At 60.8% G+C, this 57,171-nt stretch carries 49 protein-coding genes and 2 tRNA genes (2 of these 51 cut by a window edge); 31 read left to right on the top strand and 20 right to left on the bottom strand.

The genetic code is table 11. The features are described from left to right. The 4 genes from AB7M25_RS27555 to AB7M25_RS27540 form a co-directional block, all read right to left on the bottom strand. Window positions 1-1,338, bottom strand: the 5' portion of a protein-coding gene (locus tag AB7M25_RS27555) for an ABC transporter permease (protein WP_429382510.1). The gene continues 219 nt to the left of window position 1, outside the view; only the first 1,338 of its 1,557 coding nucleotides appear in the window; it begins with the start codon at window positions 1,336-1,338; its stop codon lies off the left edge, out of view. Next, window positions 1,338-2,348 (bottom strand): extracellular solute-binding protein, encoded by a 1,011-nt coding sequence (locus AB7M25_RS27550; protein ID WP_454238238.1) that lies wholly within the window; start codon window positions 2,346-2,348, stop codon window positions 1,338-1,340. The genes AB7M25_RS27555 and AB7M25_RS27550 overlap by 1 nt, the downstream gene beginning before the upstream one ends. Before the next feature lie 310 nt (window positions 2,349-2,658). Next, window positions 2,659-2,745 (bottom strand) — tRNA-Leu (locus AB7M25_RS27545). A gap of 168 nt (window positions 2,746-2,913) precedes the next feature. Further along, a tRNA-Leu gene (locus tag AB7M25_RS27540) sits at window positions 2,914-3,000 on the bottom strand. 224 nt (window positions 3,001-3,224) lie between these two features. Between AB7M25_RS27540 and rnr the strand changes: the two genes are divergently transcribed. The 11 genes from rnr to AB7M25_RS27485 all read left to right on the top strand — a co-directional run bounded on the left by rnr (window position 3,225) and on the right by AB7M25_RS27485 (window position 20,215). After that, window positions 3,225-5,852: a ribonuclease R gene (gene rnr, locus AB7M25_RS27535; RefSeq protein WP_429560557.1), complete on the top strand. Its 2,628-nt coding sequence runs from the start codon at window positions 3,225-3,227 to the stop codon at window positions 5,850-5,852. After that, window positions 5,849-6,616: a 23S rRNA (guanosine(2251)-2'-O)-methyltransferase RlmB gene (rlmB, locus tag AB7M25_RS27530; RefSeq protein ID WP_007973273.1), complete on the top strand. Its 768-nt coding sequence runs from the start codon at window positions 5,849-5,851 to the stop codon at window positions 6,614-6,616. Before rnr ends, rlmB begins: the two co-directional genes overlap by 4 nt. 308 nt (window positions 6,617-6,924) lie before the next feature. Further along, a complete protein-coding gene (gene rpsF / locus AB7M25_RS27525) occupies window positions 6,925-7,347 on the top strand; it encodes a 30S ribosomal protein S6 (protein ID WP_007973274.1) in 423 nt (140 codons plus the stop codon). A gap of 28 nt (window positions 7,348-7,375) precedes the next feature. Then, the gene (gene rpsR / locus AB7M25_RS27520; protein WP_002551829.1) at window positions 7,376-7,606 is read left to right on the top strand and encodes a 30S ribosomal protein S18; all 231 of its coding nucleotides are present in this window, start codon (window positions 7,376-7,378) and stop codon (window positions 7,604-7,606) included. Between the two features lie 36 nt (window positions 7,607-7,642). Continuing rightward, a complete protein-coding gene (locus tag AB7M25_RS27515) occupies window positions 7,643-8,536 on the top strand; it encodes a YybS family protein (RefSeq protein ID WP_007973275.1) in 894 nt (297 codons plus the stop codon). 19 nt (window positions 8,537-8,555) lie between these two features. Then, a complete protein-coding gene (gene rplI / locus AB7M25_RS27510; RefSeq protein ID WP_007973276.1) occupies window positions 8,556-9,002 on the top strand; it encodes a 50S ribosomal protein L9 in 447 nt (148 codons plus the stop codon). A gap of 134 nt (window positions 9,003-9,136) precedes the next feature. Continuing rightward, complete coding sequence (dnaB, locus tag AB7M25_RS27505) at window positions 9,137-10,534, top strand: replicative DNA helicase (protein WP_007973277.1); 1,398 nt, start codon at window positions 9,137-9,139, stop codon at window positions 10,532-10,534. Window positions 10,535-10,808: 274 nt separating this feature from the next. Then, on the top strand, window positions 10,809-13,112 hold the full coding sequence (locus tag AB7M25_RS27500) for a YgiQ family radical SAM protein (protein WP_102698664.1): 2,304 nt from the start codon (window positions 10,809-10,811) through the stop codon (window positions 13,110-13,112). A gap of 365 nt (window positions 13,113-13,477) precedes the next feature. Then, complete coding sequence (locus AB7M25_RS27495) at window positions 13,478-16,750, top strand: transglutaminase family protein (RefSeq protein WP_454238237.1); 3,273 nt, start codon at window positions 13,478-13,480, stop codon at window positions 16,748-16,750. Between the two features lie 88 nt (window positions 16,751-16,838). Beyond that, window positions 16,839-19,325, top strand: coding sequence for a circularly permuted type 2 ATP-grasp protein (locus AB7M25_RS27490; RefSeq protein WP_454238236.1), 2,487 nt, complete (start codon window positions 16,839-16,841; stop codon window positions 19,323-19,325). Continuing rightward, window positions 19,325-20,215 (top strand): transglutaminase family protein, encoded by an 891-nt coding sequence (locus tag AB7M25_RS27485; RefSeq protein ID WP_429382500.1) that lies wholly within the window; start codon window positions 19,325-19,327, stop codon window positions 20,213-20,215. Before AB7M25_RS27490 ends, AB7M25_RS27485 begins: the two co-directional genes overlap by 1 nt. Before the next feature lie 154 nt (window positions 20,216-20,369). On the opposite strand, the gene AB7M25_RS27480 is transcribed toward AB7M25_RS27485, so the two are convergent. Next, complete coding sequence (locus AB7M25_RS27480) at window positions 20,370-20,549, bottom strand: hypothetical protein (protein WP_007973286.1); 180 nt, start codon at window positions 20,547-20,549, stop codon at window positions 20,370-20,372. A gap of 68 nt (window positions 20,550-20,617) precedes the next feature. After that, window positions 20,618-21,205, bottom strand: coding sequence for an LOG family protein (locus AB7M25_RS27475; RefSeq protein ID WP_007973290.1), 588 nt, complete (start codon window positions 21,203-21,205; stop codon window positions 20,618-20,620). A 344-nt stretch (window positions 21,206-21,549) separates the two neighbouring features. On the opposite strand from AB7M25_RS27475, the gene azu reads away from it, so the two are divergent. Further along, window positions 21,550-21,996 (top strand): azurin, encoded by a 447-nt coding sequence (gene azu, locus AB7M25_RS27470; RefSeq protein ID WP_429517825.1) that lies wholly within the window; start codon window positions 21,550-21,552, stop codon window positions 21,994-21,996. Window positions 21,997-22,180: 184 nt separating this feature from the next. Here the strand turns inward: azu and nadE are convergent, their stop codons facing one another. From nadE to AB7M25_RS27455, 3 genes are all read right to left on the bottom strand, one after another. Next, window positions 22,181-23,008 (bottom strand): ammonia-dependent NAD(+) synthetase, encoded by an 828-nt coding sequence (nadE, locus tag AB7M25_RS27465; RefSeq protein WP_015093241.1) that lies wholly within the window; start codon window positions 23,006-23,008, stop codon window positions 22,181-22,183. Between the two features lie 4 nt (window positions 23,009-23,012). Next, the gene (pncB, locus tag AB7M25_RS27460) at window positions 23,013-24,239 is read right to left on the bottom strand and encodes a nicotinate phosphoribosyltransferase (protein WP_454238235.1); all 1,227 of its coding nucleotides are present in this window, start codon (window positions 24,237-24,239) and stop codon (window positions 23,013-23,015) included. A 204-nt stretch (window positions 24,240-24,443) separates the two neighbouring features. Then, window positions 24,444-25,349 carry a LysR family transcriptional regulator gene (locus AB7M25_RS27455; RefSeq protein ID WP_104451548.1) on the bottom strand — a complete coding sequence of 302 codons (906 nt, stop codon included), beginning with the start codon at window positions 25,347-25,349 and terminating at the stop codon, window positions 24,444-24,446. 174 nt (window positions 25,350-25,523) lie between these two features. Here AB7M25_RS27455 and amaB point away from each other — a divergent pair, with 174 nt between their 5' ends. From amaB to AB7M25_RS27410, 9 genes are all read left to right on the top strand, one after another. Beyond that, window positions 25,524-27,014: an L-piperidine-6-carboxylate dehydrogenase gene (gene amaB, locus AB7M25_RS27450; protein WP_007973303.1), complete on the top strand. Its 1,491-nt coding sequence runs from the start codon at window positions 25,524-25,526 to the stop codon at window positions 27,012-27,014. A 141-nt stretch (window positions 27,015-27,155) separates the two neighbouring features. Beyond that, window positions 27,156-28,439 (top strand): L-pipecolate oxidase, encoded by a 1,284-nt coding sequence (amaA, locus tag AB7M25_RS27445; protein WP_015093244.1) that lies wholly within the window; start codon window positions 27,156-27,158, stop codon window positions 28,437-28,439. Between the two features lie 364 nt (window positions 28,440-28,803). After that, entirely contained in the window at window positions 28,804-29,937 is a 1,134-nt protein-coding gene (locus tag AB7M25_RS27440) for an ABC transporter substrate-binding protein (RefSeq protein WP_007979707.1), read from the top strand. A 240-nt stretch (window positions 29,938-30,177) separates the two neighbouring features. Beyond that, entirely contained in the window at window positions 30,178-31,092 is a 915-nt protein-coding gene (locus AB7M25_RS27435; RefSeq protein WP_104451545.1) for an ABC transporter permease subunit, read from the top strand. 3 nt (window positions 31,093-31,095) lie between these two features. Next, window positions 31,096-32,379: a high-affinity branched-chain amino acid ABC transporter permease LivM gene (livM, locus tag AB7M25_RS27430; protein ID WP_429382491.1), complete on the top strand. Its 1,284-nt coding sequence runs from the start codon at window positions 31,096-31,098 to the stop codon at window positions 32,377-32,379. Beyond that, the gene (locus AB7M25_RS27425; RefSeq protein ID WP_104451543.1) at window positions 32,376-33,248 is read left to right on the top strand and encodes an ABC transporter ATP-binding protein; all 873 of its coding nucleotides are present in this window, start codon (window positions 32,376-32,378) and stop codon (window positions 33,246-33,248) included. Before livM ends, AB7M25_RS27425 begins: the two co-directional genes overlap by 4 nt. Further along, window positions 33,245-33,961: an ABC transporter ATP-binding protein gene (locus AB7M25_RS27420; protein WP_429382489.1), complete on the top strand. Its 717-nt coding sequence runs from the start codon at window positions 33,245-33,247 to the stop codon at window positions 33,959-33,961. Before AB7M25_RS27425 ends, AB7M25_RS27420 begins: the two co-directional genes overlap by 4 nt. An 838-nt stretch (window positions 33,962-34,799) precedes the next feature. Next, window positions 34,800-35,570, top strand: a complete 771-nt coding sequence (locus AB7M25_RS27415) for an SDR family oxidoreductase (protein WP_217837041.1) — start codon at window positions 34,800-34,802, stop codon at window positions 35,568-35,570. Window positions 35,571-35,742: 172 nt separating this feature from the next. Continuing rightward, the gene (locus AB7M25_RS27410) at window positions 35,743-36,648 is read left to right on the top strand and encodes a cation diffusion facilitator family transporter (RefSeq protein ID WP_429382484.1); all 906 of its coding nucleotides are present in this window, start codon (window positions 35,743-35,745) and stop codon (window positions 36,646-36,648) included. An 11-nt stretch (window positions 36,649-36,659) separates the two neighbouring features. On the opposite strand, the gene AB7M25_RS27405 is transcribed toward AB7M25_RS27410, so the two are convergent. From AB7M25_RS27405 to AB7M25_RS27375, 7 genes are all read right to left on the bottom strand, one after another. Further along, a complete protein-coding gene (locus tag AB7M25_RS27405) occupies window positions 36,660-37,793 on the bottom strand; it encodes an AGE family epimerase/isomerase (protein WP_429382482.1) in 1,134 nt (377 codons plus the stop codon). 173 nt (window positions 37,794-37,966) lie between these two features. After that, on the bottom strand, window positions 37,967-38,539 hold the full coding sequence (locus AB7M25_RS27400) for a HupE/UreJ family protein (RefSeq protein ID WP_454238234.1): 573 nt from the start codon (window positions 38,537-38,539) through the stop codon (window positions 37,967-37,969). A gap of 26 nt (window positions 38,540-38,565) precedes the next feature. After that, a complete protein-coding gene (gene ureG / locus AB7M25_RS27395) occupies window positions 38,566-39,180 on the bottom strand; it encodes an urease accessory protein UreG (protein ID WP_007979691.1) in 615 nt (204 codons plus the stop codon). 23 nt (window positions 39,181-39,203) lie between these two features. Then, a complete protein-coding gene (locus AB7M25_RS27390; protein WP_429560553.1) occupies window positions 39,204-39,878 on the bottom strand; it encodes an urease accessory protein UreF in 675 nt (224 codons plus the stop codon). Then, window positions 39,875-40,375 (bottom strand): urease accessory protein UreE, encoded by a 501-nt coding sequence (ureE, locus tag AB7M25_RS27385; RefSeq protein WP_429382476.1) that lies wholly within the window; start codon window positions 40,373-40,375, stop codon window positions 39,875-39,877. Before ureE ends, AB7M25_RS27390 begins: the two co-directional genes overlap by 4 nt. A 308-nt stretch (window positions 40,376-40,683) precedes the next feature. Next, on the bottom strand, window positions 40,684-41,316 hold the full coding sequence (locus AB7M25_RS27380; RefSeq protein WP_429382474.1) for a TetR family transcriptional regulator: 633 nt from the start codon (window positions 41,314-41,316) through the stop codon (window positions 40,684-40,686). Window positions 41,317-41,487: 171 nt separating this feature from the next. Further along, entirely contained in the window at window positions 41,488-42,000 is a 513-nt protein-coding gene (locus AB7M25_RS27375) for a hypothetical protein (protein ID WP_429382472.1), read from the bottom strand. Between the two features lie 387 nt (window positions 42,001-42,387). On the opposite strand from AB7M25_RS27375, the gene AB7M25_RS27370 reads away from it, so the two are divergent. Next, window positions 42,388-44,463 carry an AsmA family protein gene (locus tag AB7M25_RS27370; protein ID WP_454238233.1) on the top strand — a complete coding sequence of 692 codons (2,076 nt, stop codon included), beginning with the start codon at window positions 42,388-42,390 and terminating at the stop codon, window positions 44,461-44,463. A gap of 117 nt (window positions 44,464-44,580) precedes the next feature. Here AB7M25_RS27370 and AB7M25_RS27365 read toward each other — a convergent pair whose 3' ends face one another. Continuing rightward, entirely contained in the window at window positions 44,581-45,495 is a 915-nt protein-coding gene (locus AB7M25_RS27365) for a LysR substrate-binding domain-containing protein (protein ID WP_429382468.1), read from the bottom strand. A 109-nt stretch (window positions 45,496-45,604) separates the two neighbouring features. On the opposite strand from AB7M25_RS27365, the gene AB7M25_RS27360 reads away from it, so the two are divergent. From AB7M25_RS27360 to AB7M25_RS27350, 3 genes are all read left to right on the top strand, one after another. Continuing rightward, on the top strand, window positions 45,605-46,243 hold the full coding sequence (locus AB7M25_RS27360) for an FMN-dependent NADH-azoreductase (RefSeq protein ID WP_454238232.1): 639 nt from the start codon (window positions 45,605-45,607) through the stop codon (window positions 46,241-46,243). Then, window positions 46,244-46,549: a DMT family transporter gene (locus tag AB7M25_RS27355; RefSeq protein ID WP_056725381.1), complete on the top strand. Its 306-nt coding sequence runs from the start codon at window positions 46,244-46,246 to the stop codon at window positions 46,547-46,549. A gap of 106 nt (window positions 46,550-46,655) precedes the next feature. After that, entirely contained in the window at window positions 46,656-47,546 is an 891-nt protein-coding gene (locus tag AB7M25_RS27350) for an alpha/beta fold hydrolase (protein WP_454238231.1), read from the top strand. 89 nt (window positions 47,547-47,635) lie between these two features. Here AB7M25_RS27350 and AB7M25_RS27345 read toward each other — a convergent pair whose 3' ends face one another. Then, window positions 47,636-48,523 carry a DMT family transporter gene (locus AB7M25_RS27345; protein ID WP_015093260.1) on the bottom strand — a complete coding sequence of 296 codons (888 nt, stop codon included), beginning with the start codon at window positions 48,521-48,523 and terminating at the stop codon, window positions 47,636-47,638. Window positions 48,524-48,620: 97 nt separating this feature from the next. On the opposite strand from AB7M25_RS27345, the gene AB7M25_RS27340 reads away from it, so the two are divergent. The 3 genes from AB7M25_RS27340 (at window position 48,621) to AB7M25_RS27330 (ending at window position 51,053) form a co-directional block, all read left to right on the top strand. Then, on the top strand, window positions 48,621-49,415 hold the full coding sequence (locus AB7M25_RS27340) for an AraC family transcriptional regulator (RefSeq protein ID WP_454238230.1): 795 nt from the start codon (window positions 48,621-48,623) through the stop codon (window positions 49,413-49,415). A gap of 64 nt (window positions 49,416-49,479) precedes the next feature. Next, window positions 49,480-49,788, top strand: a complete 309-nt coding sequence (locus tag AB7M25_RS27335) for a PsiF family protein (RefSeq protein WP_454238229.1) — start codon at window positions 49,480-49,482, stop codon at window positions 49,786-49,788. Window positions 49,789-50,039: 251 nt separating this feature from the next. Further along, entirely contained in the window at window positions 50,040-51,053 is a 1,014-nt protein-coding gene (locus AB7M25_RS27330; RefSeq protein WP_007979667.1) for an AI-2E family transporter, read from the top strand. 117 nt (window positions 51,054-51,170) lie between these two features. On the opposite strand, the gene AB7M25_RS27325 is transcribed toward AB7M25_RS27330, so the two are convergent. Next, a complete protein-coding gene (locus AB7M25_RS27325) occupies window positions 51,171-52,445 on the bottom strand; it encodes an Hsp70 family protein (RefSeq protein WP_429382457.1) in 1,275 nt (424 codons plus the stop codon). Window positions 52,446-52,742: 297 nt separating this feature from the next. Here AB7M25_RS27325 and AB7M25_RS27320 point away from each other — a divergent pair, with 297 nt between their 5' ends. Together AB7M25_RS27320 and AB7M25_RS27315 are read left to right on the top strand one after the other, a co-directional pair. Beyond that, the gene (locus AB7M25_RS27320) at window positions 52,743-53,690 is read left to right on the top strand and encodes a DnaJ C-terminal domain-containing protein (protein ID WP_007979664.1); all 948 of its coding nucleotides are present in this window, start codon (window positions 52,743-52,745) and stop codon (window positions 53,688-53,690) included. A gap of 27 nt (window positions 53,691-53,717) precedes the next feature. Continuing rightward, the gene (locus AB7M25_RS27315) at window positions 53,718-54,023 is read left to right on the top strand and encodes a chaperone modulator CbpM (protein ID WP_007979663.1); all 306 of its coding nucleotides are present in this window, start codon (window positions 53,718-53,720) and stop codon (window positions 54,021-54,023) included. Between the two features lie 63 nt (window positions 54,024-54,086). Here the strand turns inward: AB7M25_RS27315 and AB7M25_RS27310 are convergent, their stop codons facing one another. Beyond that, complete coding sequence (locus AB7M25_RS27310) at window positions 54,087-55,223, bottom strand: sensor histidine kinase (RefSeq protein WP_429382453.1); 1,137 nt, start codon at window positions 55,221-55,223, stop codon at window positions 54,087-54,089. Between the two features lie 248 nt (window positions 55,224-55,471). Between AB7M25_RS27310 and AB7M25_RS27305 the strand changes: the two genes are divergently transcribed. Then, window positions 55,472-57,171, top strand: partial view of a dermonecrotic toxin domain-containing protein gene (locus tag AB7M25_RS27305; protein ID WP_454238228.1) — the beginning only. 3,571 nt of this gene lie beyond the right edge of the window; 1,700 of the gene's 5,271 nt are visible here — the first part of the coding sequence; it begins with the start codon at window positions 55,472-55,474; its stop codon lies beyond the right edge, outside the window.

Raw genomic sequence — 57,171 nt, 5'->3', positions numbered from 1 at the left:
TGCCGGGAAAATGATCGGCAGTGTCACTCGGCAGAAAGCGCTGAATGACGAGGCGCCCAGCGTGCGTGCCGCTTCTTCAAGCTGCGGTGCCGCCTTGTTCAGGGCGGTGCGGATCGGCGCCTGGGCCAGCGGCAGAAACAGCAGTGCGTACGCGATCAGCAGCAATGCCGAAGTCTGGTAAAGCATCGGCACGTAGTGCAGGGCGAAATACACCAGGGTCAGGGCGATGACCAGTCCCGGCAGTGCGTGCAGCAGATACGGCAAGCGCTCGGCCCAGATCGCCAGTTGGCCCTTGTAGCGCACGACCAGCAGGCCGACCGGCACCGCCAGCACCAGGCACACCGCAGCGCCACCCAGCGACAGCGCGAGGGATGACAGCAATGCTTCGCCGATGGCTGCCATTGGAAAGGCTGCCGATGATCCCACGGCCAGCCAGTAAGCCAGCATCCCCAACGGAATCCCGCTGCCAAGGATTGCCAGCAGCAGGCAATAAAGCTGTCCTGCCACCGCCCAGGGGCCCAGTTGAACCTGTTCCGCGCGGCGCGCCGCACCCTGGCCGGTGCGCACGTGTCGACCCTTGCCGCGCACGCGCAGCTCCAGCCATAACAGCGCCAGGCACAGCATCAGCAGTACGGCAGAGAGCATCGCCGCGTTGGCATTGCTGAACTCCAGCTCGAACTGTTGGTAGATCGCCGTGGTGAAGGTTTGCAGGCCGATGATTGACAACGCGCCGAACTCCACCAGCATGTGCAGGGCAATCAGCAAAGAACCCGCGAGCAGCGACGGCCAGAGCAGGGGCAGGGTGACCTTGAAGAACACGCCCCCGCGGTTCTGTCCCAGGGTGCGCGCCGACTCTTCCAGTGACGGGTCGAGATTGCGCAGGGTCGCCGCCACCGGCAGGAAAATCAGCGGGTATTTAGAGAGCGTCATCACCAGAATCGCCCCGCCGAGCCCTTCGAAATGAGCGCTCAATGAAACCCAGGTGAAGCTACTGACAAACGCCGGTACGGCGAAGGGCAGGCACAGGATCACGCCCCACAGGCGTCGCCCCGGCAGGCTGCTGCGCTCCAGCAACCACGCCAGCGACAGGCCGATCACGCCGCAGGCCAGTGTCACGCCGACCATCAGAGCCAGGGTATTGCGCAGCAGTCCGAACACATAGGGGCGCCACAGCAAATGCAGCGCCTCGGCCCAGCCTGCTTGCCAGGCCTTGAGCCCGACATAGGCCAACGGCAGCAGGCTGAGCACCACCAGTAGCAAAACCGGCAGGACCAGCCAGATCGACGGCCGCTTGCGCCGTGGCATGTACCCGCCATGCGCGGAAAGCGATGCGCTCATCAGTTCAGGCCAACGTCACGTTCCAGATCCAGGGCTTCTTCGGCGTTGCCCAGGTCGGCTGGCGTGACTTTCGGTGCTTGCAGCTCGCTGAATGGCTTGAGCCCGCGATCAGATTCCATGCCTTTGTGGAGCGGGTATTCGGCGGTGGTCTGGGTGATCACGCGCTGGCCTTCCTCGCTGGCCATGTAGGCGAGCAATTGCTGTGCTTCTTTGGGGTGTTTGCTGGATTTCAGGGCTGCTGCGCTGGACACGGTGATCAGCCCGCCGACGTCGCCGCCGGTGAAGTAGTGCAGTTTCGAATCGAGCTGGCCTTTTTCACGCTGCAAGGCGAACCAGTAGTAGTTGTTGACCAGCACGGTGGCCACTTCGCCATTTTCCACGGCTTTGAGCGCGACCATATTGTTGCTGTAGGTCTTGCCGAATGCGCGCAGCCCGGTCAGCCATTCTTCGGCAGCGTCCATGCCGTGCACTTTGATGATCGCAACGGCTTGTTCCTGGAAGGCACCGCTGGTGGGCACGAAGCCGACCTTGCCTTGCCATTTGGGATTGGAGAAATCCATCACCGAGGTCGGCAGGTCTTTTTCATCAATCAGCTTGGGGTTGTAGGCGACGACGCGCACCCTGGCGGTCACGCCAATCCAGGTGCCATTGCTGGCGACGTATTCCTTGGGCAGAACGGCCAGTGTGGCGTCATCCGCCTTGGCCAGCAGGCCTTGTTCGCCAAGTTTGTTCAGTGGCGGCGATTCTTCGGTGTAAATCACGTCGGCAGGGGAGCGGTCGCCTTCTTCGACGACCTGGCTGGCGAGCTGGTTGCTGCTGCCTTTGCGTACGTTGACGTGGATCCCGGTCTTTGCTTCGAAGGCTTTGGCGACCGCATCGCCGACTTCTTTGTGTTGGCCGTTGTAGAGCGTCAGGGAAACCGGGTCGGCGGCTTGGGTGAGGGGAGTGGCAAGTGCCAGTCCGAGCAGCGTGATGGTCAAGCCGCGGCGCAGGGTATTTCGAAACATCATTCGCAGGGGTCCTCACTGTCGCATTGCAAAAACTTGCAACAATGATAAACGATATTGTTTCTCAAGTGCGTCTTGCGGGTTGGATTTGCTTTTGGTGCGGGCTGCCGATGACCCTGTAGGAGCGAGCAGGCTCGCGATGGCCTCCAACGATAACGCGGGGGTGCCTGCATGCCAGTGTTGTCTGGGCGTGCATCGCGAGCAGGCTCGCTCCTACAGAAGGGCGGTAGAGAACATTTCTGGATGCCGGAAACGCAAAAACCCGCTTTCGCGGGTTTTTGTGAAATTCAAGGCCGTAACCTTGAACTTGAATTGGTGCCCAGAAGAAGACTCGAACTTCCACGACCGTAAGGTCACCAGCACCTGAAGCTGGCGTGTCTACCAATTTCACCATCTGGGCATTCATCTTCAGCGTTGCCGCTGTTGATGTGGCGCACTATACGGAGAGCGTTTTGATCTGTAAACCCCTGATTTTAAAAATTAATAAACCAGTGTTCCAGAATGCAAAAACCCGCTTTCGCGGGTTTTTGTGTGAGCCTTGAAATTGATCTAATCTCAAGCTCGAAATTGGTGCCCAGAAGAAGACTCGAACTTCCACGACCTTGCGGTCACCAGCACCTGAAGCTGGCGTGTCTACCAATTTCACCATCTGGGCAGTATCGGCAACGTCTCCGTCGTCGATGGCGCGCACTATACGGAGCGTCTTTTTAACTGTAAACCCCCGGGATCAAAAAAACCTGGAAAATTTCGCCAGTGGTCTTCAAAACAGCTTTGCGGTGTCGATACAGGGCTTTAGATGGGTCGTCTTAGCCTGAAATTTCCCGTTTCATTACGCCTATGCCAAACTAACCCGCATATAGACAAGGTGAAAACTCTCTAATGGCCGATTGGCAGTCCCTCGATCCCGAGGCCGCTCGTGAAGCGGAAAAATATGAAAACCCTATCCCTAGCCGCGAACTGATCCTTCAGCACCTTGCTGATCGGGGTTCGCCTGCTAACCGCGAGCAACTGGTCGAAGAGTTTGGTCTGACCACAGAAGACCAGATCGAAGCCCTGCGCCGCCGCCTGCGCGCCATGGAGCGCGATGCTCAACTCATCTATACCCGTCGCGGCACTTATGCACCAGTGGACAAGCTTGACCTGATCCTGGGCCGCATCAGCGGTCACCGTGACGGCTTTGGCTTCCTGGTGCCGGACGATGGCAGTGACGATCTGTTCATGAGCCCGGCGCAGATGCGCCTGGTGTTCGACGGTGACCGTGCCCTGGCGCGTGTTTCCGGCCTGGATCGTCGTGGTCGCCGCGAAGGCATGATCGTCGAAGTGGTGTCCCGTGCTCACGAAAGCATCGTCGGTCGCTACTTCGAAGAAGGCGGTATCGGTTTCGTTGTCGCGGATAACCCGAAGATCCAGCAGGAAGTGCTGGTGACGCCGGGCCGTAATGCCAACGCGCAGATCGGTCAGTTCGTCGAAGTGAAGATCACTCACTGGCCGACGCCACGCTTCCAGCCACAAGGCGACGTGGTTGAGGTCGTGGGCAACTACATGGCGCCGGGCATGGAAATCGACGTCGCCCTGCGTACCTATGACATTCCTCACGTCTGGCCTGACGCCGTGCTCAAGGAAGCCGGCAAGCTCAAGCCGGAAGTCGAAGAGAAAGACAAAGAGAAGCGCATCGACCTGCGTCATCTGCCGTTCGTCACCATTGACGGCGAAGATGCCCGCGACTTCGACGATGCGGTCTATTGCGAAGCCCGTCCGGGCAAGCTGCGTCTGTTCTCGGGCGGCTGGAAGCTGTACGTGGCGATTGCCGACGTATCCAGCTACGTGAAGCTCGGTTCGGCGCTGGATGCCGAAGCCCAGGTTCGCGGCAACTCGGTGTACTTCCCCGAGCGCGTGATTCCGATGCTGCCTGAGCAGTTGTCCAACGGTTTGTGCTCGCTGAACCCGCAGGTTGATCGTCTGGCCATGGTTTGCGAGATGACCATCTCCAAGTCCGGCGAAATGACCGACTACTGCTTCTACGAAGCGGTGATCCACTCCCATGCGCGCCTGACCTACAACAAGGTCAGCGCCATGCTGGAAACGCCGAAAGCCACCGAGGCGCGCAAGCTGCGCGGCGAATACACCGACGTCGTGCCGCACCTCAAGCAGCTGTACTCGCTGTACAAGGTATTGCTGGCGGCCCGTCACGTTCGTGGCGCGATTGATTTCGAGACCCAGGAAACCCGGATCATCTTCGGTTCCGAGCGCAAGATCGCCGAAATCCGTCCGACCGTGCGCAACGATGCACACAAGCTGATCGAGGAATGCATGCTGGCGGCCAACGTGGCCACCGCCGAATTCCTGAAAAAGCACGAAATTCCTGCGTTGTACCGCGTTCACGATGGTCCGCCACCGGAGCGTCTGGAAAAACTGCGCGCCTTCCTCGGCGAGCTCGGCCTGTCCCTGCACAAAGGCAAGGACGGTCCGTCGCCGAAGGATTACCAGGCATTGCTGGCCGGTATCAAGGATCGTCCGGATTTCCACCTGATCCAGACCGTCATGCTGCGTTCGTTGAGTCAGGCGGTATACAGCGCCGATAACCAGGGCCACTTCGGCCTGAATTACGAAGCCTATACCCACTTTACCTCGCCGATCCGCCGCTACCCGGATTTGCTCACGCACCGCGCAATCCGCAGCGTGATCCATTCCAAGCAGAACACCCCGCACGTTCGCCGTGCCGGTGCGATGACCATTCCGAAGGCGCGCATCTATCCGTACGACGAAGCGGCCCTGGAGCAACTCGGCGAGCAGTGCTCGATGAGCGAGCGCCGTGCCGACGAAGCGACCCGCGATGTCGTGAACTGGCTCAAGTGCGAGTTCATGAAAGATCGCGTGGGCGAATCGTTCCCGGGTGTGATCACTGCCGTGACCGGTTTTGGTCTGTTCGTCGAGCTTACAGACATTTATGTCGAAGGCTTGGTGCACGTCACCGCGCTGCCGGGCGATTACTACCACTTCGATCCTGTGCACCACCGCCTGGCCGGTGAGCGCACCGGTCGCAGTTTCCGCCTGGGCGACACCGTGGAAGTGCGGGTCATGCGCGTCGACCTCGACGAGCGCAAGATCGACTTCGAGATGGCTGAAAAAACCATCAGTGCACCGATCGGCCGCAAAAAACGCGGTACCGAAAGTGCAGCGCCTGCAGCGAAAGTCGAAGTGGAGGCGGCCCCGGCAAAAACCGGTCGTCGTCCTGCCAAGGAAAAGGCTGTCGAGGCCTATCGCCCGAGCGATGCAGCGGCGAAAAACGCCGAAGTGCGTAAAAGTCGTGAAATGAAACAGGCGTTGCTGGCCGGTGCGAAAAGCGGCGGTAAAGCCGCGTCTGGGGGAAAGACCAGCCGGTCGGCGCCTGACAAGGCCGTCGGCGGCAAGCCAGCCAAACCGAGCAAACATCGTAAAGGCCCGCCAAAAGCGGGCTCGGCTCCAGCCAAGAGTGGCGGGGCGCGTAAACCTAAGGCCAAGCCATGAGTCAGTTGGAAAAGATCTACGGCGTTCATGCTGTAGAAGCGTTGTTGCGTCACCACCCGAAACGCGTCAAGCAGATCTGGCTGGCCGAAGGCCGCAATGATCCTCGGGTCCAGACGCTGATTGAGCTGGCCAATGAAAACCGGGTCCAGGTCGGCCAGGCCGAGCGCCGCGAAATGGACGCCTGGGTTGAAGGCGTGCACCAGGGCGTGGTCGCGGACGTGAGTCCGAGCCAGGTCTGGGGCGAGGCAATGCTCGACGAACTGCTCGATCGCACCGACGGCGCACCGTTGTTGCTGGTGCTCGACGGCGTGACCGATCCGCACAACCTCGGTGCCTGCCTGCGCTCCGCCGATGCGGCGGGCGCGCTGGCAGTGATCGTGCCGAAGGACAAGTCGGCTACCCTGACGCCGGTCGTACGGAAAATCGCCTGCGGTGCCGCCGAAGTGATTCCGCTGGTTGCCGTGACCAACCTGGCGCGCACCCTGGAAAAGCTCCAGCAGCGCGGCTTGTGGGTTGTCGGCACGGCCGGCGAGGCTGAGGTCAGTCTGTATGACCAGGATCTCACCGGTCCGACCATCCTGATCATGGGTGCCGAAGGCAAGGGCATGCGCCGCCTGACCCGCGAGCATTGCGATTATCTGGTGAACCTGCCGATGGCCGGTAGCGTCAGCAGTCTCAACGTTTCCGTGGCGACCGGCGTTTGCCTGTTCGAAGCGCAGCGCCAGCGCAGTGTCAAAGCCAAGGCTGCCGCCAAGAAATCCTGATCCATGCGCGACCCACTGTAGGAGCGAGCTTGCTCGCGAAGAACTCAAGATCACCGCGGAGAATCAGCTTCCCCGCGTTATCGTTGACGACCTTCGCGAGCAAGCTCGCTCCTACAGTGTTCTTGTTGTGCTGGTGGCTGTTCAAATAATCACCAATTACCTTGCGCCTCTCTCGCCCCTTCTCTACAATTGCGCCCCTTGCTGTGATGGCAGGCACCAACGTGTCTAGCGTCCGCAAGTCCATAAGTGTCATTCACTCCTTGTCTGACCGCTTTTGAGCGGCAGGCTACAACCCGTAAGGAGCATTCATGCGTCATTACGAAATCATCTTTTTGGTCCACCCGGATCAAAGCGAGCAAGTCGGCGGCATGGTTGAGCGTTACACCAAGCTGATCGAAGAAGACGGCGGCAAAATCCACCGTCTGGAAGATTGGGGCCGTCGTCAACTGGCCTACGCAATCAACAATGTTCACAAGGCTCACTACGTGATGCTGAACGTTGAGTGCACTGGCAAGGCCCTGGCCGAGCTGGAAGACAACTTCCGCTACAACGATGCAGTGATCCGTAACCTGGTCATCCGTCGCGACGAAGCCGTTACCGGCCAGTCCGAGATGCTCAAGGCTGAAGAAAACCGCAGTGAGCGCCGTGAGCGTCGCGACCGTCCTGAGCACGAAGGCGTTGAAAGCGCTGACAGTGATGACAGCGACAACAGCGATAACGCTGACGAGTAATCCACGGACCTTTTAAGGAGCCTATCAAATGGCACGTTTCTTCCGTCGTCGTAAATTCTGCCGCTTCACCGCTGAAGACGTGAAAGAGATCGATTACAAAGATCTCAACACTCTGAAAGCCTACGTATCCGAGACCGGCAAAATTGTTCCAAGCCGCATCACCGGTACCAAAGCTCGTTATCAGCGTCAGCTGGCCACCGCTATCAAGCGCGCCCGCTTCCTGGCCCTGCTGGCCTACACCGACAGCCACGGCCGCTGAGACCGGGCAGTCGACACGTAGCAAAGGATTGAATGCATGCGGGCCATAGCTGAGTTCATCATGCGCGGCCGTATGCAGGCCACTCTGGTAGTGGCCGGATGCGCGGCATTGCCGTTGTTGTATTGGTTGGGTGCTGCCGCCGGATGCCTTGTGCTCCTGCGGCGCGGATTGAGGGATGCCCTGGGCGTTCTTGCTCTGGGACTGCTGCCGGCATTGGCCTGGTGGCTTTACTCCGACGACCCACGGGCACTTCTGGTGCTGCTGGGGTCTGCGAGCCTTGCGTTGGTTTTGCGCGCAAGCGAGTCCTGGAACCGCGTGCTGCTGGTCAGCATAGCGATGGGAGTGGTGTTTTCAGTGGTGTTGGGGACAGCTTTTGCTCCCCAGATCGAGATGCTGGCGCAGGCTTTGATCAAAGTCATGCCGTCGCTACTCGGCGATGTCTACCAGAAGTTGTCGGTAGACGAACAAGCGCGTTTCGCGTCCCTGATTGCACCGGTCCTGACCGGCCTGATTGCGGCATTGTTGCAAATCGTCAGCTTGCTGAGCCTGCTTGTCGGGCGCTACTGGCAGGCGTTGTTGTACAACCCGGGCGGTTTTGGTCGCGAGTTTCGCGCCATCCGTTTCCCGCTGTTGCCGGCGATGTTGCTGCTGGCGTGCATGCTTCTGGGGCCGAACATCGGTCCGCAGATGGCCATGTTGACGCCGTTGTGCAGCGTACCGCTGGTGTTCGCCGGGCTGGCCCTGATTCACGGGCTGGTGGCGCAGAAGCGACTGGCCAGGTTCTGGCTGGTGGGGTTGTACGTGACGCTGTTGCTGTTCATGCAACTGATCTATCCGTTGCTGGTGGTCCTGGCCATCGTCGACAGCCTGATTGATTTTCGCGGTCGTTCGGCACCGAAAGATGCCGATAACGCGAACGGTGAAGGTTAAAAGTTAAGAGGATTTTCACATGCAACTGATCCTTCTGGAAAAAGTCACCAACCTGGGCAACCTGGGTGACAAAGTGAACGTTAAGGCTGGTTACGGTCGTAACTACCTGCTGCCTTACGGCAAAGCTACCGCTGCGACCCCAGCCAACCTGGCTGCGTTCGAAGAGCGTCGCGCTGAGCTGGAAAAAGCTGCAGCAGATCGCAAAGCATCGGCTGAAAGCCGCGCTGCCCAACTGGCCGAGCTGGAAGTGACCATCACTGCCACCGCTGGCGACGAAGGCAAGCTGTTCGGTTCGATCGGTACTCACGACATCGCTGACGCACTGACCGCCTCCGGCGTTGAAGTGCAGAAGAGCGAAGTTCGTCTGCCGAACGGCACCATCCGCAACGTAGGCGAATTCGACGTAGCCGTGCACCTGCACGCCGAAGTTGAAGCCACCGTACGCGTTGTCGTGGTAGCAGCTTAAGCAGCACTTGTCGGCTGGCACCCTCGGGTGCTTGCCGGTAACATCGGGCACGATCCTGTTTACAGGTCGTGCCCTTTGTCTTTCTGGCATCCCAGTTTTTACATTCCTGCTTTCCAAAAAAAAACCAAGTGGCCATGAACGAAATCTTAGCTCCCGAGCAATACGACCTGCAAACCGCCGCGCTGAAGGTGCCGCCGCATTCCATCGAGGCCGAACAGGCCGTGCTCGGTGGTCTGATGCTGGACAACAACGCCTGGGAGCGTGTGCTCGATCAAGTCTCCGACGGCGATTTCTATCGACATGACCACCGTCTGATTTTCCGCGCGATCGCCAAACTGGCCGATCAGAACTCGCCGATCGACGTCGTGACCCTTGCCGAGCAATTGGACAAGGAGGGTCAGACCTCGCAAGTCGGTGGCCTCGGCTACTTGGGCGAGCTGGCGAAAAACACGCCGTCCGTCGCCAACATCAAGGCCTATGCGCAGATCGTTCGCCAGCGCGCGACCCTGCGTCAATTGATCGGCATCAGCACCGAAATCGCCGACAGCGCCTTTAACCCTGAAGGGCGCACGGCAGAAGAAATCCTCGATGAAGCAGAACGGCAGATCTTCCAGATCGCCGAGGCCCGGCCAAAAACCGGCGGCCCGGTGGGTGTGAACGAGTTGCTGACCAAGGCCATCGACCGCATCGACACCCTCTTCAACACCGACAACGCCATCACCGGCCTGTCCACCGGCTACACCGACCTCGACGAGAAAACCAGCGGTCTGCAACCGGCCGACCTGATCATCGTCGCCGGCCGTCCGTCCATGGGTAAAACCACCTTTGCGATGAACCTGGTGGAAAACGCCGTGCTGCGCAGCGAGAAGGCCGTCCTGGTGTACTCCCTTGAGATGCCAGGCGAATCGCTGATCATGCGTATGCTGTCTTCCCTCGGCCGCATCGACCAGACCAAGGTGCGTTCCGGTCAGTTGGAAGACGACGACTGGCCGCGCCTGACCTCGGCGGTCAACCTGCTCAACGACCGCAAGCTGTTCATCGACGATACCGCGGGCATCAGCCCGTCGGAAATGCGCGCCCGGACTCGCCGTCTGGTGCGCGAACACGGCGATGTCGGCCTGATCATGATCGACTACCTGCAGCTGATGCAGATCCCGGGTTCCAGCGGTGACAACCGGACCAACGAGATTTCCGAGATCTCCCGATCCCTGAAAGCCCTGGCCAAGGAGTTCAACTGCCCGGTGGTGGCGCTCTCGCAGCTCAACCGTTCCCTGGAACAACGGCCGAACAAGCGCCCGGTGAACTCCGACTTGCGGGAATCCGGAGCGATCGAGCAGGACGCCGACGTGATCATGTTCGTGTACCGCGACGAGGTGTATCACCCGGAAACGGAGCACAAGGGCATCGCCGAAATCATCATCGGCAAGCAGCGGAACGGGCCGATCGGCTTTATCCGCCTGGCCTTTATCGGTAAGTACACCCGATTCGAGAACCTGGCGCCGGGTAGCTATAACTTCGACGATGACGAGTAACTGTTGACACAGGGCCCCTGTGGCGAGGGGGCTTGCCCCCGTTCGGCTGCGAAGCAGTCGTAAAACCAGCCAACTCGTTTCATCTGGAGAATGGGGGGCTCAGGATTTGGGGTTGCTTCGCAACCCAGCGGGGGCAAGCCCCCTCGCCACAAGGGTTGTGTGTTGCTCTATTGCGGCTCCCACCAATTTCCGACCACAGCCGTCGGAATTGGTCAAAATTTGTGCTATATTCCGCGCCCGCGAAATTCAATGAAAGCCAACACCGGTTATCGACATGCAAGCAGCCAAGCCGTTATTTGACTATCCCAAGTACTGGGCCGAATGTTTCGGGCCAGCGCCGTTCCTGCCCATGAGCAGGGAGGAGATGGATCAGCTCGGCTGGGATTCCTGCGACATCATCATCGTCACCGGTGATGCCTACGTCGATCACCCGTCGTTCGGCATGGCGATCATCGGCCGGCTGCTGGAGTCCCAGGGCTTCCGCGTCGGGATCATTGCCCAGCCGAACTGGCAGTCCAAAGACGACTTCATGAAGCTCGGCGAGCCGAACCTGTTCTTCGGTGTCGCGGCCGGCAACATGGACTCGATGATCAACCGCTACACCGCGGACAAGAAAATCCGTTCCGACGACGCGTACACGCCGGGTGGCCTGGCCGGCAAGCGTCCGGATCGCGCCAGCCTGGTCTACAGCCAGCGCTGCAAGGAAGCCTACAAGCACGTGCCGATCGTGCTCGGCGGCATCGAAGCGTCGCTGCGCCGCATCGCGCATTACGACTACTGGCAGGACCGCGTGCGCAACTCGATCCTGATCGACGCCAGTGCCGACATCCTGCTCTACGGCAACGCCGAGCGCGCCATCGTCGAGGTCGCGCAGCGTCTGTCCTACGGTCACAAGATCGAAGACATCACCGACGTGCGCGGGACCGCGTTCATCCGTCGTGACACACCGCAAGGCTGGTACGAAGTCGATTCCACGCGCATCGACCGTCCGGGCAAGATCGACAAGATCATCAACCCGTACGTGAACACCCAGGACACCCAGGCCTGTGCCATCGAGCAGGAAAAGGGGCCGGTTGAAGATCCGCAGGAAGCCAAGGTCGTACAGATCCTGGCGAGCCCGCGCATGACCCGCGACAAGACCGTGATCCGTCTGCCGTCGGTGGAAAAGGTCCGCAACGACGCGGTGCTCTACGCCCACGCCAACCGTGTGTTGCACCTGGAAACCAACCCGGGCAACGCCCGCGCGCTGGTGCAGAAGCACGGCGAAGTCGATGTCTGGTTCAACCCGCCACCGATTCCGATGACCACCGAAGAAATGGACTACGTGTTCGGTATGCCTTACGCCCGCATTCCGCACCCGGCGTATGGCAAGGAGAAAATCCCGGCCTACGACATGATCCGTTTCTCGGTGAACATCATGCGTGGCTGCTTCGGCGGCTGCACCTTCTGCTCGATCACCGAGCACGAAGGGCGGATCATCCAGAACCGTTCCCACGAGTCGATCATTCGCGAAATCGAAGAAATTCGCGACAAGGTTCCCGGTTTTACCGGCGTGATCTCCGACCTCGGTGGCCCGACCGCGAACATGTACCGCATTGCCTGCAAGAGTCCGGAAATCGAATCCGCGTGCCGCAAGCCATCCTGCGTGTTCCCGGGTATCTGCCCGAACCTGAACACCGATCACTCGGCGCTGATCCAGCTGTACCGCAGTGCCCGTGAATTGCCGGGTGTGAAGAAGATCCTGATCGCTTCCGGCCTGCGTTATGACCTCGCGGTCGAGTCGCCGGAATACGTTAAGGAGCTGGTGACCCACCACGTTGGTGGTTACCTGAAGATTGCCCCGGAACACACCGAGGAAGGTCCGCTCAACCAGATGATGAAACCGGGCATCGGCAGCTATGACAAGTTCAAGCGCATGTTCGAGAAGTACTCCAAGGAAGCGGGCAAGGAGCAGTACCTGATTCCGTACTTCATCGCCGCCCACCCGGGCACCACCGATGAAGACATGATGAACCTGGCCCTGTGGCTCAAGGGCAACGGTTTCCGTGCCGACCAGGTGCAGGCGTTCTACCCGTCGCCGATGGCCACCGCCACCGCGATGTACCACTCGGGCAAGAACCCGCTGCGCAAGGTCACCTACAAGAGTGACGCGGTGACCATCGTCAAGAGCGAGGAGCAGCGTCGCCTGCACAAGGCGTTCTTGCGTTATCACGACCCGAAAGGCTGGCCGATGCTGCGTGAAGCACTGACCCGCATGGGCCGCGCCGACCTGATCGGGCCGGGCAAGAACCAGTTGATTCCTTTGCACCAGCCGTCGACCGACAGCTACCAGAGCGCCCGTCGCAAGAACTCGACGCCGGCCGGCAGCCATAAAGTGGCCAAGGAAAAGACCACCAAGATCCTCACCCAGCACACGGGTCTGCCACCGCGTGCCAGCGATGGCGGCAACCCGTGGGACAAGCGCGAGCAGGCCAAGGCGGCGGCGTTCGCCCGCAACCAGCAGGCGGCCAAGGAGCGTAAGGACGCGGCCAAGGGCAAGGGGCCCAAGCCGGCTCGCAAGCCCGTCGTACCGCGCTAAACCTCGCCTGCGCTGAACAGAACGCCAACCTTCGGGTTGGCGTTTTGCATTTCAGGGTTTAACCATTTGTGCTGGAGCCACTGGCCTCTTCGCGGGCAAGCCCGCTCCCACAGTGTCCGAGTCGAATACAAATTTTGCGAACGCCTCTAAACCTGTGGGAGCGGGCTTGCCCGCGAAGAGGCCGGTTTTGGCGGCGACTATGCAACTGAACGCCACAAATACGTGCAACTCTTGCAATCCAATTCTCCGCCTCGCCCGGTTTTGGTGCTGTACTGCCTCAGGCAACCGAAGAAAGCGCCAGCAATGCGCGATGGCATAAGTCTTGCGCGCTTTCCCATACGCTCAAGGCTCGCAGGAGGCACGCCGTGTCGATTCATGTCGCATTGCACCATGTCACGCATTACCGCTATGACCGCGCTGTCGAACTGGGTCCGCAGATTGTTCGCCTGCGTCCCGCCGCCCACAGCCGCACGCGGATTCTGTCTTATGCGCTGAAAGTCTCGCCCGAGCAGCACTTCATCAACTGGCAGCAGGACCCTCAGGGCAATTACCTGGCGCGGCTGGTGTTCCCGGAGAAAACCGAAGCGCTGCGGATCGAGGTCGATCTGCTGGCGGAGATGGCGATCTTCAATCCGTTCGACTTCTTCCTCGAACCCTACGCGGAAAAGATCCCCTTCACGTATGCCGCAGATGAGCGCAAGGAACTGGCGCCGTACCTGGAAACCCTGCCGCTGACGCCGAAATTCAAGGCCTATCTGGACGGCATCGACCGCACACCCTTGCCCGCCGTGGACTTTCTCGTCGCCCTCAACCAGCGCCTGAGCGAAGACATCGACTACCTGATTCGCATGGAACCCGGCGTGCAGACGCCGGAACACACCCTCGAACACGCCTCCGGTTCCTGCCGCGACTCGGCATGGTTGTTGGTGCAACTGCTGCGCAACCTCGGACTGGCGGCGCGTTTTGTCTCCGGCTACCTGATTCAACTGACCGCTGACGTCAAAAGCCTCGACGGCCCGTCGGGCACCGAAGTGGACTTCACCGACCTGCACGCCTGGTGCGAGGTGTACTTGCCCGGTGCGGGCTGGATCGGCCTGGACGCAACCTCCGGGCTGTTTGCCGGTGAGGGACATATCCCGTTGGCCTGTAGTCCCGATCCGTCTTCTGCGGCGCCGATCAGTGGCCTGGTGGAACCGTGCGAGTGCGAATTCAGCCACGAAATGTCCGTCGAGCGGATTTGGGAAGCGCCGCGGGTCACCAAGCCCTACACCGACGACCAGTGGCTGGCGATTCAAGCCCTGGGCCGACAGATCGATGCCGACTTGCTGGAGGGCGACGTGCGCCTGACCATGGGCGGCGAGCCGACCTTTGTGTCCATCGATGATCCGGACGGCGCCGAGTGGAATACCGCGGCACTGGGGCCGGATAAACGGCGGTTGTCCGCCGAACTGTTCCAGCGCATGCGTAAACACTACGCGCCCAATGGACTGGTGCATTTCGGGCAAGGCAAGTGGTACCCCGGCGAGCAACTGCCGCGCTGGTCGCTCAATTGTTACTGGCGCCGCGACGGCGTGCCGATCTGGCACAACAGCGCGCTGATTGCCGACGAACAACAAGACTACGGCGCCGATGGCACGCTGGCCGGCCGTTTTCTGGCGAGTGTCGCCGAACGCCTGAAAATTCCGACACGCTTCGTTTTTCCAGCCTACGAAGACAACTTCTATTACCTCTGGCGCGAAGGGATGCTGCCGCAAAACGTCAGCGCCGAGGATTCCCGTCTGGAGGAACCGCTGGAGCGGGCGCGTCTGCGCAAGGTGTTCAGCCAGGGGTTGGACAAGGTGATTGGCCAGGTCCTTCCGCTGGCGCGCACCGCCAAGGGCGATCAATGGCAGAGCGGTCGCTGGTATCTGCGCGACGAGCACTGCCGACTGGTGCCGGGAGACTCGCCGCTGGGCTATCGCTTGCCGCTGGGGTCGCAACCTTGGGTGAAAGCGGCGGAATATCCATTCATTCACGCGCAAGACCCGAATCAGGCGTTCCCGCCGCTGCCTGACAGCGGCCAGCTTCAGAACCAGGGCGCAGCCGTCACAGAAGACCGCGCGCCCAAAATCGACGAATCCGCCGACTGGCTGACCCGTACGGCCTTCTGTGCCGAGGCGCGGGAAGGCCGGTTGTACCTGTTCATGCCGCCGCTGGAGCGGGTCGAGGATTACCTCGAACTGGTCGCGGCCATCGAAGCCACCGCTGAAGAACTGATGTGCCCGGTATTGCTGGAGGGCTATGAGCCGCCGAGCGATCCCCGCCTGAGCAATTTCCGCATCACCCCGGACCCGGGGGTGATCGAGGTCAACGTGCAGCCGTCCGCGACCTGGGATGAATTGGTCGAACGCACTGAGTTCCTCTACGAAGAAGCGCGCCAGACCCGCCTGACCACCGAGAAATTCATGATCGACGGCCGGCACACCGGTACGGGCGGCGGTAACCATTTCGTGCTGGGTGGCGCGACCCCGGGGGACTCGCCGTTTCTGCGTCGCCCGGATCTGCTGCGCAGCCTGATCAGCTACTGGCACAACCACCCATCCCTGTCCTACCTGTTTTCCGGATTGTTCATCGGCCCGACATCCCAGGCGCCTCGCGTCGACGAAGCGCGCAACGATGCCTTGTACGAACTGGAAATCGCCTTCGCGCAGATGCCTGAAGCGGGTGAGGAATGTCCGCCATGGCGGGTGGATCGACTGCTGCGCAACCTGCTGATCGATGTCACCGGCAACACCCACCGCGCCGAGTTCTGCATCGACAAACTCTATTCGCCGGACGGTGCCACCGGGCGCCTCGGATTGCTGGAGCTGCGGGCGTTCGAGATGCCGCCCCATGCCCGCATGAGCCTGGCGCAACAATTGTTGCTGCGGGCGCTGGTGGCGCGGTTCTGGCGCGAGCCCTATGCACCGCCAAAACTGGCGCGCTGGGGCACGGAACTGCACGATCGCTTCCTGTTGCCGCACTTTATCGAGCAGGATTTTGCCGATGTCATCGTCGACCTCAACGCCGCCGGTTATCCGCTGCGGGCCGAATGGTTCGCCGCGCATCTGGAGTTCCGTTTTCCCAAGGTGGGCGATTACGCTGTCAGTGGTATTGCCCTGGAACTGCGCCAGGCGCTCGAGCCCTGGCACGTACTGGGTGAAGAGGGCGCCATGGGCGGCACGGTGCGTTACGTGGATTCGTCGCTGGAGCGTTTGCAGGTCAAGCTCAGCGGTTTGCCGCCCCAGCGTTACCTGCTGACCTGCAACGGTATTCCTGTTCCATTGCAGCCCACAGGGCGGGTCGGCGAGTTCGTCGCGGGCGTGCGTTTTCGTGCCTGGCAACCGGCCAACTGCCTGCAGCCGACCATCCCGGTCCACGCGCCGCTGGTATTTGACCTGCTCGATACCTGGATGCAGCGTTCGCTGGGCGGCTGCCAGTACCACGTCGCCCACCCGGGCGGGCGCAACTACGACAGCTTGCCGGTCAATGCCAACGAGGCCGAGAGCCGGCGGATGGCGCGCTTCTTCCGCATCGGACACACGCCGGGGAAACTGCCTGTACCCCATCTGGACATTAACGATGAGTTACCGATGACGCTCGATTTACGACGTTTCTAAACCGTCCGCGACGCTCGGATTTTTCGTCTATCCGGGCGTCACGAGCCTGCGCTAGTCTGACCGATCATTGCTGTCTGCCGAGCTTTCCATGCCTGACCTGCTAGACCGCTACCCGCTGACGGCGGGCACCTATCACGAACTGCTCGACGCCGGTGGCGCCGTGCGCCCGCACTGGCGCCGGCTGTTCGAGCAGTTGCAACGCAGCACGCCGGCACAACTGGTGCAGCGTCAGGCCCTGTTGACCCGGCAGATCCAGGAAAACGGCGTTACCTATAACGTCTATGCCGACCCCAAGGGCGCTGACCGGCCGTGGGAGCTGGACCTGCTACCCCACGTCATCGCGGCTGATGATTGGCAGCAGTTGTCGGCCGGAGTCGCGCAGCGGGCGCGTTTGCTCAATGCCGTGCTGGCTGACCTTTACGGTCCGCAACGGCTGATTGCCGAGGGGCTGCTGCCCGCCGAGCTGGTGTTCGGTCACAACAATTTCCTTTGGCCCTGTCAGGGCATCAGCCCGCCTGACGGGGCCTTTCTGCATCTGTATGCCGTGGATCTGGCGCGCACACCCGATGGCCGCTGGTGGGTCACGGCGGACCGTACCCAGGCGCCTTCGGGTGCCGGGTATGCGCTGGAAAACCGCACCATCGTGTCCCGGGCCTTTCCCGAGCTGTACCGCGATATGAACGTGCAGCACTTGGCCGGGTTCTTCCGCACCTTGCAGGAAACCCTGGTCCGTCAGGCCCCGAGTGACGGGGATGCGCCTTTGGTGGTGCTGCTGACACCAGGGCGTTTCAACGAAAGCTATTTCGAACATCTGTACCTGGCTCGACAGCTCGGTTATCCGCTGGTGGAGGGCGGTGACCTGACGGTGCGCGATGCCACTGTCTACCTGAAGACCCTGAGTGGGCTGCGCCGGGTGCACGCGATCATGCGTCGGCTCGACGATGACTTCTGCGACCCGCTGGAACTGCGCACTGATTCGGCCCTCGGCGTGCCGGGCCTGCTGGAAGCGGTGCGGCAGGGGCGTGTGCTGGTAGCCAACGCGCTCGGCAGTGGTGTGCTGGAGTCGCCAGGTTTGTTGGGTTTCCTGCCGAAGATCAATCAATTCCTGTTCGGCGAAGAATTGATCCTGCCGTCCATCGCCACCTGGTGGTGCGGTGAAGCGCCGGTATTGGCCCAGGCCCTGGAAAAACTGCCGGAACTGCTGATCAAACCGGCATTTCCGTCCCAGAGCTTTGCACCGGTATTTGGCCGCGACTTGAGTGAAAAACAGCGCCAGGAGCTCGCCGAGCGCATGCAGGCGCGTCCTTATGCCTATGTGGCGCAAGAACTTGCGCAATTGTCCCAGGCACCGATCTGGCAAGCCGAGGACGGTCAACTGCAACCCCGGGCCATCGGTATGCGCGTGTATGCGGTGGCCAGCCGCGAGGGATATCGGGTGTTGCCCGGTGGCTTGACCCGGGTCGCCGCGCAAGCCGATGCCGAAGTGGTGTCGATGCAGCGCGGCGGCGCCAGCAAGGACACCTGGGTCCTGGGCGATCGTGCGCCCAGCGGCGAACAATGGAAGGCCCAGCGCAACATCGGTGTGCATGATCTGGTGCGGCGTGATCCGTATCTGCCATCGCGGGTGGTGGAAAACCTGTTCTGGTTTGGTCGTTACTGCGAGCGTTGCGACGACAGTGCCCGTTTGCTGCGCATCATGCTCGCACGCTATGTCGACGGCGACGACCCGCAAGCCTTGCAGGCCGCAGTCGATCTCGGCGAACGGTTGATGCTGCTGCCCGATGAGGGCGAATTACCCGAACGCCTGTTGGCGGCATTGCTCGGTGACGACTGGCCGTTCAGCCTGCGGTCCAACTTGCAACGCTTGCAGTGGGCCGCTTCGCAAGTACGCGGCAAGCTCTCGCGGGAAAACTGGCAGGCGCTGGTGGAGTTGCAGCGCGAAGCCATGGAGCTGGAGACCGAAGAACCGGATTTCGGCGAGTTGCTGGATTTCCTCAACCGTCTGGTGATGTCCCTGGCGGCGCTGTCCGGTTTTGCCCTGGACGACATGACCCGGGATGAAGGCTGGCGTTTCCTGATGATTGGCCGGCGGATCGAACGCCTGCAATTTCTCAGCGGCAGCCTGGCGGCGTTTCTGCGAGGCGCCGGGGTCTTCGATCAGGCCGGGCTGGAATGGTTGCTGGAACTGGGCAACAGCAGCATCACCTACCGGTCGCGCTATCTGGCGGTCGCGCAACTGATCCCGGTGCTCGACCTGTTGTTGCTTGACGAACAGAACCCTCACGCCGTGTTGTTCCAGTTGAAACTGGTGACACGCACCCTCAAGCGTCTCAACGACGACTTTGGCGTACCGCGTGAAGCCGCACTGCCGCAATTGGTCGAGCGTCTGGCACGATTCGATCTGGGTTGCCTGGAAAATCCGCTGTTCGGCGACGCCAGTGTTCGCGCCGCCATCGAAGGGTTGGCCGCACTGTTGCAAGAGATCGCCGACGCCAGTGGGCACGTCTCCGATCGCCTGGCGCTGCGGCATTTCGCCCATGTCGACGATGTCAGCCAGCGCACGGTGTCCGTCTGATGAGCGCCCGCTACCAGATTTTCCACGACACCCATTATCACTACGACAGCCCGGTGTCCCTGGCCCAGCAACTGGCGCATTTGTGGCCGCGGCCTTGTGCCTGGCAGCGCTGCACGGACCGGCAATTGCAGATCAGTCCGCAGCCGACCTCGCGTCGCGATGAGCTGGATGTATTCGGCAATCCGCTGACCCGGCTGGCATTCGAGCGTCCCCACGATGAGTTGCTGGTCAACGCCAGTCTCACCATCGAAGTGTTGCCCCGACCTGTGCCGGACTTCAGTGGGTCTGCGGCGTGGGAACACACACGAAGCGCACTGACCTACAGCAGCCAACCGTTGTCGCCGGAATTGCTCGAAGCCTGTCGATACCGGTTTGAATCGCCGTATGTGCATTTGAAGAAAAACTTCGTCGAGTTCTCGCAAAGCTGTTTTCCACCCGGTCGACCGTTGTTGCTCGGCGTGCAGGCGCTGATGGAGAAAATCTTCAGCGAATTCACCTTCGATGCTGAAGCTACCCAGGTGGCGACGCCGCTGGTGGAGGTGCTGGAGCGCCGACGCGGGGTCTGTCAGGACTTTGCTCACCTGATGCTCGCTTGCGTGCGTTCCCGTGGATTGGCCGCGCGCTATATCAGCGGCTACCTGCTGACCCAGCCACCACCGGGCCAGCCACGGCTGATCGGCGCCGATGCATCCCACGCCTGGGTATCGGTGTTTTGCCCGGTGTCGGGGTGGGTGGATTTCGACCCGACCAACAATGTGCAGCCGGCGCTGGAGCACATCACCCTGGCCTGGGGCCGGGATTTTTCCGATGTGTCGCCGTTGCGGGGGGTAATCCTGGGAGGAGGGAACCACGACCCGGAAGTTCGGGTAACCGTGATGCCACTGGAATAACAACGATCGACTGTAGGAGCGAGCTTGCTCGCGAAGAACCCGAGAGCACCGGGGGGTGTCAGGCTCGCAGCGTTATCGTTAACGACCATCGCGAGCAAGCTCGCTCCTACAGAGGATCCGGTGGGCCAGATCAGATCAACCGGCCCGGAGGTTCTCAGGCGTCGGGCGCCGAGTCTTTCGGTGCATCAACATCGTCTTCTGCCGCCACTTCACCCTCAGGGTTCAGTGCCGCTTCTTCAGCTGTAGCTTTCTTGCGCTGAAGCTTTTCCTCTTTCTTCTGCTCCTTGGCCAAGTCTCTCTGACGTTTGGCGAAGGAATAATTAGGTTTAGCCATGGGCGATCCTCTGGGGTCGAAGGTGAGGTTGAGCGGCGCATATTCTGCCCTGTATCGGTGTCGAGCCGTTAGCTGGGTTTTTGCTCGGCCCACTTTGGCGCTACGGACGGTTGCCAGGCATCCAGAGCATCGAGCAGGTTTTGCGGCGATTCGCTCACCTGCAGCATGTCACGGTGCTGCCCGCGAACGAAGCCTTCGCCGACGATGTGATCAAGAAAAGACGTCAATTTGCTGTAGAAACCGTTCACTTCCAGCAATCCCAGCGGTTTTCCGTGGTAGCCGAGTTGACCCCAGGTCCAGACTTCGAACAGTTCTTCGAGGGTGCCAAGGCCACCGGGCAGCGCGATAAAGGCATCGCTGAGTTCGGCCATCCGGGCCTTGCGCGCGTGCATGCCATCGACCACTTCCAGGCGGGTCAGGCCGCTGTGGCCGATTTCCTTGTCCTTGAGGCTTTGCGGGATGATGCCGATCACTTCACCGCCGGCCGCCAGGGCCGCATCGGCGACGATGCCCATCAGCCCCACGGCGCCCCCGCCATACACCAGGGTCAGCTTGCGTTCGGCCAGAGCCCGGCCAAGGGCCACGGCGGCTTCGCGGTAAGCCGGGTGGGTGCCGGTGCTGGCGCCACAAAATACACAAACGGATGTTAAAGACATGCCTTGCTCCATGGTCGATCAGGGCCACAGAGTAAAGGCAGGCGCGCGACACTCCAAGGGCTAGACTTGGTGTTTCGGCGTTTCGTACGTACCGCTGGCGCCGCAGGCGTAGGCGGCCAGCAAACTGCACAACAGGCTGTTGATCGACATGACAGGCATTCCATTTGAAGGGGGACGGCCTGATGATAGGCCCGGGCCAGACACTTGGCCGGTAGATATTTCGTATCGGTGCCATAGCGCGAAAGTTGTATACAATTTTTGATTCAAGTCATATGAACTTGCGAAGTTTTCAGGCAGTCTTCTGTTTATTCGCGATTTCGCTAACCCTGCCTTGGAGATTCACCATGTTTGCCAAACTTGTTGCGGTATCCCTGTTGACACTGGCCAGCAGCCAACTGATGGCTGCCGAGTGCAAAGTCACTGTCGACTCCACCGACCAGATGTCTTTCGACACGAAGGCCATTGAAATCGACAAGAGCTGCAAGACGTTTACCGTGGAACTCAAGCATTCCGGCAGCTTGCCGAAGAACGTCATGGGCCATAACTGGGTGCTGAGTAAAGAAGCCGACATGCAGCCGATCGCCACCGATGGCCTGAGCGCCGGCATCGACAAGAACTACCTGAAAGAAGGCGACGCCCGTGTGATCGCCCACACCAAGATCATCGGCGCTGGCGAGACAGACTCGGTGACCTTCGATGTGTCGAAGCTCGATGCGGCGGAAAAATACGGTTTCTTCTGCTCGTTCCCGGGCCACATCTCGATGATGAAAGGCTCCGTGACCCTGAAGTAAAACGACGTACCGCGTCATCGTTCTTCGCAGGCAAGCCACGCTCCCACAGTAATTTGTGTCGATCACAAAACCTGTGGGAGCGGGCTTGCCCGCGAAGGGGCCAGAAGCATCGACGCATGTTTTGGCCCAAGAAAAAGCCCGCTGAAGCTCAACACTTCAGCGGGCTTTTTCATTCACTCACGCCTCAAGGCGCAAACGGCATCACCCGCTTGTGATGGGTCTTGTTGTAGGTGTCGCAAATGATCTTGAACGCTTCCTCGCGCACCGGATGGCCGTGCAGGAACGCGTCGATCTCGGCGTAGGTCACACCATGGGAGGCTTCGTCCGGTTTGCCGGGCGACAGGTCTTCAAGGTCCGCCGTCGGGACTTTTTCCACCAGCGATTCCGGCGCGCCGAAGCTGCGGGCGATGGCGCGGACCTGGTTTTTCACCAGGCCGCTCAGTGGCGCCAGGTCGCAGGCGCCGTCACCGAACTTGGTGAAGAACCCCATCACCGCTTCCGCCGCGTGATCGGTGCCGATCACCAGGCCATGGGCCGCGCCGGCGATGGTGTACTGGGCGACCATGCGCATGCGCGCCTTGGTGTTGCCGAGCACGAAGTCCACCGACACCGCATGTTTGCCTTCGAAGGCCGCCACTTCATTGGCCAGGGATTTGACCGCCGGGCCGATGTTCACGGTGTGGCGCTCGTCCGGCTTGATGAAATCCACCGAAGCCTGGGCGTCGTGTTCGTCGAACTGGGTTTCGTAGGGCAGGCGCACGGCAATGAATTTGTACGCGGCATCACCGCTGCGCTGGCGCAGTTCACGCACGGCTCGTTGGGCCAGCAGGCCGGCGGTCAGGGAGTCGACACCGCCACTGATGCCCAGGACCAGGGTCTTGAGCCCGGAGTTGACCAGGCAGTCCTGGATGAAGGTCACCCGCCGGGCGACTTCGGCCTCGAGGGCAGCTTCGTCGGCGAATGGCGGCTGGACCTTGAGCTGTTCAGCAATCTCACGCTGTACGGCTTGCATGAATTCACTCCTTGCTTGATGGACTTGAAAGGGCGGCAGGTACTTGGAAAACGTGTCGCAAGTACGCGACGAAATTCGGGTCTTTGCAGTGCGTCTTGCCGGGCTCGTCCGAGATCTTCGCCACCGGCTGGCCGTTGCAGGCGGCCATTTTAAGCACGATGCTCATCGGTTCGACACCCGGAATGTCACAGGTCAGGTTGGTGCCGATGCCGAAGCTGACATTGATCCGACCGCGCAGCGCCCGGAATATCTCCAGGGCCCTGGGCAGGGTCAGGCTGTCGGAGAAGGTCAGCGTCTTGCTCATCGGGTCGATGCCGAGCTTGTGATAGTGGGCGATGGCTTTTTCCGCCCAGACCACCGGATCGCCCGAGTCGTGGCGCAAACCGTCGAAAAGCTTGGCGAAAAACAGATCGAAATCGCCGAGGAAGGCATCCATGGTGATGCAGTCGGTCAGGGCAATCCCCAGCAGGCCACGGTATTCGCGGACCCAGCAATCGAGTGCGGCGATCTGGCTGTCGATCAGCCGCGGGCCGAGCTGCTGGTGGGCCATGATCCATTCGTGGGCCATGGTACCCAGGGGTTTCATGTCCAGCTCCCGGGACAGGTGCACGTTGCTGGTGCCGACGAAGCGCCCGGGGAAGTCGTGCTTGAGCACATTCACCACTTCTTCCTGTACGCGATACGAGAAGCGGCGGCGCGTGCCGAAATCGGCCACCTGCAACTCGGACAATTCATCGCTGCTGGCGTTGGCGCTCAGCCAGTCGAACTTGCGGTAGAGCTGCTCGCGGGCCTGCTCCAGCACGACTTCGCGGTAGCGATAGCGGTTGCGTACCTCGCTGGCCAGCGCCAGCAGCGGTACTTCGAACAGGATCACATGCAGCCAGGGGCCGCGCAGGCGAATGACCAGCTCGCCGTTTTCGATACCGGTGTGGAGGTAGCGCAGGTTGAAGCGAAACAAGCCGAGAAAGCGCAGGAAATCCGGTTTGAGGAAGCTGATGCGTTCCAGAAAGCTCAATTGATCGGCGCTCAGGCTCAGGTCGGCCAGGCGCTCGATCTGGAAACGGATTTCCGCCAGGTAGGGGCGCAAATCCTCGCCGTTACGGCAGCGAAACTCCCATTCGACTTCGACGTTGGGGTAGTTGTGCAGCACCGCCTGCATCATCGTCAGTTTGTAGAAGTCGGTGTCGAGCAGGTTCTGCACGATGCGATCGGCAAACACACTCTCGCTCATAACGGGAATCTCCAGCGTTGCAGCGGTATTGATCAATGGCGCTAGTGGCGCATATCAGGGACAAGGATTACCAGCAGTTTTTAGACTAAGGCAGGCCCTTGTAGGAGCTGGCTTGCCAGCGAAGGCGGACTTTCAGTCAACATTGTTTTTGAATGTGCCGGCCTCTTCGCTGGCAAGCCAGCTCCTACAAGGCGATGGCGCCAATCAGGTCGCCTCCGGGCTATCAACCTGCTCCAGCATCCACTTCACAAAGTCCCGCACCTTGGGCACTTCCGCCGAATGCTCCGGGTACGCAAGGTAATAGGCGTCGCTGCTGGGCATTGCATGCTGCCAGGGAATGACCAGCTTGCCGTCGGCCAGTTCCTCTTCCACCAGAAAGCGCGGTAGCAGCGCCACGCCGCAGCCAACCTGGGCGGCACGGATGCACATATAAAAGGTTTCGAAACGCGGGCCGTGGTAGCTGTGCTCGGTGTGGTAACCCTGGTGGTCGAACCAGTCATGCCAGGCTTGGGGGCGGGAGGCGTTTTGCAGCAGGACCAGGTCGGTCAGTTGCGTCGGGTCGGTGAACGGCGTGTCCGGCAGGCTACCCGGTGCGCACACGGGCACCAGCTCTTCACCGAACAGCTTCAGGCATTCGGTGCCGGGCCGCGAGCCCTGGCCGAAGTAGAACGCCAGATCACTGCGACCTTGCAGCAGGTCGTCGGCTTCCTGCTCGCTGCACAGGTCCAGATGGATCGACGGGTGCCGCAGACGCCAGCCTTTCAGGCGCGGTACCAGCCAGCGCGCGCCGAAGGTGGGCGGCGTCGAAACCCGCAGGACTTCGGTTTCGCCACCGTAGGAACGCAGGTAATGGGTCGACATTTCGACCTGAGTGAGGATTTTTCGCACCTCGACCAGGTACAGATCGCCGGCCGGCGTCATCTGCAGGCGGCGGCGCACCCGCCGGAACAGCAAGTGCTGCAACAGCTCCTCGAGTTGCGCGACCTGTTTGCTCACGGCGCTCTGGGTCAGGTTCAGCTCTTCGGCAGCCCGGGTGAAGCTCAAGTGCCGGGTGACGGCTTCGAAACACTGCAACGCAGCGATCGATGGCAGGTAGCGTTTATTCAGCATGGGCGGTCCTTGGTTCTTGTTTCTTATTGCCAGCAATGCACAGCATGAATAAACGGAATGATATCTCTCTTAAAGGTCGTTTGTTGAGTAACCTCCGGGCAGCTAAAACTACAGGTCTGATCAGCCGTGATTTTCCGGCTGCACATGTTCTGTCTTTTGCTTGAGGAGTGACCCATGGTTGCCGCATTGCTTGATCGTCTAGGTGTGAATCCGGCCCTGTACCAGAACGGCAAAGTGCCGGTGCATTCGCCGGTCGATGGCAGCAGGATCGCCGCCGTGAACTGGGAAGGCGCGGCTGAAGTCGAGCAGCACATCAGTCGCGCAGATCATGCGTTCGAACTGTGGCGCAAGGTTCCGGCACCGCGCCGTGGTGAGTTGGTGCGTCAATTCGGTGAAGTGTTGCGCGAATACAAGGCCGACCTCGGCGAACTGGTGTCCTGGGAAGCCGGCAAGATCACTCAGGAAGGCCTGGGTGAAGTTCAGGAAATGATCGACATCTGCGACTTCGCCGTCGGCCTGTCCCGTCAGCTGTACGGTTTGACCATCGCTTCCGAGCGCCCTGGCCACCACATGCGTGAAACCTGGCACCCGCTGGGTGTTGTCGGGGTGATCAGTGCGTTCAACTTCCCGGTCGCGGTCTGGGCCTGGAACACCACGCTGGCACTGGTGTGCGGCAACCCGGTGGTGTGGAAACCGTCGGAAAAGACCCCGCTCACCGCGCTGGCCTGCCAAGCGCTGTTCGACCGCGTCGTGAAGAACTTCAGCGATGCGCCTGCGAATTTGTGCCAGGTGGTGATCGGCGGCCGCGATGCCGGCGAAGCCTTGGTGGACGACCCGCGCGTAGCGCTGATCAGCGCCACCGGCAGCACCCGCATGGGCCGCGAAGTGGCACCGAAAGTGGCCGCGCGCTTTGCCCGCAGCATTCTCGAACTGGGCGGTAACAACGCCATGATCCTCGGCCCGAGCGCCGACCTGGACATGGCTGTTCGTGCGATCCTGTTCAGCGCCGTCGGCACCGCCGGTCAGCGCTGCACCACCCTGCGTCGACTGATCGCTCATGAATCGGTGAAAGAAGAAATCGTCACCCGCCTGAAAGCCGCGTACTCGAAAGTACGTATCGGCCATCCGCTGGAAGGCAACCTGGTCGGCCCGCTGATCGACAAGCAAAGCTTCGACAACATGCAGGATGCGCTGGAGCAGGCGTTGAGCGAAGGCGGCAAGGTCTTCGGCGGCAAGCGTCAGCTGGAAGACCAGTTCCCGAACGCCTACTACGTTTCGCCGGCCATCGTCGAAATGCCTGAGCAGAGCGATGTGGTCTGCCACGAAACCTTCGCCCCGATCCTGTACGTGGTCGGCTACACCGACTTCCAGGAAGCGCTGCGCCTGAACAACGCCGTGCCACAAGGCCTGTCCTCGTGCATCTTCACCACCGACGTGCGTGAAGCCGAGCAGTTCATGTCGGCGGTGGGCAGCGACTGCGGCATCGCCAACGTCAACATCGGCCCGAGCGGCGCGGAAATTGGTGGCGCGTTTGGCGGCGAGAAAGAAACCGGTGGCGGTCGCGAGTCCGGCTCCGATGCATGGCGCGGCTACATGCGCCGCCAGACCAACACCGTGAACTATTCGCTGGAGTTGCCGTTGGCGCAGGGCATCACGTTCGATTAATTGTAGGAGCGAGCTTGCTCGCGATGATCGTCAACGATAACGCGGGCTTGCTGTTTAAACGCGTTGCCATGACGTTTTTCGCGAGCAAGCTCGCTCCTACAGTGATTTGTGTGTTGGTTAGGTTTCTGTTGGAGTCTGGCAATGCCGTTACGCGAAGAGTGTCTGTGGGAAAAACTGACGCCGCAAAGGCCGGACAATTCGGCCCTCAAGGGTGAGGTCACGGTGGATGTCTGCGTCATCGGCGCCGGGTTTACCGGTTTGTCGGCGGCGGTGCATCTGCTGGAGCAAGGCAAGACCGTTTGTGTGCTGGAGGCCCATCGCGCCGGCCATGGTGGCTCGGGGCGCAATGTCGGGCTGGTCAATGCCGGGATGTGGATTCCCCCGGACGAGATCGAAGCCGGGTTCGGCACTGAGGTCGGCAGCCAGCTCAACCGCATGCTGGGCGCGGCGCCATCCCTGGTGTTCAGCCTTGTCGACAAATACAACATCGATTGCCAGTTGCGCCGCGAAGGCACGCTGCACATGGCGCACAACGCCCGTGGCGAAGCCGACTTGCGCAGCCGTGAAGAACAATGGAAGCGCCGTGGGGCGCCGGTAGAGCTGCTCACCGGTCAGGCCTGCGAGCAAGCCACCGGCACCAAAAAGATCGCCGCGGCATTGCTCGATCGCCGCGCTGGCACGCTCAACCCGATGGCCTACACCACGGGGTTGGCCAAGGCGGCCATCGGCCTGGGCGGTCAATTGTTCGATCATTCCCCGGTCACCCGGCTCGAACGCCAAGGCCAGCGCTGGTCGGTGCAAACCGCCCAGGGTTCGGTGATGGCCGAGAAAGTGGTGATTGCTTCCAATGCCTACACCGAAGGCGACTGGACGGAGCTGCGGCGTAATTTCTTCCCCGGTTATTACTATCAGGTGGCCTCGGTGCCGCTGACCGAAGAAGCCGCCCGGCAAATTCTGCCCGGTGGCCAGGGTTCCTGGGACACCCGACAGGTGCTCAGCAGTATCCGTCGGGATAAAGACGGTCGCCTGTTGCTTGGCAGCCTGGGTAATGGCAATCAGAAGCCGACCTGGTTCCTCAAGGCCTGGGCCGACCGGGTGCAGCAGCACTATTTCCCGTACCTCAAGCCGGTGGAATGGGAGTGCACCTGGACCGGTCGCATTGCCTTCACCCCCGATCATTTGATGCGCCTGTTCGAGCCAGCGCCCGGTTTGGTGGCAGTCACCGGTTACAACGGGCGGGGCGTGACCACGGGAACGGTGGTCGGCAAGGCCTTTGCTGATTACCTGTGTAACGGAAATCCTCAAGCGCTACCGATTCCTTTCGCGCCCATGCAGCCATTGGCCGGGGTGGGGTTGCGCAGCTGTCTGTATGAGGCGGGATTCTCGCTGTATCACGCAGGCCAGTGCCTGCGGATCGTGATCTGAATGTTGATTTTTGCAGTGGGGAAGCGGCGCTTTTTCGATCTGCAGCTAGCCTGTAGTGGTGCGGGTTGTAGCAGTCTCGCACCAGCAGTGTGCACTTCGGTGACGCACGTTGTTACAGGCTGGTTGCACGTCGTTTAAAGCCGCGGTTGCAATGATGGCGCAGGCGGGTTGCGCCTCAAAAAAATAATGGTTTTACCTTCCGCGGTTTAGACGGTTGCACGCCCAATGAAAATGGGCCAGAAACAGTCGAAATAACAAGAAAGCAGCGACTTTTTTCAGAATAAAAAACCGATGGCACGGCCCTTGCTCTGAGCATTCAGTGAAGTCGCAGTGCCAATTAAAAAAAACCATGGAGCACCACCTCATGTCCCAGACGTTTTACAAGAAAGGCTTTCTGGCCCTCGCAGTAGCAACTGCGCTGGGTGTTTCTGCGTTTGCTCAGGCTGACATCAAGATCGGCGTAGCGGGACCAATGACAGGCGCCAACGCGGCATTTGGCGAACAGTACATGAAGGGTGCGCAAGCGGCGGCCGATGCGGTCAACGCGTCGGGCGGGGTCAACGGGGAAAAAATCGTATTGGTCAAGGGCGATGACGCCTGTGAACCGAAACAGGCTGTGACGGTCGCCAAGGACCTGACCAACCAGAAAGTCGCCGGCGTGGTCGGTCACTTCTGCTCCTCGTCGACCATCCCGGCCTCCGAGATCTACGACGAAGCAGGCATCATCGCCATCACTCCTGGCTCCACCAACCCGGCTGTGACCGAGCGCGGCCTGAGCGCCATGTTCCGTATGTGCGGGCGTGACGACCAGCAAGGTATCGTGGCCGGCGACTACATCGTCGACGTGCTCAAGGGCAAGAAAGTGGTCGTGCTGCACGACAAGGACACCTACGGTCAGGGCCTGGCGGATGCCACCAAGGCTCAGCTTGAGAAGCGTGGCGTGAAGCCTGTGCTGTATGAAGGCCTGACCCGTGGCGAGAAAGACTTCAGCACCATCGTGACCAAGATCCGCGGCGCTGGCGCTGACGTCGTCTACTTCGGTGGCCTGCACCCGGAAGCTGGTCCTCTGGTGCGTCAACTGCGTGAACAAGGCCTGAAAGACGTCAAGTTCATGTCCGACGACGGCATCGTGACCGACGAACTGGTGACCACCGCTGGCGGTCCGCAATTCGTTGACGGCGTGCTGATGACCTTCGGTGCCGACCCACGCCTGCTGCCAGACAGCAAGACCGTGGTAGACGCCTTCCGCAAGGCCGGTACCGAGCCTGAAGGCTACACCCTGTACGCCTACGCTTCGGTCCAGGCCCTGGCAGCAGCCTTCAACGGCGCCAAGTCCAACAAGGGCGAAGAAGCGGCCGCATGGCTGAAGAAGAACCCGGTCAAGACCGTCATGGGCGAGAAGACCTGGGACAGCAAGGGCGACCTGAAAGTCTCCGACTACGTGGTTTACCAGTGGGACAAGGACGGCAAATACCACCAGCTGGAAAAACAGAAGTAAGGGCTGATTCGATCATCTGAACCCCACGGATCCCTTGTGGGAGCGGGCTTGCTCGCGAATGCGCCAGGTCAGTCGACATCCATGTTGGCTGATACATCGCTATCGCTGGCAAGCCAGCTCCTACAGGGGGCGGTGGTGGCCAGCCTGATCGTGAGTGTCATTGCTCCGACGTATATCTGTATTTTCCTTAGAAGAACCGCACAGCCACATGTGCAGGTTCTCATTGCGTGAGATTGCGTTATGGATGGTATTTTCCTGCAGCAACTGGTCAACGGCCTGACCCTCGGGTCGGTCTATGGCCTGATCGCCATCGGCTACACAATGGTCTATGGCATCATCGGCATGATCAACTTCGCCCACGGCGAGGTTTACATGATTTCCGCTTACCTCGCGGCAATCAGTCTGGCTCTGCTGGCTTACTTCGGTATCGAATCCTTTCCGCTGCTGATGCTTGGCACACTGATCTTCACCATCGTCGTCACGGCGGTGTATGGCTGGGTCATCGAGCGTGTCGCCTACAAACCCCTGCGCAACTCCACTCGACTCGCACCGCTGATCAGTGCAATCGGTATTTCCCTGATCCTGCAAAACTACGCACAGATCTCCCAGGGCGCGAAGCAACAAGGCGTTCCGACTTTGCTCACGGGTGCCTGGCGCGTTGATATCGGTACCGGTTTCGTTCAGTTGACCTACACCAAGGTCTTCATTCTGGTCGCAGCGTTCGTCGGGATGGGCCTGCTGACCTACGTCATCAAGTACACCAAGCTCGGCCGCATGTGCCGTGCAACCCAGCAAGACCGCAAGATGGCTTCGATCCTGGGGATCAACACCGACCGGGTGATTTCCTACGTATTCATCATCGGTGCAGCGATGGCGGCCCTGGCCGGCGTGCTGATCACCATGAACTACGGCACATTCGACTTCTATGCCGGCTTCATCATCGGGATCAAGGCGTTCACCGCCGCGGTGCTCGGCGGGATCGGCTCCCTGCCCGGGGCGATGCTCGGCGGGATCATTCTCGGGATTTCCGAGTCGCTGTTTTCCGGTCTGGTGAACTCGGACTACAAAGACGTTTTCAGCTTCTCGCTGTTGGTCCTCGTTCTGGTCTTTCGGCCTCAAGGCCTGCTCGGCCGTCCTCTTGTGTCGAAGGTGTAAGCGATGTCTTCAACCACTAAAAAAACCATTGATATCAAAAAAAGTCTGGTTGACGCGATTCTTGCCGGCCTCATTGCCCTGATTGTGTTCGGGCCGATTGTCGGCGTCGTTCTCGATGGCTATGGCTTCAACCTGGAAACCACCCGGGTGGCGTGGATCGTGGCGATCGTCATGGCCGGACGTTTTGCCCTGAGCATGTTCCTGCAGACAGGCAAGGGCCTGAAAATCCTTGAAGGCTTTGAAACGACAGGCTCCGGGGTGCATGTGCTGGCGCCGGACTACAAGTCGCGGTTGCGCTGGATCATCCCGCTGATGATCGTCATCGCCGTGGCGCTGCCGTTTTTCTCCAACTCCTACCTGCTGGGCGTGGTCATCCTCGGGCTGATCTACGTACTGCTGGGGCTGGGGCTGAACATCGTGGTCGGTCTGGCCGGCCTGCTCGACCTCGGTTACGTGGCGTTCTACGCCATCGGTGCCTACGGTCTGGCACTCGGTTACCAATACCTCGGGCTGGGCTTCTGGACGGTGTTGCCACTGGCGGCGATCATCGCCGGCCTGGCCGGTTGCATTCTCGGTTTCCCGGTGCTGCGCCTGCACGGTGACTACCTGGCGATCGTGACCCTGGGCTTCGGTGAAATCATCCGCCTGATCCTCAACAACTGGTTGTCGCTGACTGGCGGCCCGAACGGCATGCCGGCACCGCTGCCGACCTTCTTCGGCCTGGAGTTCGGCAAGCGAGCCAAGGACGGCGGCGTGCCGTTCCATGAGTTCTTCGGCATCGCCTACAACCCCGACGTGAAGTACTACTTCATCTACGCGGTGCTGTTCCTGGTGGTGCTGGCTGTGCTGTACATCAAGCATCGCCTGACCCGCATGCCGGTCGGCCGCGCCTGGGAAGCCCTGCGCGAAGACGAAATCGCCTGCCGTTCCATGGGCCTGAACCACGTACTGGTCAAGCTCTCGGCATTCACCATCGGTGCCTCGACGGCCGGTCTGGCCGGGGTGTTCTTCGCCACCTACCAGGGCTTCGTCAACCCGACCTCGTTCACCTTCTTCGAATCGGCATTGATCCTCGCCATCGTGGTACTGGGTGGCATGGGTTCGACCATAGGCGTGGTGATTGCAGCCTTCGTGTTGACCGTCGCTCCGGAACTGCTGCGAGGCTTCGCCGAGTACCGCGTGCTGCTGTTCGGCATCCTGATGGTGTTGATGATGATCTGGCGACCGCGCGGCCTGATTCGGATCAGCCGTACCGGTGTGACGCCGCGTAAAGGAGTAGCGCCATGAGCGAAGTCGTACTCTCCGTAGAGAAGCTGATGATGCACTTCGGCGGCATCAAGGCCCTGAATGATGTGAGCCTGAAGGTCAAGCGCAACTCGATCTTCGCCCTGATCGGCCCCAACGGCGCCGGCAAGACCACGGTGTTCAACTGCCTGACCGGGTTCTACAAGGCCTCCGGCGGCAAGATCGAACTGAACGTGCGTGGGCAAAAGACCAACGTCATCAAGTTGCTGGGCGAATCGTTCAAACCGACCGATTTCGTTTCGCCAAAAAGCTTCATCACCCGGCTGCGCTACAAGATGTTCGGCGGCACCCACCTGGTGAACCGTGCCGGCCTGGCGCGGACGTTCCAGAACATTCGCCTGTTCAAGGAAATGTCGGTGCTGGAAAACCTGCTGGTGGCCCAGCACATGTGGGTCAACCGCAACATGCTGGCCGGCATCCTCAACACCAAGGGCTATCGCAAGGCCGAAAGCGATGCACTGGACCATGCCTTCTACTGGCTGGAAGTGGTGGACCTGGTGGACTGCGCCAACCGCCTGGCCGGTGAACTGTCCTACGGCCAGCAGCGCCGCCTGGAAATCGCCCGCGCCATGTGCACCCGTCCGCAGATCATCTGCCTCGACGAACCGGCCGCCGGCCTCAACCCTCAGGAAACCGAAGCGCTGAGCGCGATGATCCGGCTGCTGCGCGATGAGCACGATCTGACCGTGGTGCTGATCGAACACGACATGGGCATGGTAATGAGCATTTCCGACCACATCGTGGTGCTGGACCACGGCATCGTCATCGCCGAGGGTGGTCCCGACGACATCCGCCACGACCCGAAAGTGATTGCCGCGTACCTGGGCGCCGACGAAGAGGAGGTGGTATGAGCAAACCCATCCTCGAACTCAAGGACCTGAACGTGTTCTACGGCCCGATCCAGGCCCTGAAAGGCGTCTCGCTGCACATCAACGAAGGCGAAACCGTCAGCCTGATCGGCTCCAACGGCGCCGGCAAGTCAACCCTGCTGATGTCGATCTTCGGCCAGCCACGGGCCGCCGACGGGCAGATCCTTTATCAGGGCGTGGACATTACCCACAAGTCGTCCCACTACATCGCCTCCAACGGCATCGCGCAGTCGCCGGAAGGGCGGCGGGTGTTCCCCGACATGACAGTCGAGGAAAACCTGCTGATGGGCACCATCCCCATCGGTGACAAGTACGCCAAGGAAGACATGCAACGCATGTTCGAGCTGTTCCCGCGGCTCGAAGAACGGCGTACTCAGCGGGCGATGACCATGTCCGGTGGCGAGCAGCAGATGCTTGCCATCGCCCGCGCCCTGATGAGCCGGCCCAAGTTGTTGCTGCTGGATGAGCCGAGTCTGGGCCTGGCGCCGATCGTGGTGAAACAGATCTTCGCGACCCTGCGAGAACTGGCCAAGACCGGCATGACCATTTTCCTGGTGGAACAGAACGCCAACCACGCTCTGCGGTTGTCGGACCGGGCGTACGTGATGGTCAACGGCGAAATCCGCATGACCGGTACCGGCAAGGAACTGCTGGTCAACGAGGATGTGCGTAACGCTTACCTCGGCGGGCACTGAGTTTCAGTGCTTATGCACAAGCCCCGGCGCGCAATCGCCGGGGCTTTTTTTCATCTCCAAACACCGCCAATTTCCCTGTAGGAGCGAGCTCGCTCGCGATAAACCGGAGAACGCTGCGGGGTGTCTGGTTTCCCGCGTTATCGTTCACGTCCATCGCGAGCAAGCTCGCTCCTACAGGGATCGCAGGAAATTGTGGAAAACAATATTCAAGAGCTCCCGAAGCGCGACATAAAGCCGCTGCAAATAGTTGTTTTGTCACGGTTTTGACTTGTCCCCGTTTGCTGTGGAGCCGGCTGTGAATAACGTGGGAGTAGCTGGCTGGAGGCCTTTTAAACCGGGGCCTGCAGGGGGGTGTTCAGTTTTTGATCAAGTGTTTTTGCGCAACTTGAAGAGCGCTTTGTCAACCTTTTTGTTCGAGATGAAAGTGGGTGGAATCAGCGTGGACAAGCCTGTGGATAAGTCTGTGATTAAACTCTGGAAAGACCCGGCTGAAGGCCGTGGTTACTGGCTTGGCGCCAGCGCTGGTTTGACCCGTCAGTCATGAAAATCCCCAGGGGCTACACGGCCGGCTATTGAGGGTCAAGCAAAAAAGTTTCAAAAAGCCGCGCAAAGCCTTGTGGACAGCGGCTTGCAGCTTTTCCACTTGCCCCCAAAGACTGTGGACCGGCCTGTGGATAACGTGCGTGCACATGGCTGCAAGCCAGGCTGGCCAAGGGGTTGCGAGGATTGCTCGTTTTTTGTACAGAAAGTGCGGTTGCCGCTATGGGCAAGGCCGGGCATTCTGCCTGCTGACTTACCATTCCAATGGCTGGCGATCAGCCGAAGCAAGGAGAACACGATGTCCAACACCCTGTTTATTACCGGCGCGACCTCCGGTTTTGGTGAAGCCTGTGCCCGTCGTTTTGCCGACGCAGGCTGGAAGTTGGTGCTGACAGGCCGTCGTGAAGAGCGCCTCAATGCGCTGTGCGCCGAGCTGTCGAAGCAGACCGAAGTCCATGGCCTGGTGCTCGATGTGCGTGATCGCAAGGCCATGGAGGAGGCGATTGCCAATCTGCCGCCATCCTTTGCCAAACTGCGCGGATTGATCAACAACGCCGGGCTGGCCCTGGGCGTCGATCCGGCACCCAAGTGCGACCTGGACGATTGGGACACCATGGTCGACACCAACGTCAAAGGCCTGATGTACAGCACCCGTCTGCTGTTGCCACGCCTGATCGCCCACGGTCGTGGCGCCGGCATCGTCAACCTGGGGTCCATCGCCGGCAACTACCCGTACCCGGGCAGCCACGTGTATGGCGCGACCAAGGCGTTCGTCAAACAGTTCTCCCTGAACCTGCGCTGCGACCTGCAGGGCACAGGTGTACGGGTCAGCAACATCGAGCCGGGCCTGTGCGAGAGCGAGTTCTCGCTGGTGCGTTTTGCCGGTGACCAGGAGCGCTACAACGCCACCTACGCCGGCGCCGAACCGATCCAGCCGCAAGACATCGCCGACACCATTTTCTGGGTGCTCAATGCACCTGCGCACATCAACATCAACAGCCTGGAGCTGATGCCGGTGAGCCAGACCTGGGCCGGGTTTGCTATTGATCGCAGTGGTGGCAAGGCTTAATACCGAGTCATCGTTCTTCGCGAGCAAGCCCGCTCCCACAGGGATCACATGAAACCTGTGGGAGCGGGCTTGCTCGCGAAGGGGGCGGCTCAGGCGACACAAAGCTTCAGCTAGACTCCTCCCTCAAGCAACCCGCCGCACCCGGCGGTCTAGAGGTATTAGAGGAGATCCAGTGAGTAATCGAGGCGAGCAGTCGCTGCTCAAACAATCGACCTTCCTGATGCTCGCCGTGACATTTGCCGGGATCATCACCGGTTTTGTGTCGGGTGCCCAATCCATCCTGTTCGATGGCTTCTTTTCGTTGATCGCGGCCTTTATCAAGGTCCTGATGCTGATCACCGCCCGGCTGATTGCCAAGGAAAGCAACCAGCGCTTCCAGTTCGGTTCCTGGCACCTGGAACCCATGGTGCTGGTGATCGAAGGTAGTTTCATTTTCCTGGTCGCCATTTACGCCTTTCTCAACGGCGTGTTCGGCATCATCAGTGGTGGCCGCGAGGTCGAACTCGGACTGGTGATCGTCTATGCGGCAGTGTTTACCGTCGTCGAGCTCATTTATTTTTTCTACGTCCGCCATCGCAACCGCACGCTCAACTCATCGCTGATCCAGTTCGACAACATCAGTTGGCTGGTGGACGCGATGCTGTCGGCGGGGCTGCTGGTGAGTTTCCTCATCGCGCTGCTGCTCAAGACGCAGGGTTACGCCAAGTGGGCGGTGTATGTCGACCCGATGATCCTGATTCTGCTGGCCCTGGGCATGCTCCCCCCGGCGTTCAAAATCCTCGGGCCGGCCTTGCGCGATGTGTTGGGGATCGTCCCGGACCAGCTGGACGACAAGGTGCGTCAGGTGATGGAGGTGGCGAAGGCCGAGCATGGTTTCGACGACTACATTTCCTACGTGCAGAAGCACGGCAGGGCGTGTTTTATCGAGATCCACATCGTATTGCCGAAGGATTACTGGCTGGACGGCGTGGGGCAACTGGACAGTTTGCGCGAAGAAATTTCCGCGAAGCTTGGCGAGCCGGATGCCGCACGATGGCTGACCATCAGCTTTACCGGGGATCGCAAGTGGATTGAGTGATGGCACTTCGGTCAGGCCAGATATTCAGCCAGCCCGCGATAACAGGTCGCCAGGTGATAGGGCGTGGTCGACGGCATGTCGCGGCGACTGACTTCACCACGTTCATCACGGCATTCATACCAGCCGCCGGTATGCAGTGAGCGCTGCTGCAATGCCTGCAATTGACGCAATACATCCGCTTCGCTGTCCGGACGCAGCGTCAGGGCGCGCAGGTATTCGGCCTGGGCCCAGATACGCTGTGTGGCATCCCGGACGCCGCCACCTGGCTCGAGGTCGAGCATGGCTCGCACCGCACCGCTCTGTTGATCGACGCCCAACTGCTCGGTAAAGGCGAAGGCCCTTTCCAGATCGGCATGCAGGGTCGAAGTGCGCAGCAGTGCCGAGGATTCCAGCAGGAAATACCACTCGAACTGATGCCCCGGTTCAAACCAGTTATCCACAGACCCCAGCGGCTTTTCCATCAACACGCCGTGCTGCGGATCGATAAAGCGCGCGTGCAGGGCTGTGCATAACTCGATGAGTGCGTGTTGCACGTCGAGATCTTCACGCACCGACAGGGTGGCGAGGAACGCTTCGGCCAGGTGCATCAGCGGGTTTTGCAAGGGGCCGCTGCCCAGCGATGCCCAGTCGCGGTCGAGCGTGGCTTCATACAGACCGTCGTCCGTGGCGAAACGCTGCGCGATCACTTCCAGCGAGGCGTTGAGTACCGACTCCACCAGCGGCTCGCGGACCTTGTCCCAGTAATGGGCGCAGGCGAACAGGATGAATGCGTGGGTGTAGAGGTCCTTGCGCTGATCCAGCGGCGTCCCTTGAGCATCGACGCTGTAGAACCAGCCGCCGTGCTCGGCATCGTGGAAGTGCCGCTGCAACGAGCGGAACAACGCGGCGGCACGCTCTTCGGCGCCCGGCACCTGACCGATCAGGCTGGCAAACAGATACAACTGCCGCGCACAGGCCATGGCCCGGTAGCGTTGCGGTGGCAGCGGTTGGTGTTCGGCATCCAGCGCCTCGTAGGGCAACGCCATGTCGGCATTCCAGCCCGGACCTTGCCAGAGCGGCACGATGACGTTCAGGAAGTGCTGCTGCACCGAGGCGAACAGGGTGGTCAATTCAGGCTGGGAGGCGGAGCGGGAAACAGGTGGCATTGGCTGGCGTCGTCACGGCAGGGGCGATTGCGCGACATGTTAGCAGAGAGGTCGGCCTGAGCGATGCGGTGTCTGTCAGGCCGTCTTCGCGGGCAAGCCCGCTCCCACAGGTGTACGCATTCCAATGTGGGAGCGGGCTTGCCCGCGAAGAGGCCGGTTCAGGCGCTGGAGAATCAACCCGCCAACAACCACACCCCGGTCGCCGCCGAAGCCGCGCCCGCCAGTCGTACCAGCGGTGCCGCTGCCTGTGGCAACACCCGCACCAGCGCATAACCCGCCGCATGCAACACCGCCGTCGCGGCGACAAAGCCTGCGGCATAGGTCCAGGGACTCGACATGTCCGGCAGTTCCAGCCCATGCGCCACACCATGAAACAGCGCAAACAAGGCTGTCGCACCTGCCGCCATCACCAACGGTGGACGCACAGCCAGCGCCACCGCCAGCCCCAAGGCCAATACGGAAGCGGCAATCCCGCTCTCCAGTGCAGGCAGGTTCATTCCTTCAAAGCCCAGCATCCCGCCAATCAGCAGAGTCCCGACGAAGGTGCATGGCAGCGCCCAGCGCGCAGCACCTTGCTGCTGTGCGGCCCACAGGCCGACCGCGAGCATTGCCAGCAGGTGATCGAGACCGCCAAGCGGATGGCTGATGCCGGCGATCAAGCCATTGTCGCCGTGCCCTGGATGGGCGAGGGCGAGGGCTGGCGTCAGCAGCAGGGCCAGGGCGCCGAGAATGCGTTTCAGTGTCATGGAAAGCTTCCTTGTTGAAGGGGGGATCAGGCCGCGGTCAGCAAGCCCTGGCGTTCGATGAAGGCGATGATCTGTTCCAGACCCTGGCCGGTTTTCTGGTTGCTGAAGACAAATGGCTTGCCGTTGCGCATGCGCTGGGTGTCGCTGTTCATCATCTCCAGCGAGGCACCGACCAGCGGCGCCAGGTCGATCTTGTTGATCACCAGCAGGTCGGATTTGCAGATCCCCGGCCCACCCTTGCGCGGCAGCTTGTCGCCAGCGGAGACGTCGATCACGTAGATCGTCAGGTCGGACAGTTCCGGGCTGAAGGTCGCGGAGAGGTTGTCGCCACCGGACTCCACGAGAATCAGGTCCAGCCCCGGAAAACGGCGATTGAGTTGATCCACGGCTTCAAGGTTGATCGAAGCGTCCTCGCGGATGGCCGTGTGCGGGCAGCCGCCGGTTTCCACGCCGATGATGCGTTCCGGCGCCAGGGCTTCGTTGCGCACCAGGAAGTCGGCGTCTTCGCGGGTGTAGATGTCGTTGGTCACCACGGCCAGGTTGTAACGCTCGCGCAGGGCCAGGCACAGGGCCAGGGTCAGGGCGGTTTTGCCGGAACCGACCGGGCCGCCGATGCCGACGCGCAGGGGTTGTGTGTTCATGTGATTCTCCAAAATAACAGGCCCTAGGAACGGAACAGACGGCTGTACTGGCGCTCATGGGCCATACACGCCAGGGACAGGCCGAAAGCGGCGCTGCCGTAGTGATCGGGATCGATTCGGGTGGCGTTCTGTTGCGCCTGTTGAAGCAGCGGCAACAGTTCGCTGGTCAGGCGTTGGGCGGCTTGCTGGCCCAGTGGCAAAGTCTTCATCAGCACCGCCAACTGGTTTTCCAGCCAGCTCCATAGCCACGCAGCCAATGCATCCTGCGGGCTGATCTGCCAGGCGCGCGCGGCCAAGGCCCATCCCAGGGCCAGATGGGGTTCGCTACGTTGTTCGAGGAAGGCGCGGGCAGGTGTGTCGAGTTCCGGCAAGCCGTTGAGCAATTGCTGCAACGAGTAGCCCATCTGCCGGCTTTCCTGATGCAGTTCGCGGGTTTCGCGACTGGCGCGGTGTTCCTCGCAGCGTTGCAGCAAGTCGCCCCAGTTGTCCTCGCTGGCGGCCACGCAATGGGCGAGCAGCAACGGCGCTTCGAAGCGTGCCAGATTCAACAGCAACTGATCGCTGATCCAGCGTCGCGCACTGTCGGGATCGCTTACGCGGCCGTTATCCACAGCCATTTCCAGCCCTTGGGAGTAGCTGTAGCCGCCAATCGGCAATTGCGGGCTGGCCAGGCGCAGCAGCGCCCAGGCCGGGTTCATGGGCGTACGCCGAACTGGTGCAGTTTCGGCGCGTAGTTGAAGTCTTCATCACCGTGGCGCGAATGATGATGGCCACCGCCGTAGGCGCCATGTTCCGGCTGGAACGGCGCTTCGATGTTCGAGGCAATGGCACCGAGTTGTTCGAGCATGGCCTTGAGCACGTAATCGTCGAGCAGGCGCAACCAGCCGTCGCCGACTTGCAGGGCGACATGGCGGTTGCCCAGGTGATAGGCCGCGCGGGTCAGTTCGAAGGCATTGGCGCAGGTGACGTGCAGCAGTTGCTCAGGGCGTGCGCAGACACGCACGACTCGCCCGTCTTCGGCTTGCAGGTATTCGCCGTCATGCAGCGGCGGCTGGCCACGCTCCAAAAACAACCCGACGTCTTCGCCCTCGGCACTGAAACAGCGCAAACGGCTCTTGCTGCGGGCTTCGAACGTCAGGTGCAGTTCAGCGGCCCAAACGGGTTGAGGGTCGATTCTGCGATGAATCACCAGCATCGGAAGGCTTCCAGCAATGGACGATGCTCAGGCTAGAGCAAGGGGCTTGCCAATCGACATGATGCGTAGGAAATGGCTGAAGGAGACGTAGGAGGGGTATCGATTGAGTGAGTTTTTTGGTTGAAGTTGGTGCGCAGGTTTTGATTTGCGCACCAAGTTGAGGCGATGCGGTTCAGTTCAGTGTGGGAGCGGCGGTGCGACGATTCGACTTGCTCGCGAAGGCGGTGTACCTGTCACATCAATGTTGAATGTGCCGGCGCTTTCGCGAGCAAGCCCGCTCCCACAGGGATATGGGCTTCCTCAAGAGGTTACTCGGTACTGCCGAGCCCTTGCCAGTGCTTGAGGCCGATAAAGATAAACCGCAACTGCTGGGTGATTTTTGCCTGGGGCGTCAGGTGCTCGGGCAAGCCCTCGGCGGGGGGATCGATGATGTCCGGCAGGGTGGCGAACACGCTTTTGACGATCAGATCCGCCATGACGCTCAGGTCGGCGATGTCCAGATGCTGCAGTTTCGGCATCAGTGACAAATCCGCCGCCAGGTCCGAACTGATGCCTTCACGCAGACGGCCAATGGCCTGGCGCACCGGCAGCGAACCGCCGTATTGCTCGCGGGCGAGAAACAGGAACTGCGAACGGTTGGCGCTGACCACGTCGAGAAAGATCCGTACCGAGGCATCGATGATGCCGCCCATCACGAATTCGTTGTGCCGTACCAGGCGAATGGTTTCGCGGAAGGTCTGGCCGACTTCGCTGACCAGCACCAGGCCCAGTTCATCCATATCGGCAAAATGGCGGTAGAAACCGGTCGGTACGATGCCGGCGGTTTTCGCGACTTCACGCAGGCTCAGGCTGCCGAATCCTCGGCCGCCGTCCATCAGGCGCCGGGCAGCGTCCATCAGGGCATTACGGGTCTGTTGTTTCTGTTCGGCGCGGGGCAGCATCGCAAGGGCGTTTTCTGGACAGGGACGCGGCGCACTCTAGCAAATCGGCTTTGCCGGCGTCGAACGACTGTGAGGGATCAAGCGGGGAAGTGCGGCATCTATCAAGCGCAGTGCTGAAAAGTCAAAAGCCCAATCCGGGGATTGGGCTTTTTTTCTGGGCGGCCATGGGGCTTAGCTCAGAGCGCTGTTGCGTTCGATCACACGGTCACCACCGCCTTCAGCGAGGGTTTGACCTTGTGGAGTGCGATCCGAACCGTCGGCAGCCAGGGTCTGGCCTTGTGGGGTGCGATCCGAACCGTCAGCGGCGAGGGTTTGACCTTGTGGGGTGCGGTCCGAACCGTCAGCGGCGAGGGTCTGGCCTTGTGGGGTGCGATCCGAACCATCGGCAGCCAGGGTTTGGCCTTGTGGGGTGCGATCCGAACCATCGGCAGCTAGGGTTTGGCCTTGTGGAGTACGGTCCGAGCCATCCTGAGTGATCAGGCCTTTTTCTTTCAGGCGATCATTACCCCCTTCGGCAAGGGTCTGGCCTTGTGGAGTGCGCTCGGAGCCATCGGCGGCGACGGTCTGGCTGAACACCGAGTGGTCTTGTTTCACCTGTGGGGTGGCCTGGTCGGCGGCTGGCAGGGCAAAAGCAGTGCTGGCCAGCATCGAGAGTGAAAGGCTAAGCAGTAATTGGCGTTTCATGATTGTTGTGCTCCTCGGGGGTGCGAAAAAGTGGGTACGAGGGCAATGCTACTCTCGATAAGTCGATATAAAAGTTCATAAACGCAATGGTAATAATCAACGGAATTGATTGTTTGCTGGAGAGCCTCTAGATCGGGCGTTTCCGGCGAGTTGTCTTGCACCGGTTTGGGTATTTTCGACCCACCTGCGACGTGTAAATGTGCGGGGTTGGTAACGCCGAATGACTAATTGGTCAGTATCGGACTGGCTGAATTCGGCGAAATCGGTCTATCGATTAAACCTGCCGGGTTTTTATCAGTCGTAGACTTCATGGCGAGCCGCTTCCGGCTCACCGTTTCACCTGTGCGTCGCAGTCGGGGCGCTCAGTCGTATCAGGAGCCCTGTGCAATGACGCGCACCCAAAAGACGTTTGTCTGGACCCTTTCCACCTTCCTTACCTTGTTGGCGTTGCTGGTGCTGATCATCGTGTTCTTCGACTGGAACCGGATCAAACCGCCGCTCAATGCCAAGGTTTCCGAAGAACTGCACCGCGCTTTTGCCATCAACGGCAATCTGTCGGTGGTCTGGCAGACCGAGCCCGATGAAAGCGGCTGGCGCGCTTGGGTGCCATGGCCTCATGTGGTAGCCGAGGACATCAGCCTGGGCAACCCGGACTGGTCGAAGCAACCGCAGATGGCCGCTCTCAAGCGTGTCGAGTTGCGCATTTCACCCTTGGCTTTGCTGGCACAGCGGGTGGTGATCCCGCGTATCGACCTCGCCGAGCCGAATGCGCAGTTGCAACGACTGGCTGACGGGCGCGCCAACTGGACGTTCAAATTCGACCCCAAAGACCCGAACGCCGAGCCTTCCAGTTGGGTGGTGGATATCGGTGCGATCGGCTTCGACAAGGGCCACGTCACCCTCGACGACCAGAGCCTGAAGACGCAGCTCGACGTGCTGATCGATCCGTTGGGCAAGCCGATTCCGTTCAGCGATATTGTTGGCGACAAAGCGGCGAAAGCCGTGCAGGAAAAGGGCTCGTCACCCCAGGATTATGCGTTCGCCCTCAAGGTCAACGGTCAGTACCACGGCCAGAAACTCGCGGGCCAGGGCAAGATTGGCGGGTTGTTGGCGCTGCAGGATGCGGCACGCCCGTTTCCGCTTCAGGCGCAGGTGAAGATCGCCGATTCCAGCGTCGAACTGGCTGGCACCCTGACCGATCCGCTGAATCTCGGCGCCCTGGACCTGCGCCTGAAACTGGCCGGCACCAGCCTGGGCAACCTCTACCCACTGACCGGCGTGATCCTGCCGGACACGCCACCCTATGCCACCGACGGCCATCTGATCGCCAAGTTGCACGAGCCGGGTGGCGCGGTGTTTCGCTATGAGGAATTCAACGGCAAGATCGGCGAGAGTGACATCCATGGCAGTCTGACCTACGTGGCCAGCCAGCCACGGCCAAAACTCAGCGGCTCGCTACTCTCCAATCAATTGCTGTTCGCTGACCTGGCGCCGCTGATTGGCGCTGATTCCAACGCCAAACAGAAGGTCCGTGGCGGTGACAGCAAACAACCGGCGGACAAAGTGCTGCCGGTCGAAGAGTTCAAGACAGATCGCTGGCGCGATATGGACGCCGACGTCGAGTTCACCGGCAAGCGCATCGTGCACAGCGAAAAATTGCCATTCAACGATCTCTATACCCATCTGGTGCTCACCGATGGCGTGCTCAGCCTCGAACCGCTGCGCTTCGGCGTGGCCGGCGGCAAGCTGGACGCGCAGATTCGCCTGAACGGCCACACCGATCCCCTGGAGGGCCACGCCAGGCTCACGGCGCGGGGCTTCAAGCTCAAACAGTTGTTCCCCGGCTTTGAGCCGATGAAAACCAGTTTTGGCGAGCTCAATGGTGACGCTGATATCAGCGGGCGCGGCAATTCGGTGGCCAGGCTGCTGGGCAGCGCCAATGGCGATCTGAAAATGCTGATCAACGATGGCGCCATCAGTCGCGAATTGATGGAGCTGGCGGGCCTGAACGTCGGCAACTACGTGGTGGGCAAGATCTTTGGCGACAAGGAAGTGAAGATCAACTGCGCGGCCGCCGACTTCGGTATCCAGTCCGGCCTGGCCACCACCCGGTTGTTCGTATTCGACACCGAGAACGCCATCGTCTACATCGACGGCACCGCTAACATGGCGACGGAACAACTGGACCTGACCATCACCCCGGAATCCAAGGGCTGGCGCCTGATTTCATTGCGTTCGCCGCTGTATGTACGTGGCAAGTTCATCAAGCCCGATGCCGGGGTCAAGGCCGTGCCGTTGATGCTGCGCGGCGCCGGAATGGTGGCGCTGGGGGTGATCGCCGCACCGGCGGCAGGGTTGCTGGCGCTGGTGGCACCGAGTGGTGGTGAGCCGAATCAATGCGCGCCGTTGCTGGAGCAGATGAAGTCGGGCAAGGCGCCTGTCACCGTCAAGCCAGGCAAATAATTGGGCGTCTGTAGGGGCCCCATCGCGAGCAAGCTCGCTCCTACAGGGATTTGTGGCCGATACCCCTTTGTAGGAGCGAGCTTGCTCGCGATGGCGGCCTGTCAGGCGCAAAAATTCTCACGCCAGAGCATGTCCCGACGCCAACGCCTCTTCACGCAGCCACGCAAAAAACGCCCGAACCGGTGGATGGCGTTCGCGCCCCGGCACGCACAGTGCGCTGTAGCCGGCGCCATCGACCTGGATGTCCCCCCGGTACGGCAACAACAGGCCACTGGCCACGCTTTCCGACACCAGAATATTGCTTGCCAGCACCAGACCCTGCCCGGCAATAGCCGCTTGCAGGGCGTAATGCTCTTCGTCGTATTCGCGCACCGCTGGCCGACCGCTCAGCCAGGTTTCGCCCGATTGCGCGCACCAGGCCTCCCAGCCGTGGGCATAGAGTCTGGAGTTGTGCCAGCGCACGCTGATCAGCGTCGGGGCACGGTTCAACGCCAGCGCCACTTGTTCGGGCGAACCGTAGACGCCGAAGGACTCATCGAACAGGCACTGGCCGTACAGGTTGGGGTAATCGTCGAGGCTGTAGCGCAGCACCAGATCGACACTGGCGTCCTGATGCAAATCGATGACTTCGCAGTGGGTGTCGAGGCGCACGTTGATGTTCGGGTGCCGGGCATAGAAGCGTCCCAACCGAGGCACCAGCCACAGTGCGGCGAAGGCCGCGGTGGTGGAGACCGTCAGGTTGGCGCCGCTGCGTTGCGGGCGCAGGGTATCGACACTTTGCGCCACTTCGAGGAACGCCCCGTGCAGGCTCTGGAACAGCCGTTCGCCGCATTCGGTCAGGCGCACCTGGCGTGGCAGGCGTTCGAACAGCGGCACGCCGAGCCAGCTTTCCAGGGAACGGATCTGATGGGACACCGCCGTCGGGGTGACGGACAGCTCTTCGGCGGCGGCCTTGAAACTCAACAGGCGTGAGGCGGATTCGAAGGCGCGCAGGGCGGTCAAGGGCAGCGAGGCGAACATCGGAAACTCCACAGATGAAATAGATTCACCTTGGCTGATTTTTACTCATTTGAAGGGGCGCAGCCGCGAGCTTCAAGCTGCAAGCCACAAGCCGTTTGAGTTTAGCCCTGAGGAGAGACAGATGAGTAAAATTCTTGCCGTTCATGCTAGTCCCCGTGGCGATCGTTCACACTCCCGGCGTTTGGCCGAAGTGTTTCTGTCGGCCTGGCAGGCCCGTCATCCACACTCGCCACTGACCCGGCGCGAAGTCGGTCGGGCGCTGATCCCGCCGGTCAACGAGGCATTCGTGGCCGCCGCGTTTTACCCCGAGCCCGAGGCTCGGCCGCTGTCGATGCAGGCCGACCTGGCGTTCAGCGACGAACTGGTCGGCGAACTGCTCGGCCATGATGTGCTGGTGATTTCCACACCGATGCACAATTTCAGCGTTCCCAGCGGCTTGAAGGCCTGGATCGATCAGATCGTGCGGGTGGGGGTGACCTTCGATCACACACTGGATAATGGCGTGGCCCAGTACGAGCCATTGGTGCAGGGCAAAAAAGCCCTGATCATCACCAGCCGTGGCGGCTTTGGTTTTGGTCCGGGCGGAGAGCTGGAAGCCATGAACCATGCCGATACGCTACTGCGCACGGTGCTCGGATTCATCGGCATCACCGATGTCACAGTGGTCGCTGCCGAGGGCGAGGAGTCCGCCGAACGCAGCTTTGAAATCTCTGCCGCCGAGGCTGAGCAGCGCTTGCTGGCGCTGGCCGGGGAGTTCTAGATGGCCTGGCTTTTTCTGCTGGTCGCCGCCGGGTTCGAAGTCACCTTCGCCATGGGCATGAAATACGCCGAGGGCTTCACCCGGCTCTGGCCTTCGCTGATCACGGTGGTGGCCGCTGTGGGCGGGATCTACTTCCTGACCCTGGCCATGCGCGAGTTACCCGTGAGCATCGCGTACCCGATCTGGACCGCCATCGGTTCGCTGGGCACGGTGTTTCTCGGGTTCGCGCTGCTGGGGGAAAGCCTGAGCGTGATCAAACTGGTCTCGGTCGGGCTGATCGTGGCGGGCGTGGTGGGGTTGAAGTAGCGCGGATGACATAGACTTGTCGTCGAGTTGTCATCTTCGCAGGCGTAGCTTGGCGGATGTCTTGCATTGCGCCTTGCGTCCCCCCCGACCACAAGGATGTCCGCCCATGTCGCAAGGTTCTGCCCCGCGTTACCCGCTGGTACTGGTTCCGGGAATGCTCGGGTTCATCCGGTTGGTGCTTTATCCGTACTGGTACGGGATCGTCGAGGCGCTGCGCCGCGGCGGTGCGGTGGTGTTCGCCGTGCAGGTCTCGCCGCTTAATTCGAACGAAGTACGCGGCGAGCAATTGCTGGCGCGTATCGACGAAATCCTGCGGGAAACCGGGGCCGACAAGGTCAACCTGATCGGCCATAGCCAGGGCTCGCTGACCGCCCGTTACGCCGCGGCCAAACGCCCGGATCTGGTGGCATCGGTGACCTCGGTGGCGGGGCCGAACCACGGTTCGGAGCTCGCCGATTACCTGCATCAACACTATCCCCATGACAGCCTGCGTGGTCGTCTGCTGTGCTTTTTGCTGCGAATGGTCGGCACGCTGATGGGGTGGCTGGATACCGGTTACCACGGGCCGAAGTTGCCGGTGGATATCCATGCCTCCCATCACGCCCTCACCACCGCTGGCGTCGGGTTGTTCAACCAGCGTTATCCACAGGGCTTGCCTGAAACCTGGGGCGGTCACGGGCCGGAAGAGGTCAATGGCGTGCGCTATTACTCCTGGTCCGGCACCTTGCAGCCGGGCATCACCGATCGCGGGCGCAATCTGCTGGACGGCACCAACCGCAGTTGCCGGTTGTTCGCCAAAACCTTCGTCCGCGAAGCCGGGCATTGCGACGGCATGGTCGGGCGCTACAGCTCGCACCTGGGCACGGTGATTGGCGATGAGTATCCGCTGGATCACTTCGATATCGTCAACCAGTCGCTGGGGCTGGTGGGCAAGGGGGCAGAGCCGATCCGGTTGTTTGTCGAACATGCGGCGCGACTAAGCGCGACGGGGCTTTAGACCGCGTTATCGTTCATCGCGGGCAAGCCACGCTCCCACAATGGAATGCAATCCCCTGTGGGAGCGGGCTTGCCCGCGAAAGCGCCGGATCAGGCAACGCTAATCTTGCGACCAAGCACGGTGGTCCAACGCTCGGAAACAATCACCCCACCCAGCGTCAACACCCCGCCCACCAAGTGATACATCGCCAGTTGTTCATGCAGCACCACCGCTGCAATCAATGCGGTAATCAACGGTAGCAAATTGAAAAACTGCGTGGTCCGGCTCGGACCCAAACGTACCACCGCCTGCATCCATGCCAACGGCGCGACCATCGAAGCCAGCAGGCAGGCGTACAGCACCAGGGGAATGTTCTGCAGGGTCGGGCCGACTTTCGGTGAGGCGAGGAACAGCGGAAACAGCACCACCACGGCCACCAGCACCTGCAGATACAGGAGCACCAGCGGTGGCAGTTTCAGCTGCCATTTTTTCAACAGGGTGCTGTAGACCGCGTAGGCCAGGGTGGCGATCAGCATCATCGCGTCGCCCAGGTTGACTCCGTGTTCGAGCAATGTGCCCAGGCTGCCGGACGACACCACCACCAGGACGCCGGCGAACGACAGCACCGCACCGGCCAGGGCGCCCATGGTCAGGCGCTGGCCGAGGCTGATGATCGCCATCGCGAGCGACATCAGCGGCATCAGCGACAGGATGATGCCCATATTGGTGGCCGAGGTCAGGCTCGCGGCGAAGTACGCCAGGCTTTGATAGACCGCCATGCCGAGAACACCGAGGACAAAGATCTTGCCCAGTTTCGGGCGGATCAGCGGCCAATGGGCGAGCACCGGTTTGAGCATGAAGGGCGTGAACAGCAACCCGGCCAGTAGCCAGCGGTAGAAACCGATCTCGGCGGGGAAGATCGCCCCGGCCGACATTTTGGTGATCACGGTATTGCCGGCCCAGATAAAAATGGCCAGCAGGGGATAAGCGTATTGCATCGGGAAAAACCAGAACGTTAATGAAGTGCAATTATCCGCTTGTCTGGATGCAAGCCTATACTTCGATCCGGACAACTCACCCCTGATGACGGACAGCATGAGCAGTAAACACATCGACCTGCTGGATTTCAGCGAACTGCCGTCGGCGGTGTACTTCCGCTACGCCGATTTCGACGCCCACGAATACGCCGCCCCCCATCGACATCCCTGGGGGACGCTGGAATATGCAGCCCACGGCGTGCTGCACATGGACGTCGAGGGCAGCCGCTTCATGTCGCCTCCGCAATACGCGGTGTGGGTACCGCCGCAGATCGAGCACAGCTTCTACAGCCATCAACCGGTCAACTACCGCGCCGTGTGCCTGGCGCCCAAGGTGTGCGCCGATCTGCCGTCACGAGCCTGTACCCTGGCCATCAGCGACATCCTCAAGGCAATCCTCAAGGACTTCGCCGCCCGGGATGTGCAAGTTCCCGAGCAGGCCGCCGACCAGCGTCTGGCCCAGGTATTGGTGGATCAACTGCAACAGGCCCCGGTGCACGAGTGCTACCTGCCTTACGCTAGCAGCCCAGGATTGCTGGGGATTCTGGAAGCCTTGCAGGCCGAGCCCGGGGATAACCGGCCATTGTCGGAATGGGCCGCACGCATCCATGTCAGCGAACGCACCCTGGCGCGGCAGTTCGTGCGGGAACTGGGCATGAGCTTCGGTGAGTGGCGTCAGCGCCTGCGGTTTCTGGCGGCAATCGAAGCGTTGGACAGCCAGCACAGCATTCAGGAAATCGCTTTCGACATGGGCTACAGCACCGGCTCGGCGTTTATCGCGATGTTCCAGCGCCAGGCCGGATGTACGCCGGAGCAGTATCGGCGCAGCCATCTGGAGAACAGGAAGGTGTAACAGGGGTTGTCTACACTTCAGTACGAGGCCGCGCCCCTCGGTGTGGCGACCAGGAGAAAACTCCATGAAGAATTTGCGTGTCCCTTTGTTGATGATCGGTTTGCTGCTCTGCTCCCAGGGCTTCGCCGCCACAGCCCAACAGGAAAAGATGACTACCTGCAACGCCGACGCCACGGCCAAAAGCCTCAAGGGCGACGAGCGCAAAGCCTTCATGAGCACCTGCCTGAAGGCTACTCCGGCGGCAAACGATGCCGGCAAGGCCTTGACGCCGCAGCAAGAGAAAATGAAAACCTGCAACGCCGACGCCGCCACCAAAGCCCTCAAGGGTGATGAGCGCAAGACGTTCATGAGTGATTGCCTGAAGAAAAAATAAACCTGGACACTTGTGGTGAATGGGCCGCCCTCTTCGCGGGCAAGCCCGCTCCCACAGGGATCCTGGATGCCTGCGCAATTTTTGTTCAGCACAGAAACCATGTGGGAGCGGGCTTGCCCGCGAAGAGGCCGACAAGGGCGCCGAGTCGCTTGAGCTGCCCCCGACCAAGGTCGACCCACACAATCCTAGTGCTCGCACCGGATCGCTGGCAGACTGCCAATCCTTTTTACGCCGTTCGTTTTTGAGGCTGTATGCCAACGTTTTCTCAGCGTCAAGTTTTGCTGGTCATCAGCTGGGTCATCATTTTTGGCGGGCTGCTGCTGGTCCTGCCGCTGCGGTTGCTGCCGAGCCTGCTCGCCGGGTTGCTGGTGTTCGAACTGGTCAACATGCTCACCCCGCAACTGCAACGGCTGATCGAAGGCCGGCGTGCGCGCTGGCTGGCGGTGGCACTGCTGGGGACTCTGATTGTCAGCGTACTGTCGCTGATCTTTGCCGGTGCCTTCAGCTTCCTGCTGCACGAGGCGGAAAACCCTGGCGCTTCCCTCGACAAATTCATGGGGGTGGTCGACCGCGCCCGCGGGCAACTGCCGCCGTTCATCGACGCCTATCTGCCGGCCAGTGCCGCCGAGTTCCGTGTGGCCATTGGCGAGTGGGTCAGCAAGCACCTGAGCGAATTGCAACTGGTGGGCAAGGATGCGGCACACATGTTCGTGACCTTGCTGATCGGCATGGTGCTGGGCGCGATCATTGCGTTGCAGCGTGTACCGGATCTGACCAAGCGCAAACCGCTGGCGGCGGCGCTGTTTGATCGACTGCACCTGCTGGTCCAGGCGTTTCGCAACATCGTGTTCGCCCAGATCAAGATTTCCCTGCTCAACACCTTCTTCACCGGGATTTTCCTGGCGGTGATCCTGCCGATGTTCGGCATCAAGTTGCCGCTGACCAAAACCCTGATCGTGCTGACGTTCCTGCTCGGCCTGCTGCCGGTGATCGGCAACCTGATGTCCAACACCCTGATCACCATCGTCGGTCTGTCGCTGTCGATCTGGGTCGCCGTCGCGGCGCTGGGGTACCTGATTTTTATCCACAAGCTCGAATACTTCCTCAACGCGCGCATCGTCGGCGGGCAGATCAGTGCCAAGTCGTGGGAGTTGCTGCTGGCAATGCTGGTGTTCGAGGCAGCGTTCGGCCTGCCGGGGGTGGTGGCGGGGCCGATTTACTACGCGTATCTGAAGAGCGAGTTGAAGCAGGTGGGGATGGTTTGATCCGAAAGAGGTATTGCCTGATCTGACGCTATCGCTGGCAAGCCAGCTCCTACAACGGGCGTCACAATACCTGTAGGAGCTGGCTTGCCAGCGATGGGGGACGCAGCAGAAACCGGATCAGCCCATCGACCCGTAGCGTTTCGCAGCCTCGATCGCCAAGCCACTGCCGATACTGCCAAAGATGTTCCCTTCCACATGCCGCGCCTTCGGCAGCATCGCCGAAACACTGTTGCGCAGCGCCGGAATGCCGCTTGAGCCGCCGGTGAAGAACACCGTGTCGACCTGATCGACCCGAACATCGGCGTCTGTCAGCAATTGGGTGACGCTGTTGCGCACCCGCTCCAGCAGGTTATCGATGGCCGACTCGAACAGCGCACGACTCAAGTCCACGCTCAGGCCCGCTTCAATGCGGTCCAGCGGCACGTGGCGGTGGTCGGCGTGGGTCAGCTGGATCTTGGTTTCTTCCACTTCCATCGCCAGCCAGTGGCCGGCGCGCTGTTCGATCAGCTTGAACAGGCGATCGATGCCGCCGGTGTCCTCGATGTCGTAGCGCATGCTGCCCAGGGCCAGTTGCGATTTTTGCGAGTACACCGAGTTGATCGTGTGCCAGGTCGCCAGGTTCATGTGGTGGCTGGTGGGCATGTAGGCACCGCTCTTCATCCGGCTGCCATAGCCGAACAGTGGCATCAGGCCGGCCAGCGAGAGTTGCTTGTCGAAGTCGGTCCCGCCGATGTGCACGCCGCCGGTGGCGAGAATGTCGTCCTGGCGGTTATCCACAGCGCGCCGCTCCGGCGACAGGCGCACCAGGGAGAAGTCGGACGTACCCCCGCCGATGTCGACGATCAGTACCAGCTCTTCTTTCTCGATGGTCGACTCGTAATCGAATGCCGCGGCAATCGGTTCGAACTGGAACGAGACTTCCTTGAAGCCGATCTTGCGCGCCACGTCGACCAGGGTGTCTTCGGCTTCCTTGTCGGCCATCGGGTCGTCATCGACGAAGAACACCGGGCGACCCAGCACCACTTCTTCGAATTCCCGACCGGCGGCGGCTTCGGCACGGCTCTTGAGCTGACCGATGAACAGCCCGAGCAGGTCCTTGAACGGCATGGCCGTGCCGAGGACGCTGGTGTCGTGCTTGATCAGCTTGGAGCCCAGCAGGCTCTTGAGCGAGCGCATCAGGCGGCCTTCGTAGCCTTCCAGGTACTCGTGCAGCGCCAGCCGGCCGTACACCGGGCGACGTTCTTCAATATTGAAGAAGACCACTGACGGCAGGGTGATCTTGTCGTCCTCCAGCGCGATCAGCGTTTCCACGCCGGGGCGCAGCCAGCCGACGGTGGAGTTGGACGTGCCAAAGTCGATACCCACGGCACGGGCTGGAGATGCGTTGTTCATGTCTTTCAGGTTCCGGTTAAAAAACGGCCGCGCAGTGTATGCCAGTGCGCGCCAGATTCGAAGGCCGGTTATCTGCTAATTCTTCGCAAACAATGCCTTGAAAGATGGGGCATTCCCCCCAAACTACCCTGCATCAACCGGACAGCGGCGGGCGTGCTCGCAAGAAGCCCCGCCGGCTGCCGATAAACTTCTGCTGCGCCGCCCGGTCACAAATTTGAGATCGGTCAAACCAACGGCTGCAAACAAGCGCATGCTGTTGCCCGTGGCGCGATTTGATAACGGATGGTGATTCCCGCGATGGACTTCAAAGACTATTACAAGATTCTGGGTGTGGAGCCGACCGCAGACGATAAGGCGATCAAGGCCGCCTATCGCAAGCTGGCGCGCAAATACCACCCCGACGTCAGCAAGGAAAAGGACGCCGAGGCCAAGTTCAAGGACGCCTCGGAAGCCTATGAAGCGCTGAAAAGCGCTGACAAACGCGCCGAATACGATGATCTGCGCCGCTATGGCCAGCACGGCCAGCCGTTCCAGGGACCACCGGGCTGGCAGAGCCGTGGCGGTTTCGGTGGCGGTGGCCAGGACACGGGCGATTTCTCGGACTTCTTCAGTTCGATCTTCGGCAACCGTGGGCCTGGTTTCAGTGGGGGTGGACAGTCGCGTCGCAGCACCGGACGTCGAGGGCAAGACGTGGAAATGGAGCTTGGGGTTTTTCTCGAAGAAACACTGTCGACCGAATCGAAGAAGGTCACCTTCCAGGTACCGCAGTACAACGCGGCCGGCCAGCATGTGAGCAACACCAGCAAAAGCCTGAACGTGAAGATTCCGGCCGGTGTGGCCGACGGCGAGCGCATTCGCCTCAAGGGGCAGGGCGCTCCGGGTGTGGGTGGCGGCGCCAATGGCGACCTGTACCTGACGATCCGTTTCGCACCGCACCCGAAATTCGACGTCGAAGGCGATAACCTGATCATCACCTTGCCACTGGCTCCGTGGGAGCTGGCGCTGGGGGCCGAAGTCGCCGTGCCGACCCTGACCGGCAAAATCAACCTCAAGGTGCCGGCCGGCAGCCAGAACGGCCAGCGCATGCGCGCCAAGGGCCATGGCCTGATGAACAAGGCCGGTGAGCGCGGTTACCTGTTCGTGCAATTGAAGGCCGTGATGCCGAAGAAATCCGACGATGACATCAAGGCCCTGTGGCAGGAACTGGCGAAAAAAGCCGCGTTCGACCCGCGAGAGCATTTTTGATCCCTTAGAACCAAGGAGTCACTGACAATGAGCAGTCCCCTGATCGTTCAACTGGACATGGCAGAATTCTGTGAGGCGACCGAGCTGTCGGACGTCTACGTGATCGAAATCGTCGAGCACGGCATCCTCGAACCTCAGGGCGCTCAGCCCAAGGACTGGGTTTTCAACGACTATGAGCTGACCCTGGCCAAGCGCGCCGCCAAGCTGCGGCGCGACCTTGACCTGGAGTGGGAAGGGGTCGCCCTGGCGCTGGACCTGCTCGAAGAAGTGCAGCAGCTGCGCGCCGAGAACCGCATGCTCAAGCAGCGGTTGGGGCGGTTGTTGGTCGAATGAGTTGTAGGAGCCGGCTTGCCGGCGATGGCGGTCTTGCGGGCACCATCGCCGGCAAGCCGGCTCCTACAGACGTATCACGCTCCTGGGCATCATTACGGTAAACGTCGTCCCCTCAGCCTCACTGGAACTGACTTCAATCGTCCCCTGATGGGCGTCGATCACTTCCTTGACGATAAACAACCCCAACCCAAGGCTAGTAGTAGGCTCGCCGAGTTCTTCGCTGGCACTGCGCACCAGCGGGTCGAAAATGGTCGGGATCGCATCGCTGGGGATGGGAACTCCGTCGTTCTGCACCGTCAGCCGAACGCTGTCGGCCTCGCCCTTGAGGGTCAAGATCACTTCACGTTTGCTCGATCCATGCTGCAAGGCATTGCCGATCAGGTTTTGCAGCATCTGATCGACCCTGCGCGGATCCCAGGTACCGCGGGTGTCACCCTGTACCGTCAGGGTCGGATCGCACTCTGGTTGACCGGCACAGGCCCGCGCAATCGCGTCCCGTGCTGCTTCGGCCAGGTCCATGGGCGCCGGTTCGATCGGCAGGTGCTTGCCCAGGCGACTGCGCACCAGTTCCAGCAAATCCCCGACCATGACTGCGAGATGCCCGGTACTGCGCTGGATATTGACCGCGCACTGGAGCGTATGTCCTTCGAGCGCGGCTTTGCGCAGCAGGATTTCGGTGGACATGCTCACCGCCTGCAGGGGCGCGCGCAGGTCATGACCGAGGATCGCGAGGAAAATGTCCCGGGAGCGGTTGACCATTTCGGCATAGGCGGCGGTGGATTCGGCCAGGGCTTCGTCGATGGCTTCGTTGAAGCGGATCATGTCCTGGAAGTAGGCCAGGTCAGGCGACTGCAGGCTGTTGACCCACAGGCGGATGACACAGGCGCGCAAATGACGGAATTCACTGGTCATCTGCACCAGATCAAAACCCACGGTATGGCGCAACTCGCCATGGCTGGCACCGGCCTCGTCGAGGCTCGGGGTTTTCTCCGGACCTTCGCCGCGTGCCTTGGCCGCTTGCTCGGCGGGTGTCTGGGGCTTGCACATGTCTCGGGCCGCGGCCAGCAGGATCGACCGGGCATGGTCGCGCAAGGCGGCGCTGTCCATGGACTCGGCGGCCGGGGTGATGGTTTTGGCGAACTGCTCCCACTCATCGACGATGCGATCAACCTGTAGCACGATGAATTCGGAAAGACGCATGGCGGTTACCTGAGCGTGAATCGGGGACAGCGAATCGAATAGTAGTCCCTTTGCCGGAAAAAACACGACCGCTCATTCAGTGGCATAAGCCCAGGCCTCTGCGGCGGTACTTATGTATTGAAGGGTCTTTGAATTTCGAACGGTGAAGGCCTTTTTCCAGGGGCGGCCCAGCGGTTTTTTGGGCTTTTGTTTGGCGGGCGGGTTGGCGAAGCTGTGGGTTCAAATCCAGCCATCAAGGTGATGTAACAGTGTCTGAATTGCATGGAAGCCATTCACAACAAACCATTGAAACCACAGGCGTCGAACACCAGGGCGTGCATTACCGTCGCGTATTCGACGGGATACCCGGCGCCCTGAAAAATGCCCCGCCTGCAAGGCTCAAATCCCTCGAAACCCTGAAACCGGCGATGCCCGAGTGGTACAGCGGCGCACGGGCCATTGATCGCCAATACCTGAAGCAGTTGATCGAGGAACGCTGGCGTGTGCAGGGCGTACTGGACAAAACCCTGGGCAGCTTGCAACACGACATTGAGGCCTTCGCCGAACCGCTGCTCAGGGAGATGTTGCAGGCGAATTTCAACTCGGTGGAACGCGCCGACGAACTCAGCGTGCAGCTCGAGGTGCCCAGTACGATCATCTTCGGCATCGACACCGGCGCCAGTCGCGTCCGCCAGTCCACCTTGCTGGAGGCGGCACTGCACAACTTTGAAGAGTCCGAGGCCGTCGAAGGGGCGTTCCGAGACAGTTCCGGTATTTACCGCAAGGACAGCCGGGGCAGTCTCAGCCTGGAGCCGGCCATTGCCCTGCCGGATTTTGCCGCGTTGTGCCGCAGCCTGGACATCGGCGGGCAATACCAGCGGCACATCAAGTCCGTCCTGTTGCCCGATACCCCGCAAGCACAGCGAACCTTGCAACAAGACTCGGTGGCCAGTGAGCAGGCGGCCTTTCAAGTGGCCGCACTGATTGCCCGATTGAAGGGCGATATCAGCGACCATGCCTATGGCAAACTGGGCCAGGTGCGTAAGGGGCAGGCAAACATCACGCTGTACGACCGGCCGTTGCAGGGTCATCGCTTGTCGCTGATGGGCTTTCGGTTGACAGGCATCGTGTTGTTCAGCGCGGTCAGCGAGCCATCGCAAATAAAGCGCGAAGTTGAAGCGTTGACGCCGGCCCTGTTGAAATTCTGGATCGACTGGTCGCGCCGCCTTCCTGTTCTGCCGGGCCGGGAATACGATCAATTCAAACTGCTGCAAGCCTTCTTCGCCAATGGGCCGCAGGGGTTGAGCGATGAGCTGTTGCGGCGCGACGATATCTATCAACAGAGCCGTGTAACCGGTCCGTTGATCGCTTATGTGCCCGATGATCCTGACCATCCGTTGAAGGAGTATCCCTCGCTGACCGCGTTCATGAAGGCGCTCCTGGGTCAGTTGAGACGTACCGATTACCAGGCCTTTTTCAGCCGGTTTGTGGGGCAGAAGGACAAGGGGCTGTTTTTCGCCCGGGTCAAAGAGCGTCTCACGACCTACACCTGGCATGAGCGCGAACCGTTCGATATGGGCCCGTGGTGGCGTGAAACGGCGGTCGAAAATCCCGATGCGGAACCGGTGACTAACCAGATCGCGGATGATCTGTGGATCACCCTGTTTATGGAGCGGCGTAACAAGGCCATCGCCGATGCCCGGCTGATCGCCGTACCGACCGGCGACGAGGATGCCACCGCACGCTTCAAGCGCCTGACCGGTTACCTGTCGATCGGCTGGAATGTTTTCAATTTCGCCGCAATGCTGGTGCCTGGGCTGGGCGAAGCCATGCTCGGCATCATGGTCGCGCAAATGCTCGCCGAGGTTGCCGAAGGCGTCGAGGACTGGAGCAAGGGTGACAAGGAACAGGCCTCGGCGTACTTCAACGGGGTCTTGATCAACTTCGCGCAATTGGCTCTCATGAGCGC

The organism is Pseudomonas sp. AP3_22 TE3818, from assembly GCF_053628995.1.
This window is presented reverse-complemented; position numbering and strand designations above follow the sequence as displayed.

Bases quoted from the DNA above. Each gene is read 5' to 3' on its own strand.
- AB7M25_RS27550 (WP_454238238.1), bottom strand. From the start codon at position 2,348: ATGATGTTTCGAAATACCCTGCGCCGCGGCTTGACCATCACGCTGCTC.
- rnr (WP_429560557.1), top strand. From the start codon at position 3,225: ATGGCCGATTGGCAGTCCCTCGATCCCGAGGCCGCTCGTGAAGCGGAA.
- rlmB (WP_007973273.1), top strand. From the start codon at position 5,849: ATGAGTCAGTTGGAAAAGATCTACGGCGTTCATGCTGTAGAAGCGTTG.
- rpsF (WP_007973274.1), top strand. From the start codon at position 6,925: ATGCGTCATTACGAAATCATCTTTTTGGTCCACCCGGATCAAAGCGAG.
- rpsR (WP_002551829.1), top strand. From the start codon at position 7,376: ATGGCACGTTTCTTCCGTCGTCGTAAATTCTGCCGCTTCACCGCTGAA.
- AB7M25_RS27515 (WP_007973275.1), top strand. From the start codon at position 7,643: ATGCGGGCCATAGCTGAGTTCATCATGCGCGGCCGTATGCAGGCCACT.
- rplI (WP_007973276.1), top strand. From the start codon at position 8,556: ATGCAACTGATCCTTCTGGAAAAAGTCACCAACCTGGGCAACCTGGGT.
- dnaB (WP_007973277.1), top strand. From the start codon at position 9,137: ATGAACGAAATCTTAGCTCCCGAGCAATACGACCTGCAAACCGCCGCG.
- AB7M25_RS27500 (WP_102698664.1), top strand. From the start codon at position 10,809: ATGCAAGCAGCCAAGCCGTTATTTGACTATCCCAAGTACTGGGCCGAA.
- AB7M25_RS27490 (WP_454238236.1), top strand. From the start codon at position 16,839: ATGCCTGACCTGCTAGACCGCTACCCGCTGACGGCGGGCACCTATCAC.
- AB7M25_RS27485 (WP_429382500.1), top strand. From the start codon at position 19,325: ATGAGCGCCCGCTACCAGATTTTCCACGACACCCATTATCACTACGAC.
- AB7M25_RS27480 (WP_007973286.1), bottom strand. From the start codon at position 20,549: ATGGCTAAACCTAATTATTCCTTCGCCAAACGTCAGAGAGACTTGGCC.
- AB7M25_RS27475 (WP_007973290.1), bottom strand. From the start codon at position 21,205: ATGTCTTTAACATCCGTTTGTGTATTTTGTGGCGCCAGCACCGGCACC.
- azu (WP_429517825.1), top strand. From the start codon at position 21,550: ATGTTTGCCAAACTTGTTGCGGTATCCCTGTTGACACTGGCCAGCAGC.
- nadE (WP_015093241.1), bottom strand. From the start codon at position 23,008: ATGCAAGCCGTACAGCGTGAGATTGCTGAACAGCTCAAGGTCCAGCCG.
- pncB (WP_454238235.1), bottom strand. From the start codon at position 24,239: ATGAGCGAGAGTGTGTTTGCCGATCGCATCGTGCAGAACCTGCTCGAC.
- AB7M25_RS27455 (WP_104451548.1), bottom strand. From the start codon at position 25,349: ATGCTGAATAAACGCTACCTGCCATCGATCGCTGCGTTGCAGTGTTTC.
- amaB (WP_007973303.1), top strand. From the start codon at position 25,524: ATGGTTGCCGCATTGCTTGATCGTCTAGGTGTGAATCCGGCCCTGTAC.
- amaA (WP_015093244.1), top strand. From the start codon at position 27,156: ATGCCGTTACGCGAAGAGTGTCTGTGGGAAAAACTGACGCCGCAAAGG.
- AB7M25_RS27440 (WP_007979707.1), top strand. From the start codon at position 28,804: ATGTCCCAGACGTTTTACAAGAAAGGCTTTCTGGCCCTCGCAGTAGCA.
- AB7M25_RS27435 (WP_104451545.1), top strand. From the start codon at position 30,178: ATGGATGGTATTTTCCTGCAGCAACTGGTCAACGGCCTGACCCTCGGG.
- livM (WP_429382491.1), top strand. From the start codon at position 31,096: ATGTCTTCAACCACTAAAAAAACCATTGATATCAAAAAAAGTCTGGTT.
- AB7M25_RS27425 (WP_104451543.1), top strand. From the start codon at position 32,376: ATGAGCGAAGTCGTACTCTCCGTAGAGAAGCTGATGATGCACTTCGGC.
- AB7M25_RS27420 (WP_429382489.1), top strand. From the start codon at position 33,245: ATGAGCAAACCCATCCTCGAACTCAAGGACCTGAACGTGTTCTACGGC.
- AB7M25_RS27415 (WP_217837041.1), top strand. From the start codon at position 34,800: ATGTCCAACACCCTGTTTATTACCGGCGCGACCTCCGGTTTTGGTGAA.
- AB7M25_RS27405 (WP_429382482.1), bottom strand. From the start codon at position 37,793: ATGCCACCTGTTTCCCGCTCCGCCTCCCAGCCTGAATTGACCACCCTG.
- AB7M25_RS27400 (WP_454238234.1), bottom strand. From the start codon at position 38,539: ATGACACTGAAACGCATTCTCGGCGCCCTGGCCCTGCTGCTGACGCCA.
- ureG (WP_007979691.1), bottom strand. From the start codon at position 39,180: ATGAACACACAACCCCTGCGCGTCGGCATCGGCGGCCCGGTCGGTTCC.
- AB7M25_RS27390 (WP_429560553.1), bottom strand. From the start codon at position 39,878: ATGAACCCGGCCTGGGCGCTGCTGCGCCTGGCCAGCCCGCAATTGCCG.
- ureE (WP_429382476.1), bottom strand. From the start codon at position 40,375: ATGCTGGTGATTCATCGCAGAATCGACCCTCAACCCGTTTGGGCCGCT.
- AB7M25_RS27380 (WP_429382474.1), bottom strand. From the start codon at position 41,316: ATGCTGCCCCGCGCCGAACAGAAACAACAGACCCGTAATGCCCTGATG.
- AB7M25_RS27375 (WP_429382472.1), bottom strand. From the start codon at position 42,000: ATGAAACGCCAATTACTGCTTAGCCTTTCACTCTCGATGCTGGCCAGC.
- AB7M25_RS27370 (WP_454238233.1), top strand. From the start codon at position 42,388: ATGACGCGCACCCAAAAGACGTTTGTCTGGACCCTTTCCACCTTCCTT.
- AB7M25_RS27360 (WP_454238232.1), top strand. From the start codon at position 45,605: ATGAGTAAAATTCTTGCCGTTCATGCTAGTCCCCGTGGCGATCGTTCA.
- AB7M25_RS27355 (WP_056725381.1), top strand. From the start codon at position 46,244: ATGGCCTGGCTTTTTCTGCTGGTCGCCGCCGGGTTCGAAGTCACCTTC.
- AB7M25_RS27350 (WP_454238231.1), top strand. From the start codon at position 46,656: ATGTCGCAAGGTTCTGCCCCGCGTTACCCGCTGGTACTGGTTCCGGGA.
- AB7M25_RS27345 (WP_015093260.1), bottom strand. From the start codon at position 48,523: ATGCAATACGCTTATCCCCTGCTGGCCATTTTTATCTGGGCCGGCAAT.
- AB7M25_RS27340 (WP_454238230.1), top strand. From the start codon at position 48,621: ATGAGCAGTAAACACATCGACCTGCTGGATTTCAGCGAACTGCCGTCG.
- AB7M25_RS27335 (WP_454238229.1), top strand. From the start codon at position 49,480: ATGAAGAATTTGCGTGTCCCTTTGTTGATGATCGGTTTGCTGCTCTGC.
- AB7M25_RS27330 (WP_007979667.1), top strand. From the start codon at position 50,040: ATGCCAACGTTTTCTCAGCGTCAAGTTTTGCTGGTCATCAGCTGGGTC.
- AB7M25_RS27325 (WP_429382457.1), bottom strand. From the start codon at position 52,445: ATGAACAACGCATCTCCAGCCCGTGCCGTGGGTATCGACTTTGGCACG.
- AB7M25_RS27320 (WP_007979664.1), top strand. From the start codon at position 52,743: ATGGACTTCAAAGACTATTACAAGATTCTGGGTGTGGAGCCGACCGCA.
- AB7M25_RS27315 (WP_007979663.1), top strand. From the start codon at position 53,718: ATGAGCAGTCCCCTGATCGTTCAACTGGACATGGCAGAATTCTGTGAG.
- AB7M25_RS27310 (WP_429382453.1), bottom strand. From the start codon at position 55,223: ATGCGTCTTTCCGAATTCATCGTGCTACAGGTTGATCGCATCGTCGAT.